The sequence below is a fragment of the Paramagnetospirillum kuznetsovii genome, from assembly GCF_003284725.1.
Lineage (GTDB): Bacteria > Pseudomonadota > Alphaproteobacteria > Rhodospirillales > Magnetospirillaceae > Phaeospirillum > Phaeospirillum kuznetsovii.
Genome location: NZ_PGTO01000023.1, coordinates 1 through 47758 on the forward strand (window position 1 = coordinate 1; position 47758 = coordinate 47758).

General features: G+C 63.1%; 45 protein-coding genes and 1 tRNA gene. 25 read left to right on the top strand and 21 right to left on the bottom strand.

The genetic code is table 11. The features are described 5' to 3' along the window. Positions 1-200: 200 nt before the first annotated feature. The 6 genes from CU669_RS18325 to CU669_RS18350 form a co-directional block, all read right to left on the bottom strand. Entirely contained in the window at positions 201-1244 is a 1044-nt protein-coding gene (locus tag CU669_RS18325) for a peptidoglycan -binding protein (RefSeq protein WP_112147047.1), read from the bottom strand. Between the two features lie 2 nt (positions 1245-1246). Further along, complete coding sequence (locus CU669_RS18330) at positions 1247-2392, bottom strand: flagellar motor protein MotA (protein ID WP_112147048.1); 1146 nt, start codon at positions 2390-2392, stop codon at positions 1247-1249. 129 nt (positions 2393-2521) lie between these two features. Next, entirely contained in the window at positions 2522-3634 is a 1113-nt protein-coding gene (locus tag CU669_RS22080; protein WP_275667824.1) for an OmpA family protein, read from the bottom strand. A gap of 113 nt (positions 3635-3747) precedes the next feature. Next, positions 3748-4545, bottom strand: a complete 798-nt coding sequence (locus CU669_RS18340) for an inositol monophosphatase family protein (RefSeq protein WP_112147050.1) — start codon at positions 4543-4545, stop codon at positions 3748-3750. Positions 4546-4575: 30 nt separating this feature from the next. Further along, positions 4576-5142 carry an elongation factor P gene (efp, locus tag CU669_RS18345; RefSeq protein WP_112147051.1) on the bottom strand — a complete coding sequence of 189 codons (567 nt, stop codon included), beginning with the start codon at positions 5140-5142 and terminating at the stop codon, positions 4576-4578. A gap of 89 nt (positions 5143-5231) precedes the next feature. Continuing rightward, a complete protein-coding gene (locus tag CU669_RS18350; protein ID WP_112147052.1) occupies positions 5232-6314 on the bottom strand; it encodes a lysine-2,3-aminomutase-like protein in 1083 nt (360 codons plus the stop codon). A gap of 110 nt (positions 6315-6424) precedes the next feature. Between CU669_RS18350 and CU669_RS18355 the strand changes: the two genes are divergently transcribed. The 10 genes from CU669_RS18355 to CU669_RS18400 all read left to right on the top strand — a co-directional run bounded on the left by CU669_RS18355 (position 6425) and on the right by CU669_RS18400 (position 15177). Continuing rightward, positions 6425-6646, top strand: coding sequence for a hypothetical protein (locus tag CU669_RS18355; RefSeq protein WP_146747784.1), 222 nt, complete (start codon positions 6425-6427; stop codon positions 6644-6646). A 41-nt stretch (positions 6647-6687) separates the two neighbouring features. Next, positions 6688-7917 carry an anion transporter gene (locus CU669_RS18360; RefSeq protein WP_112147054.1) on the top strand — a complete coding sequence of 410 codons (1230 nt, stop codon included), beginning with the start codon at positions 6688-6690 and terminating at the stop codon, positions 7915-7917. A gap of 4 nt (positions 7918-7921) precedes the next feature. After that, positions 7922-8344 (top strand): DUF420 domain-containing protein, encoded by a 423-nt coding sequence (locus CU669_RS18365; protein ID WP_112147055.1) that lies wholly within the window; start codon positions 7922-7924, stop codon positions 8342-8344. Positions 8345-8381: 37 nt separating this feature from the next. Further along, positions 8382-9233 (top strand): heme o synthase, encoded by an 852-nt coding sequence (cyoE, locus tag CU669_RS18370; protein ID WP_112147056.1) that lies wholly within the window; start codon positions 8382-8384, stop codon positions 9231-9233. A gap of 75 nt (positions 9234-9308) precedes the next feature. After that, entirely contained in the window at positions 9309-10997 is a 1689-nt protein-coding gene (locus CU669_RS18375) for a sensor domain-containing phosphodiesterase (protein ID WP_112147057.1), read from the top strand. A gap of 48 nt (positions 10998-11045) precedes the next feature. Further along, positions 11046-12674 carry a phospholipase D-like domain-containing protein gene (locus CU669_RS18380; protein WP_146747785.1) on the top strand — a complete coding sequence of 543 codons (1629 nt, stop codon included), beginning with the start codon at positions 11046-11048 and terminating at the stop codon, positions 12672-12674. Positions 12675-12835: 161 nt separating this feature from the next. Next, positions 12836-13753, top strand: coding sequence for a 4-hydroxybenzoate octaprenyltransferase (gene ubiA / locus CU669_RS18385; RefSeq protein ID WP_112147059.1), 918 nt, complete (start codon positions 12836-12838; stop codon positions 13751-13753). 64 nt (positions 13754-13817) lie between these two features. Continuing rightward, positions 13818-14030, top strand: coding sequence for a hypothetical protein (locus CU669_RS18390; RefSeq protein WP_112147060.1), 213 nt, complete (start codon positions 13818-13820; stop codon positions 14028-14030). Beyond that, positions 14027-14515, top strand: coding sequence for a hypothetical protein (locus CU669_RS18395; RefSeq protein ID WP_112147061.1), 489 nt, complete (start codon positions 14027-14029; stop codon positions 14513-14515). Before CU669_RS18390 ends, CU669_RS18395 begins: the two co-directional genes overlap by 4 nt. Continuing rightward, the gene (locus CU669_RS18400; RefSeq protein WP_112147062.1) at positions 14512-15177 is read left to right on the top strand and encodes a class I SAM-dependent methyltransferase; all 666 of its coding nucleotides are present in this window, start codon (positions 14512-14514) and stop codon (positions 15175-15177) included. The genes CU669_RS18395 and CU669_RS18400 overlap by 4 nt, the downstream gene beginning before the upstream one ends. Before the next feature lie 79 nt (positions 15178-15256). Here the strand turns inward: CU669_RS18400 and CU669_RS18405 are convergent, their stop codons facing one another. The 5 genes from CU669_RS18405 to nadA are packed head-to-tail and all read right to left on the bottom strand — an operon-like array spanning position 15257 to position 19583. Continuing rightward, complete coding sequence (locus CU669_RS18405) at positions 15257-15697, bottom strand: hypothetical protein (RefSeq protein WP_112147063.1); 441 nt, start codon at positions 15695-15697, stop codon at positions 15257-15259. Positions 15698-15700: 3 nt separating this feature from the next. Next, positions 15701-16087, bottom strand: a complete 387-nt coding sequence (locus CU669_RS18410; protein ID WP_112147064.1) for a cyclic nucleotide-binding domain-containing protein — start codon at positions 16085-16087, stop codon at positions 15701-15703. An 8-nt stretch (positions 16088-16095) separates the two neighbouring features. Beyond that, positions 16096-17715, bottom strand: coding sequence for an L-aspartate oxidase (gene nadB, locus CU669_RS18415; protein WP_112147065.1), 1620 nt, complete (start codon positions 17713-17715; stop codon positions 16096-16098). Position 17716: 1 nt separating this feature from the next. Continuing rightward, entirely contained in the window at positions 17717-18571 is an 855-nt protein-coding gene (gene nadC / locus CU669_RS18420) for a carboxylating nicotinate-nucleotide diphosphorylase (protein ID WP_112147066.1), read from the bottom strand. After that, positions 18561-19583 (bottom strand): quinolinate synthase NadA, encoded by a 1023-nt coding sequence (nadA, locus tag CU669_RS18425; protein WP_205119505.1) that lies wholly within the window; start codon positions 19581-19583, stop codon positions 18561-18563. Before nadA ends, nadC begins: the two co-directional genes overlap by 11 nt. Positions 19584-19785: 202 nt before the next feature. Here nadA and CU669_RS18430 point away from each other — a divergent pair, with 202 nt between their 5' ends. Further along, complete coding sequence (locus CU669_RS18430; protein ID WP_239988783.1) at positions 19786-20193, top strand: response regulator; 408 nt, start codon at positions 19786-19788, stop codon at positions 20191-20193. Here the strand turns inward: CU669_RS18430 and CU669_RS18435 are convergent. Beyond that, entirely contained in the window at positions 20179-20559 is a 381-nt protein-coding gene (locus CU669_RS18435) for a hemerythrin domain-containing protein (protein WP_161539717.1), read from the bottom strand. The two genes, CU669_RS18430 and CU669_RS18435, sit on opposite strands and share 15 nt — an antisense overlap. A gap of 151 nt (positions 20560-20710) precedes the next feature. Between CU669_RS18435 and CU669_RS18440 the strand changes: the two genes are divergently transcribed. Then, the gene (locus CU669_RS18440; protein WP_112147068.1) at positions 20711-22144 is read left to right on the top strand and encodes a cryptochrome/photolyase family protein; all 1434 of its coding nucleotides are present in this window, start codon (positions 20711-20713) and stop codon (positions 22142-22144) included. A gap of 37 nt (positions 22145-22181) precedes the next feature. Beyond that, positions 22182-22445 (top strand): hypothetical protein, encoded by a 264-nt coding sequence (locus CU669_RS18445; RefSeq protein ID WP_112147069.1) that lies wholly within the window; start codon positions 22182-22184, stop codon positions 22443-22445. Here the strand turns inward: CU669_RS18445 and arfB are convergent. The 4 genes from arfB to CU669_RS18465 form a co-directional block, all read right to left on the bottom strand. Next, positions 22442-22867 carry an alternative ribosome rescue aminoacyl-tRNA hydrolase ArfB gene (gene arfB, locus CU669_RS18450; protein ID WP_112147070.1) on the bottom strand — a complete coding sequence of 142 codons (426 nt, stop codon included), beginning with the start codon at positions 22865-22867 and terminating at the stop codon, positions 22442-22444. The two genes, CU669_RS18445 and arfB, sit on opposite strands and share 4 nt — an antisense overlap. A gap of 21 nt (positions 22868-22888) precedes the next feature. Beyond that, positions 22889-23539: a CatB-related O-acetyltransferase gene (locus CU669_RS22085; RefSeq protein ID WP_275667825.1), complete on the bottom strand. Its 651-nt coding sequence runs from the start codon at positions 23537-23539 to the stop codon at positions 22889-22891. A 150-nt stretch (positions 23540-23689) separates the two neighbouring features. After that, complete coding sequence (locus tag CU669_RS18460; RefSeq protein WP_146747786.1) at positions 23690-24763, bottom strand: FKBP-type peptidyl-prolyl cis-trans isomerase; 1074 nt, start codon at positions 24761-24763, stop codon at positions 23690-23692. A 147-nt stretch (positions 24764-24910) separates the two neighbouring features. Then, positions 24911-24987, bottom strand: a tRNA-Arg gene (locus CU669_RS18465). 242 nt (positions 24988-25229) lie between these two features. Here CU669_RS18465 and CU669_RS18470 point away from each other — a divergent pair. After that, positions 25230-25568 carry a hypothetical protein gene (locus tag CU669_RS18470; RefSeq protein WP_112147073.1) on the top strand — a complete coding sequence of 113 codons (339 nt, stop codon included), beginning with the start codon at positions 25230-25232 and terminating at the stop codon, positions 25566-25568. After that, positions 25565-25852 (top strand): hypothetical protein, encoded by a 288-nt coding sequence (locus CU669_RS18475; protein WP_112147074.1) that lies wholly within the window; start codon positions 25565-25567, stop codon positions 25850-25852. The genes CU669_RS18470 and CU669_RS18475 overlap by 4 nt, the downstream gene beginning before the upstream one ends. A gap of 68 nt (positions 25853-25920) precedes the next feature. Here the strand turns inward: CU669_RS18475 and CU669_RS18480 are convergent, their stop codons facing one another. Then, positions 25921-26664: an SDR family NAD(P)-dependent oxidoreductase gene (locus CU669_RS18480; protein ID WP_239988784.1), complete on the bottom strand. Its 744-nt coding sequence runs from the start codon at positions 26662-26664 to the stop codon at positions 25921-25923. 242 nt (positions 26665-26906) lie between these two features. On the opposite strand from CU669_RS18480, the gene CU669_RS18485 reads away from it, so the two are divergent. The 4 genes from CU669_RS18485 (at position 26907) to CU669_RS18505 (ending at position 32541) form a co-directional block, all read left to right on the top strand. Continuing rightward, positions 26907-27338 carry a hypothetical protein gene (locus CU669_RS18485; RefSeq protein ID WP_112147076.1) on the top strand — a complete coding sequence of 144 codons (432 nt, stop codon included), beginning with the start codon at positions 26907-26909 and terminating at the stop codon, positions 27336-27338. 733 nt (positions 27339-28071) lie between these two features. Continuing rightward, positions 28072-30300, top strand: a complete 2229-nt coding sequence (locus CU669_RS18495; protein ID WP_112147078.1) for an ATP-binding protein — start codon at positions 28072-28074, stop codon at positions 30298-30300. A gap of 228 nt (positions 30301-30528) precedes the next feature. Continuing rightward, on the top strand, positions 30529-32235 hold the full coding sequence (locus CU669_RS18500; protein WP_161539718.1) for a sensor histidine kinase: 1707 nt from the start codon (positions 30529-30531) through the stop codon (positions 32233-32235). An 81-nt stretch (positions 32236-32316) separates the two neighbouring features. Next, the gene (locus tag CU669_RS18505) at positions 32317-32541 is read left to right on the top strand and encodes a hypothetical protein (protein WP_112147080.1); all 225 of its coding nucleotides are present in this window, start codon (positions 32317-32319) and stop codon (positions 32539-32541) included. Positions 32542-32548: 7 nt separating this feature from the next. On the opposite strand, the gene CU669_RS18510 is transcribed toward CU669_RS18505, so the two are convergent. Beyond that, complete coding sequence (locus tag CU669_RS18510; RefSeq protein ID WP_112147081.1) at positions 32549-34615, bottom strand: class I SAM-dependent methyltransferase; 2067 nt, start codon at positions 34613-34615, stop codon at positions 32549-32551. A 201-nt stretch (positions 34616-34816) separates the two neighbouring features. Here CU669_RS18510 and CU669_RS18515 point away from each other — a divergent pair, with 201 nt between their 5' ends. From CU669_RS18515 to CU669_RS18530, 4 genes are all read left to right on the top strand, one after another. Further along, positions 34817-35401, top strand: a complete 585-nt coding sequence (locus CU669_RS18515) for a methyltransferase domain-containing protein (protein ID WP_112147091.1) — start codon at positions 34817-34819, stop codon at positions 35399-35401. 103 nt (positions 35402-35504) lie between these two features. After that, positions 35505-36530 (top strand): lysylphosphatidylglycerol synthase domain-containing protein, encoded by a 1026-nt coding sequence (locus CU669_RS18520; protein ID WP_112147082.1) that lies wholly within the window; start codon positions 35505-35507, stop codon positions 36528-36530. Between the two features lie 25 nt (positions 36531-36555). Continuing rightward, complete coding sequence (locus CU669_RS18525; RefSeq protein ID WP_112147083.1) at positions 36556-37662, top strand: amidinotransferase; 1107 nt, start codon at positions 36556-36558, stop codon at positions 37660-37662. A 272-nt stretch (positions 37663-37934) separates the two neighbouring features. Continuing rightward, positions 37935-39680 (top strand): methyl-accepting chemotaxis protein, encoded by a 1746-nt coding sequence (locus CU669_RS18530; protein ID WP_112147084.1) that lies wholly within the window; start codon positions 37935-37937, stop codon positions 39678-39680. Positions 39681-39874: 194 nt separating this feature from the next. Here the strand turns inward: CU669_RS18530 and CU669_RS18535 are convergent, their stop codons facing one another. After that, positions 39875-40174 carry an STAS domain-containing protein gene (locus CU669_RS18535; RefSeq protein WP_112147085.1) on the bottom strand — a complete coding sequence of 100 codons (300 nt, stop codon included), beginning with the start codon at positions 40172-40174 and terminating at the stop codon, positions 39875-39877. Positions 40175-40193: 19 nt separating this feature from the next. Further along, a complete protein-coding gene (locus tag CU669_RS18540; RefSeq protein ID WP_239988785.1) occupies positions 40194-41897 on the bottom strand; it encodes a methyl-accepting chemotaxis protein in 1704 nt (567 codons plus the stop codon). A gap of 410 nt (positions 41898-42307) precedes the next feature. Between CU669_RS18540 and CU669_RS18545 the strand changes: the two genes are divergently transcribed. After that, positions 42308-43924 (top strand): methyl-accepting chemotaxis protein, encoded by a 1617-nt coding sequence (locus tag CU669_RS18545; protein ID WP_239988786.1) that lies wholly within the window; start codon positions 42308-42310, stop codon positions 43922-43924. A 57-nt stretch (positions 43925-43981) separates the two neighbouring features. On the opposite strand, the gene CU669_RS18550 is transcribed toward CU669_RS18545, so the two are convergent. Beyond that, positions 43982-46252 (bottom strand): cache domain-containing protein, encoded by a 2271-nt coding sequence (locus CU669_RS18550; RefSeq protein WP_112147088.1) that lies wholly within the window; start codon positions 46250-46252, stop codon positions 43982-43984. Positions 46253-46676: 424 nt separating this feature from the next. On the opposite strand from CU669_RS18550, the gene CU669_RS18555 reads away from it, so the two are divergent. Beyond that, positions 46677-47758, top strand: a 1082-nt coding sequence (locus CU669_RS18555) for a cadherin-like domain-containing protein (protein ID WP_146747788.1), incomplete at its 3' end; no start/stop codon positions are given.

The following is a 47758-nucleotide window of genomic DNA, read 5'->3' on the forward strand; positions in this document are numbered from 1 at the left end:
GCATTATGTCTGCCCCTCACCGGGCGCGGCCCTCCGGCCGCTTGGCCGCGGCCTCAATGGCCGCTGATCGCGACGCGCGTCTAATTTGACGCACGCCGCTCTAAATGAGAATGCGGCCGGGACGGCCGCGCTCCCAGAATAGCGTACCGGTCGGAGCGCGGGCGTCTCGCCCGCCCATGGCGGTGTAAATCATAAAATAGCTAGCGCTGGTCGAACCTGATTTCGATCCGGCGGTTCCTGGCGAAGGCGGCATCGGTATCGGCCGTGTCCAAGGGTTGGAACTCGCCGAAACCGGCCGCCGCCAGCCTGTCCTTGGGCACGCCGCTGGCGGCCAGGGTCCGCAGCACGGTTGTCGCGCGCGCCGTGGACAATTCCCAATTGGACGGAAATTTGGCCGAGGTGATGGGCCGCTTGTCGGTGTGGCCGTCGACGCGCAGCACCCAATTGACCCCCTTGGGCATGGTCTTGGCGATATCCTTGAGGGTGGCGGCGATGTTGCGCACCTGCTCGATGCCGTCGAGGCCCAGTTCGGCCGAACCGCTATCGAACAGCAGTTCCGACTGGAACACGAAGCGGTCGCCCTCGATGCGGATGCCGGGCCTCTCGCCCAACACCTTGCGCAGGCGTCCGAAGAACTCGGAGCGGTACTTCTGCAACTCCTCCACCTTGCCGGCCAGGGCGACGTTGAGGCGCTTGCCGAGATCGGCGATCTGCGCCTTCTGCTCCTTGTCGCGGGTCTCGGAGGCGTCCAGGGCGGCGGAGATGCGGGCCAGTTCCTGCTTCATGGCCTCCATCTGACGGCTCAGCAGCGCGGCCTGGGCACGGGCTTCCTCGGACAGCTTGCGCTCGGAGACCAGTTCGCCGTCCTTGGCGCCCACCGTCTTGTCCAGTTCCTTGATCCGGGCTTCCAGTTCGTCCTTCAAGGCCATCAGGGCGGTGACGTCCTGACCGAGCCCGGCGGCCCAGGCCTCGACACGCTCCTTGTCCGCCTTGCTCGAGACAAGCTCGGCCTGCAAGGCGGCATTGGCCGCCTTTTGCATGTTGAGGGATTCGGACAGGGCCGCCATTTCCTGGGACAGACGGTCCAGCGCCTTTTGACGACCGGACAGGGCTTGGCCGAGGAAATACTGGGCCAGAACGAAGATCATCAGCACGAAAACGATGACCATCACCAGCGTCGCCAGGGCGTCGACGAAACCGGGCCAGATGTCGATGGTGCGGCGAGCGCGGCGCGCCAGGGGCATGGTTAGCGCTCCAACGGCTCTTCGGCGATGGCGGCGATGGTGCGGGCCAGCAGGCGGATTTCGGCGCGGAACTGGGCGACCAGTTCCTCTCGGCTGGCGACGGTTTCATCCACCAGCCGCTTCAGCGAGCCATCCATGGCACGGATATGCCCGCGCGTGGTCTCGTCGGCCCCGCCCGCCCCCGCCGTTTCCAGCAGTTTGGCCATCAGGGCGCGGTTTTCCATCTGCCCCTCGCCCAGCTTCAGCAGCAAAGCCTGTTCGGCCCGCATATGGTCGGTCAGGGTGGAAAGCTTTTCGGTCAACTGGGTCAGCGAGGTAGTGACGCCGCCGCGATTCTCCTCGCCACGGCTGATGACCCGTTGCAGGTTGTCCAGGCTGTCGGCGGTCTGTTCCAGCAAGGCCTGAATATAGGCGGGCACCGATTGCTGCTGATCGTCGCCGATGGCCACCGGACCACCGCTGCCGCCGATGCGGGTCTGACCGGCCAGCCACTCTTCCAGTTCATTGTAGAAGGCGTTCTGCGCCTGCCCCGACTGAAGATCGAGAAACCCCAGCGCCAGTGACCCCGCCAGACCGAACAGCGAGGTGGAAAAGGCGGTGCCCATGCCGTTGAGCGGCTTGGCCAGACCGGCCTTCAATCCCTCGAAGGCAGCCGACGGATCGCTGCTGCTGACCGCCAGCGAGGCGATCACCTCGCCCACCGAGCCCACCGTCTCGGACAGGCCCCAGAAGGTGCCCAGCAGGCCGAGGAAGATCATCAGCCCGACCACGTAGCGGGACAGATCGCGCTGTTCCTCCAGCCGCGCCGCGATGGAATCCAGCACCGAGCGCAGCGCCATGGCCGACAGATTCATGCGGTCGCGCCGCTCGCCCAGCATGCTGGCCATGGGGGCCAGCAGCCGCAACTGGCCCGACAGCGCGGGTTGGCCGCGCCGCCAGCTTTCCAGCCAATCCACCTCGGGGCGCAGCAGCAGCACCTGGCGGAAATTGAGGATGATGCCCGACAGGAACACGCCCAGCAGCAAGCCGTTCAGCGCCGGATTATGGGAGAAGGCCGCCTGCAGCCCTTCGTGCAACAGCCCCGCCACCGCCGCCACGGCCATGAGGAAGACGATCATGCGGAACAGGAAACGATTGGGACGGGTCATAGGGACTTGGCTCCGGCAACCGTTGACTCGTCACCCCCGGGCAAGCGGGCGGTTGATTCTTTCCATGGAACGCCGTGCGGACTGACGCATGGATTCCCGCTTTCGCGGGCATGACGACTGAAAAAGACCTTAGCGAACCGCCATCACCACATCCACCCGGTCGGCGGGTGAGCCCTCGATCTTGTTGCCCAAGGCGCGAACCTCGATACGAGTGGAGCGCACGCCCATCTCCATCAGGTATTTGCGCACTTCCAGCGCGCGAGACAGCGACAGACGCCGGGCCTTGCTGGCATTGGCCTCGTCGCCTGCGGCATAGGCCAGCAGTTGCAGGGTGATGGCCTCGTCACGTTCCATCTTCTGGGCGATGCGGTCCAGATCCCCCCGCGATCCGTCGGGGAGATGCGAGCTTTCGAGCGCGAATATCACCGAAGCGTTGTCGCCCTTGCGAATGGAGGCGGGCGCGGGCGGGGGCATGGCCGCCAATTGCTGCGGCGGAACCGACGGAGGCTGGACCACCGGAACGGGCGGCGCCGCCACGACCGGCGGAGCGGGAGCGACCACCGGAGCCGGAACCGGCGGGGGCGGGGGTGGCGGAGGAGCGGCAACGACGACCGGAGCCGGAGGCGGCGCGGGCGGCGGTTCCGGGGCCTTGACGAACTGGACGGCGCTGGGAGCCGGTGCGGGCTTTTCCGGCGCGACGGCGGGGGCCGTCGGCGGCACCACTGCCGCCTTCACCTTAGGTTCGGCGGCGGCTTTGGCTGGCGGCGCGACCTCGTTGGCGACCTCGACCTTGGGCGGTTTGGGCGGCTGCGCCGATACCGTTACCTTTTCGGCCGGGGGGACGCCGGGAATGGCGTCGGCCTTATAGGCCTCCACCGGAGCCTTCGGCATGACGGGGGCCTTGGCGACGACGGGAGCGGGTTGGGGCGCGGCCACGGGCTCGGGCGCCGAAATCTTTTCAACCGCGATCTTGGCGGGTTTGGGCGGCTTGGCGACGGTGGCCATGGCCGGTCCCTCGGCCTTGCCGTAGGGCTTGAAGGCCACGCCCTGCTTGGTGATGGGCTTCGGCTTGGCGGGTGGGGCCACCTTGCGGGTCAGCAGGCCCGGCAGGGTCGGTTCCGGCCCCAGCTTGTCGAGGACCGACCAGTTGATCTCCACATTGGACTGAGACTCGCCGATGACCATCTGGGCGGAAGCGGAAGACGCGCCAAGGCAGGCAGCCGCCCCCAGCGCCAACACCATGAGCCTGCTCCCCCTCGTCATCACGCGCTTCTCCCAAATATGCACGCGCGAGAGTCTAGCCGAAGCGGACTCCCACGACAACAGGCGCTTTGGTGGTCGGAGAAACAGAAGGATCAGCCGCGCGCTGATTTCAGCATCTTGAGCAGCGGCTGATGCATCTGGTCGTTGGCAGCCACCAGTTCCCCGGTCTCCAACATGCGGCTGCCGCCGTCGAAATCGGTGACATAGCCGCCGGCCTCGCGGACCAGCACGACGCCCGCCGCGATGTCCCACGGCTTGATGCCCGCTTCCCAATAGCCTTCGCAACGTCCGGCGGCCACATAGGCCAGATCCAGCGCGGCGGAACCGAACCGGCGAACACCGGCCACATGCCCCATGACGGCGGCCAATTCCTTAAGGAAGACCTCGTGACCGGGGCGACCGTGGAACGGAATGCCGGTGGTGAAGACCGATTCTTCCATCTTGCGCCGCGCCGAGACCCGCAGGCGGCGTTCGTTGAGAAAAGAGCCCATGCCCTTCTCGGCATGGAACATCTCGTCGCCCAGCGGCTGATAGACGACACCGGCATAAAGCTCGCCGTCGCGCTCCAACCCGATGGAAATACAGAAATTGGGAATGCCGTGCAGGAAGTTGGTGGTACCGTCGATGGGATCGACGATCCAGCGGTGGCTCTTGTCGTCGCCAGCGATCTCGCCGCCTTCTTCCAGCAGGAAACCATAGCCGGGCCGCGCCTTCTTCAACTCGGCCCGCAGGGTCTTTTCCGCCCGGATGTCGGCCGAGGACACGAAGTCCGCCGGACCTTTCATGGATACCTGAAGATGTTCCAGCTCGCCGTAATCGCGCACCAGCGAACGCGCCGCCTTGCGGGCGGCCCCCATCATCACATTGAGCAAGGCGGAACGGACAAGCACGAAACGGAAATCCTTAAAGCGAGGGGCGCGTCAGCCCTTGAAACGTTCCACATAGGAGCAGTCGGTGGTGGACACCCAGATGACCTCGCCCTCTTCCAGGAAGGGGGGAACCAGGATCTTCATGCCGTTTTCCAGCTTGGCCGGCTTATAGGACGAGGACGCGGTCTGGCCCTTCACCACCGGATCGGCCTCGACCACCTTCATCACCACCTTTTCCGGCAGGGCGATGGAGACCGGCGAGCCTTCCACGAAGTCGACCTCGACCACCATGCCGTCCTGAAGAAAGCCGATGGTATCGCCCAGCGTGTCGTTGGGCATGGTGAACTGCTCGAAGCTTTCCGAATCCATGAAGGTCATGTGATCGTCGTCGCGGAACAAGAAGGTGCATTCCTTGGCTTCGACGTTGCACTTCTCGATGGTGTCGGCGGTGCGCCAGCGTTCGTTGGTCTTGTTGCCGGTGCGGATGTCGCGCATTTCGACGGTAATGAAGGCGCCGCCCTTGCCGGGCTGCACGATCTGGGTCTTGAGCACGGCGTATTGGCGGCCGTTATGCTCGAGAATGTTACCGGGACGAATCAAATTGGCATTGATCTTCATGGGGAGCGATCCGGGGGCTGTCGGAAAATCAGGCGCGGAACCTAACAGGTCGCTTTCAGGAAGGCAAGCCGAGCGGGACTCTCCCACCCTCACTGATCTGGAACCGGCCGCGAGGCCGCGCCACGGTAGTCGTGCGACCGGCCGACGGGATCGCTCACCGATCCGGCCTCTTCATTCCAATAGCCGGGTCCGATGGGAACCTTGCCCGCCCCGCCGGGGATGTCGAGCACATAGGTCGGCTGGGCGATGCCCGACAGCCGACCGCGCAGCGCCCGCATCAAGGCTTGTCCCTCGGCGATGGAGGGGCGGAAATGGCTGGTTCCCGGCGCAAGGTCGGGATGATGCAGGTAATAGGGCCGCACCCGGTTGCGCACCAGCGCCCGCATCAGATCCTCCAGGATCTCCGGGCTGTCGTTGACCCCTTTCAGCAACACCGTCTGCGACAGCAGCGGCAGCCCGGCATCGGCCAGCCGAGCCAGCGCGGCACGGGTGGCGGCGGACAATTCACGGGGGTGATTGACATGGACGGCCAACCATAGCGCCAGATCGGAGCCCGCTTCCCGACGCAGGGCCTTCGCCAGCTCATCGGTCACCCGTTCGGGATCGGCCACCGGCACCCGGCTGTGAAAGCGCAACACCTCCACATGGGGAATCGCCCCGACGCGATCCACCAAAGCCTTGATCCGCCCCGGCGGCAGCATCAGCGGATCGCCGCCGGTCACGATGACCTCGCGCAGGTCCGGTCGCGCCGCCACATAGGCCAGGGCGGCGTCCAACTCCGCTTCGCTCAACGTGCCATCGGCATCGCCCACCCGGGCGCGACGGAAGCAAAAGCGGCAATAGACCGGGCAGACCAACAGCGGCGTCAGCAGCACCCGGTCGGGATAGCGGTGGACGATGCCGCGCACCGGGCTGTGGGTCTCGTCGCCGATGGGATCGCGTCGTTCCTCGGGCGCCGTCATCAACTCGGCGGCGGACGGCACGAACTGACGGGCGATGGGATCGTTTGGATCGGCCCGATTCATCAGGGCGACCAGCGACGGCGTGACCGCCACCGAATATAGCGCCGCCACCCGCTCCACGGCCTCGACGTGACCGGGCGCGATCAGTCCGGCGGCGGCAAGATCGGCCGCCCGGCGCAGGGTTTGAGTAGGGACGACTGGCTTAGACATTTGCGCCAGCCCATAGCATCGCCGGGCCAAAGTTACAAACCTTACCACGATGTCACTTGCCCAGTGGGCGATCCGGGTCTATCTCCGCCGCACGTTTAGGGAGAGCTTAATTGACCTGGGAAACAGGCACCGTGACTCGCATGGAAATCAATCGGCTGGCGGCCCAACTGGCCGCCAATATCGCCCCGTCGGCATCGGACGATGACGTCTTGCGGCTTTGCATCGGCATGGCGTTGTCGCAAGACATGACCGACGAGGAATTGGCCCTGCTGGTGAGCGCGGTCGATCAATACGATGGCCGCCGCGAAAAATCGCACCCCACCGCCGCTTAGAGCCTCTTGCCCCGGAAAGCGCCAAGGGCCATAACGGGTCCATGGACACTTTCGTCATCGTCGTCTTCCTGTTGACCTATCTCGGCATGGCCTTCGGCAGCGTGCGAGGGCTGAAGCTCGACCGTACCGGCATCGCCGTGCTGGCGGTGGTGGCCTTGCTGGTGTCGGGCAAGGTCAGCGTCAAGGCCATGGGCAGTTCGGTGGACATTCCCACCCTATTGTTGCTCTTCGCCCTGATGATCATTTCGGCCCAGTTTCAGTTGGCCGGCGCCTATGCGCGGCTGGCGGCCCGCGTCGCCACCGCCAGCGGCAGTCCAAAGCGCCTTCTCGCCTTGGTCATCGTCGCGGCAGGCGGCCTGTCGGCGGTGCTGGCCAACGACGTGGTCTGCTTCGCCATGACCCCCATCATCGCCGAGGGAATTCGTCGCCGCGGGCTCGACCCTCGCCCCTTCCTGCTGGGACTGGTGGGCGCCGCCAACGCGGGCAGCGCCGCCACCCTGATCGGCAATCCGCAAAACATCCTGATCGGCCAGGTGGGCGGCCTCGACTTCTGGAACTTCCTGGCCGCCTGCGCCGTTCCGGCGGCGGCTTCGCTGGTCATCGTCTATGCCACCCTCTGCCTGATCTGGCGCGAACAACTGGACGCGGTTCCCGCCCCGGCGGCAGCCCAGGACTTGCCGGACCTGAACCAGTGGCAGGCCTTGAAAGGAATTGGCGCGCTGGCGGTGCTGGCCCTGGTCTTCACGGCGCCGTTGCCGCGCGAAGTGGGCGCCATGGCCATCGCCGGTCTGCTGCTGACCAGCCGCAGCATGTCATCGCGCGAGATGATCGGTTTGGTGGACTGGCACCTGTTGATGCTGTTCGCCTGCCTGTTCGTGGTCACCGGCGCCTTCGCCGATACCGATCTCGCCCGTCATTGGATGGAGGCCCTGGCCGAGCGCGGCCTGTTCCCCGAAACCCTGGGGGTCATGGTGCCCTTGGCCCTGGCCGCCTCCAACTCCATCGGCAACGTGCCCGCCGTGATGCTCATCCTGGCGGTGTGGCACACCCCCGATCCGGGGGCGCTGACCGGCCTTGCCCTGCTGTCCACCCTGGCGGGGAATTTCCTGCTGGTGGGCAGCATGGCCAACATCATCGTCGCCGAACGGGCCGCCGCCGCCGGTGCAAGGCTGTCCTTCGCGGATTTCGCCCGCTCGGGCATCCCGATGACCCTGGCGACTATGACCGTGGCGGTGCTATGGCTGAGAATCGGCGGATGGATGGGATGGTAAGACAATGACGCTCGCGACGACCCTGCCCCACGTCACCGCCAGCCTGAACGCGCTGGCGTTGTGCTTCCTGGCGGCGGCCTATGCCTTCATCCGCCAAGGGCGCCGCGACCTGCACATGCGGGCCATGCTGGCCGCCGTGGCGACCTCGGCCCTGTTTCTCGCCTTCTACCTGCTTTACCACTTCACCGCGCCGATCTTCGTGTTCCGGGGCGAGGGAGTGGTGCGGCCCATCTACTACGCCCTGCTGATCAGCCATGTTATCCTCGCCGTCGTCGTCACCCCCATGATCGGAATGACCATCATCAAGGCCGCCAGGGGAAATTTCGACGAACATCGCAAGATTGCCCGGTGGACCTACCCGGTGTGGGTTTATGTATCGGTCACCGGCATCGTCGTGTATCTTATGCTGTATTTTATTTACACATAATCTCCCCGGCCATACCGGGGATGGCGGGGAGGCCCAGGTGACGTTCAAGCAATTCATCGAGCTGTTGAAGCCGCGTATTGCCTTGATGATCGCGCTGACGGCCGTGACAGGCTATGGCGCGGTTGCCGACAAGGTCGATATCCGTGCCCTTTTATTGCTGACTTTGGCCATGGTTTTGGGATCGGCCGCCTCGGCGGTGTTCAACCATGTCTGGGACCGCGACATCGACCGCCTGATGCGCCGCACCTCCAAGCGGCCCATGGCCACGGGAGCGGGAACCCCGGCGGTGGGCTTCGCCCTGGCCGCCGTGCTGATGGTCGCAGGCATGACGGTGGCGCATTTCGTCTTCAACTGGGTGGTGGCGCTGCACCTGTTCCTGGGCGGCTTCGTCTATGTGGCCATCTACACCGTCTGGCTCAAGCGCCGCCATTGGACCAACATCATCATCGGCGGCGCGGCGGGCAGCTTCGCCATCCTGGCGGGCGCGGCGGCGGTCAATCAGACCGAATGGCTGCTGCCCATGGTGCTGGCCCTGGTTCTGTTCCTGTGGACGCCCAGCCATTTCTGGGCGCTGGCCATCCTGCTGACCGAGGATTACCGCCAAGCAGGCGTTCCCATGTTGCCGGTGGTGGTGGGCGAACAACGCACCGCCTATTGGATCCTGGCCAACAGCCTCGCGCTGGTCGGCTCCTCGCTGCTGCCGTGGTCCATGGGATTGCTGGGCCCCGTCTACGGCATAACCGCCGCCGTCATGGGCGTCGCCCTGCTGGCCTTCAACGTCCGACTGGTGATGACACCGACCCGCTTTTGGGCGGGATGGAACTTCGCCGCTTCCATGCCCTATCTTCTCGTCCTCTTCATCGGCGTCTTCCTCGACAAACACTGGTAATTTACCCTTTGGCGCCCTTGCGGCTCCGCCCTCCATGACTTAGGCTGGGGGGCAAGTTGGGATGCGGGAGCGCACATGGCCGGTGAAAAGGACGATCTGGGTCGATCCAGCGATGTCTATGTGTCGTTCGCCTTCGCGGCGGCCGACGTGCTGCTGGAAACCGATCCCGACGGCAACGCCGCTTTCGCGGTCGGCGCCGCCATGGCCCTGGTGGGACGCGGCGCCCGCGCCCTGACCGGCCAGCCATTGCGCAAGATCATCCATCCCTCCGATCAGGACATGGTGGCCCAGGCCCTGGCCCAGATGGTCAAGGGCGAGCGGGTCCGCAATATTCTAACCCGCGTGCTGCTGCCCGATGGCAAGGCGGTCACCGTGGCTCTGTCCGGCTACCGCCATCCCGGCAATCCCGAGCGGCTGCTGGTGGCGCTGAGCCATCCCGGCGGATTGCCGCCGTTGGCGACCAAGCGCGCCGAGGGTGCGGCCGGCGTGCTGGACAAGGATAGCTTCCAGGCCATGGCCGCCCAGTTGCTGGACGCGGCGCCGCCGGATGAACCCTATCAGTTGACCTTGGTCGAGCTGCCCGACGTTGCGGCCTTCCACGCCGAGGGCGGCGAGGCGACCCAGGCCGCCCTGGCCAGCGAGTTGGGCAATCGCTTGAAGTCGCTGTCGGTGGGCGGCGACGCGGTCGGACAATTGGACGACGGCAAGTTCGGCGTCTTGCATTCCGCCTCGGTCTCGCCGGACAAGATCAGCGAATCGGTGACCAAGGCCGCCCAGGTGGTGATGCCCGACGCGCCGCCCCTGGAAGCCAAACTGGCGACCTTGGTGCTGGACGTGGCCGATATTCCGCCGGAAGAGGCCGCCCGGGCGCTGACCTATACCCTGAACGCCTTCGCCAAGGACTCCGCCAATGGCGGCGACCTTGCCACCCTGATGAAGGATCTGCAGCCCCGGCTGTCGGCCACCGTCAAGCAGATGAACGACGTGCGCCAGACCGTGGCCTCGGGCGACTTCAACCTGATGTATCAGCCCATCGTCGATCTTTGGACCAATGTGGTGCACCACTTCGAATGCCTGGTCCGCTTCAAGGGCAACGACAATAAATCGCCCTACGAGACGGTAGCCTTCGCCGAGGATGTGGGCATGGCCGGCATGCTGGACCTCGCCCTGCTGGAACGCGCCATCGGCACCATGCGCTCCAATGTCGCCAATACGGAATCCCTGAAATTCGCCGTCAATCTGTCGGGTCGCACCTTGTCCGACCCGGCGGTGGTCAAGAAGCTGCGCGCCATCCTGGCCACCACGGGCGATCTGCGGAAGCGACTTGTCTTCGAGATGACGGAATCCGCCGATGTGGGCGATCTGGTCGCCGTCAACGACGTCATCCAAAGCATCCGCAAGCAGGGCCACGAGGTCTGTCTCGACGATTTCGGCGCCGGTCACGCCGCCTTCCACTATCTGCGGGCGCTGAAGGTGGACAACGTCAAGATCGACGGCAGCTATATCAAGGACGCCATGAAGAACAACGAGAACGTCTCGTTCATCAAGGCCATCGTCCAGCTATGCACCGAACTGGGCGTCAGCACCACGGCGGAATACGTGGAAGACGCCGAGACCGCCAATCTGCTGAAGCTTCTGAAGGTCCGCTACGGCCAGGGCTGGTATTTCGGCAAGCCCGCCCATCCGGCCTCGGACGATATCCGCACCGCCTGGAAGACCCAGACCTTGGAATGGCGCAAGGGATTGCTCTACTTCAAGGGGTAGAGGGATGAAATTATTTGTCATCCCGAGCGAAGGCGAGGGATCTCCGCCTTGAACACTGATTCCCAATCTGAACGGTCATGGCTGGATGAGATCCCTTCTCCCGATGGTCGTCGGGATGACAGTTACATCCATCGCCTGCTCTGCCTGCTGATGTTGCTTGGGCTGGTCGCCTGCGCCCCCATGCGCGACGACATCGTCGCCCTTGCCTCCTCCGCCTTCGACCGCCCCAGCGAAACCACGCTTGGCCGCGCATATGCGCCAGCCCAAAACCGCCACCGGGGCGAGTCCGGATTTCGCCTGCTGAACAACGGCGTTTCCGCGCTGATGACCAGGGCCGCCCTGGCCGATCAGGCCGAACGCAGCATCGACCTGCAGACCTTCATCTTCGATGCCGACGAGGTGGGCGCTTTCGTCCTCGACCACCTGATCGCGGCGGCGCGGCGCGGCGTCCGGGTCCGTCTGCTGCTCGACGATTATCAGCTAGAGCTTGACGACCCGATTCTCGCCCGGCTGGACGCCGAACCCAATATGGAAGTCCGCCTGTTCAACCCCTTCCCCGACCGGGCGCGCTGGAGCCGATCCATGCAGGTCTCCCTGAACATGGAGACGCTGGGCAAGCGCATGCACAACAAGGTGCTGGTGGTGGACGGTGAACTGGCCCTGCTGGGCGGGCGCAATATCTCCAATCACTATTTCGAGGGGCCTTCCGATTCCAATTTCCGTGACATCGAGGTCATGGCGGCCGGGCCGGTCGCCACCCAGGCGGCGGAAAGTTTCGACCGCTTCTGGAACAGCGCCATGGTCAAGCCGGTCAAGGCCTTGGACGTGGACGGCCATACCCCCGAAGCCGCCGAGGCCTTGGCCGATCTCATGGCCCAGCAGGTGGACGACCATGGCCCGGCGGTGGAGTACCGGCTGCGCCGCGACGAGATCATGCAGCGGGTATCAAGTCCATTCGGACTCATTTGGGCGCCTGCCGTGGTGGTCGCCGAACCTCCCATCCGCCAGCCCAACGGCGCCGCCAAGCCATCCTCGGAGATCGCCCGCGCCCACGCCCTGGCCCGCAAGTCCACCAAGCGCGAAGTGGTCTATGAAAGCGCCTATTTCATACCCGGCGATCGCGGCGTCGAGGTTCTGGGCGACATGGTCCGCCGGGGTGTCGCGGTCAAGGTTCTGACCAATTCCCTGGCGTCAACGGACGTGGTGGCGGTTCATGCCGTCTATTCCCTCTATCGCCCCGCCCTGCTGGAAAGCGGAATCCAGCTTTACGAATACCGGGCCGACGCCAAACGGCCCGAACCAGCCGGTCACCGGGTTCATTTGGGGCGCTCCGATTCGGCGCTGCACGCCAAGATCGTCATCTATGACCGCAACCGTCTGTGGATCGGCAGCGCCAATTTCGATCCGCGGTCCAACCGCATCAACACCGAGATCGGGGTGATGATCGACAGCCCCATCCTGGCGGAGGTGGTGCTGAACGGCATCGCGCTGGACTTCGAGCCCAATCACAGTTGGCAACTGGAGCTCAACCCCGGCGCCGCCACCGGCCCCGTGGCCTGGATCGGCGAGGTCGAGGGCGAAATGACGCGATTGGACACCGAACCCGAAGCGGACCTGTGGCGCGGCCTCAAGACGCTGTTCTACGGCGCCTTGCCGGGCATCGAGGAATTGTTGTGATCACGCCCTCAATCGCCGGGTGGGGCCATCCGGCCCCTTGGCTTTCGCCGCACGAGCGGCGCCGGGCTTTGCCCGCAACTCAGAACCATTGAATGAATTCAATGGTTCGTCTGCGTCAAAACTCCCTTCTGATACTCAACGTTTTCCGCTATCCATAGCCCATGAACGCCCCCCAAACCCTTCAAGGCGACATTCCGGTCGGCAATTGGATCGACCGCCTTATGCCCGCCGCCACGCGGCCCTATTTGCGCCTGATGCGGCTGGACCGGCCCATCGGCACTTGGCTGCTGCTGTTCCCCTGCTGGTGGAGCGCCGCCATGGCCGCCGACGGGTTGCCCAGCCTGTGGCTGTTCGTCCTGTTCGGCACGGGCGCGGTGGTCATGCGCGGTGCAGGCTGCACCTTCAATGACTGGGCCGACCGCGACTTCGACGGCCGCGTCGCCCGCACCGCGTCGCGCCCCATCCCATCGGGCGAGGTCAGCCCGACCCAGGCATTGGCCTTCCTGGGGCTGCTGCTGCTGGTGGGGCTTGTGGTCTTGCTGCAGTTGAACGATTTCGCCGTCAAGGTGGGGGTCGCCTCGCTGCTGCTGGTGTTCCCCTATCCCTTCATGAAGCGCATCACCTATTGGCCGCAGGCCTGGCTGGGACTGACCTTCAATTGGGGGGCGCTGCTGGGCTGGGCCGCCGTCCGGGGCGAGTTGGACCTGCCCGCCTTGCTGCTTTACGCCGCCGGGCCATTCTGGACGCTGGGCTACGACACCATCTATGCCCATCAGGACAAGGAGGACGATGCGTTGATCGGCGTCAGATCCACCGCCCTGGCCCTGGGCGACGCCACCCCCAAATGGCTGTGGCTGTTCTATGGCGCGACCCTGGCCCTGGTGGCGGCTTCGGGGTGGAGCGCCGGTTTGGGCTGGGCCTTCTGGCCGCTGCTGGCGGTCGCGGGCTGCCATCTGGTCTGGCAGATCGTCAAGGTGGACATCCACGATTCCGCCGACTGCCTCGCCAAATTCAAGTCCAACCGCCATTTCGGCTGGCTGCTGCTGGCGGCCATCGTCGCCGGGCGGCTGGCGTCGTGACGGTGGGCTTGCTTGCTAACGCAAGCATAGGCACAATCACGATATTCCACTTTGGCAGGTCAATATGAGCACGGGATCCGGAGCCGGTTTAGGAGACAAGTTCGGCGTATTCCTGTTGGGCATGCTCGATGGAATGGCGGCTATGTCGCTCATATACGAAGATCCGAAGCGCAGCCGCCGCTACGAGGATTATCGGCGGGATAAAAATAAGCCGACCTTTCCCCCAAGCACGACTATTCCGCTCACGACGTCGAAAGTGGGCGTCGCGAAACGATGAGTGATGAGTCGAAGAAGGTCTTGACCCCGCTCACCATTCAGGGGGACAGCGAGCTTGAGTCGGAACTGCGGAAGCTTGGGATTCCCGAGGCAGAGTTACCCAAGGTCTTTGCCGTCATTCAGACCCGTATTTCCCAGCATAATTACCATTTGCCCGACGGGTCTTGGATACATCCCGATGCGGTACAAGGGATCGACGCACTGTGTCCGGGATTTGCAAAACGCTATTCCGATCTGCTGTTGGAAAGAGGCCGCGTCGCCTTAGCCCATGCGGAGCATGAAATCGCTTGGGAAAAGAACGAGCAGGCCTCTCAAAGCGCACTGCTGAAAAAGGGCATGCAATTCGGCTTTGTCGTTTCCCTGGTGCTGATCATGGGAGCGATCTATTGCGCAACCATCGGCGCCACCCTGATCGGAAGCATCCTGGTCGGCGCCGCCGCCCTCGGCATGGTCGGTAAGTTCATTGACGGCGCTCACCGAAAGTGACACCCGTCTCCGACTCATTCGAGGACGCCCGCGCCTTCATCCAGGCCAATACCGAGATCGACAGCCCGCCCGCCTGCCCGGAAATCAAGTTGTGGACCGCCACCGAGGCCACCGCCTTGTGGGAAGCCACCGAGGCGGCGCTGATGCGGGTCAACCTGCCACCGCCCTATTGGGCGTTCTGCTGGGCGGGCGGCCAGGCGCTGACCCGGTGGATGCTGGACAATCCGGACCTGGTGGCGGGAAAGCGGGTGCTGGACTTCGCCGCCGGGTCCGGAGTCACCGCCATCGCCGCCGCCATGCGAGGCGCCGCCAAGGTTGAAGCGGCCGAGATCGATCACATGGCCTGCCACGCCATCCGCCTCAACGCCGAACTCAACGGCGTCCAGGTGGATGTTCTGAGCGAGGATATCGTGGGCGGCCCCTGCCGCTGGGACGTGGTGGCGGCGGGCGACGTCTGCTACGAGGCCCCCATGACCGCCCATATCTGGCCATGGCTGAAGCGGCTGGCCGCCGAGGGCGCCACCGTGATCATGGCCGATCCCGGCCGTGCCTATCTGCCCAAGACCGGCCTTTTGAAGATCGCGGGCTACACGGTGGTCACCAGCCTGGACCTGGAAGACAAGACCCGGCGCGACGTGGCGATCTATCAGATCGTGGGATGATGAGAAGGCGGGCTGGACGCCCGCGCTCCGCGCAAGGCGCCTCTCCACGGGGCGCGGGCGTCCCGCCCGCAAGAAAGACCTACCGGAACAGCATCTTGTTGATCAGCAGGTCCAAGATCATGTCGCCGCCCGGCTCCTTGCGGGCCAGATCAAGCATGGACGCCTTGATCATGGGGGCGGGATTGGACGCCATGTATTCCTCGTAGGGAATGGAATTGAGCTGGCGCTTCATCTTTTCAGCCAAGTTCTTTTCCTGCAATTTGGCCTCTTCGCGGACCAGCAGCAGCAAGTCCACCGAGGACATGCGGAAATTGCCGTCCTTGTCCCACAGTTCCAGCACGATGGTGGGCAAGCGGACATAGCGCTGGCCCTTGCCGGGAATGGGAAGCTGACCCGGCTTCTTGTCATCCTTCTTCTTCTCGTCCTTCTTTTCACCTCCGCCGCTATTGGCCAGGGCGGAGCCCAGCGGCAGAACGGCCAGCAAGGCGGCGAGAGACGAGACGACGTGACGGCGGCGCATGGGCTATTCCTTGTCGCGGGCAAGAATGACGGAGGCTTCGGCCAGTTCGGCGCCCATGGCCCGGATATTGCCGAGCAGGGCGTTGACGATCACCCTAACACCCTTGGGGGCCTTTTCCATCTGCTCGAACAGGCGGTCCTTTCCGATGATGACGCAGGCGGTCTCTTCCCTAGCCTTGGCCGACGCCATGCGGGGATGATCGTCGATCAGCGCCATCTCGCCGAAAATGCCGCCCTGGCCCACTTCGCCGATCTCGATGGTCTTGCCGTCGACGCTCTTGTAGACGACCACCGTGCCGGATTCGACCACATAGGCGGTGGTGCCGGGCTCGCCCTCGGTGAAGATCACGGCTTCGGCGGGAAAGACGACTCGGCGGGCGGTATTGTCCATGGCCTGCCTCAGCCCGCGCGACGGATGGAAAAGTTTTTCGGAACCAGGATGGTGTTTTGCGGCGGCGCCACCGTGTCGAGAGTCGGAAAGTCGATGGTGTAGTGCAGACCCCGGCTTTCACGCCGGGCCAGGGCGGAACGGATGATCAGATCGGCCACCAGCGACAGATTGCGCAATTCCAGCAGATCGTTGGTGACGCGGAAGCTGCCGTAATACTCGTCGATTTCCTCGCGCAGCAGGCGCACCCGGTGCTTGGCCCGCTCCAAGCGCTTGTTGGAGCGCACGATGCCCACATAGTCCCACATGAAGCGCCGCAGCTCGTCCCAGTTATGGGCCACCACCACTTCCTCGTCGGAATCGGTGACCCAGGTTTCGTCCCACGGCGCCAGGGTGGGAAGCTCGGCGACGGCGTCCATCTTGCCGATGATGTCGCGGGCGGCCGCCGCGCCGATGACGAGGCATTCCAGCAGCGAGTTGGACGCCATGCGGTTGGCCCCATGCAGGCCGGTGAACGAAACCTCGCCCACCGCGTAGAGATTCTCAACATCGGTGCGCCCGGCCAGATCGGTCAGCACGCCGCCGCAGGTGTAGTGCGCCGCCGGAACCACCGGCAGCGGCTCCTTGGTCATGTCGATGCCGAATTTCAGCGCCTCGGCATGAACCGTCGGGAAATGAGAGGTGATGAAGTCCGCAGGCTTGTGGCTGATGTCCAGATAGATGCATTCACAGCCCAGCCGCTTCATCACGTCGTCAATGGCGCGCGCCACGATGTCGCGGGGCGCCAGTTCGCCACGCGGATCGTATTCGTCCATGAAGCGGGTTCCGTCGGGGCGCAGCAGCAGCCCGCCCTCGCCCCGCACCGCCTCGGTCACCAGGAAGGACTTGGCCTTGGGGTGATAGAGACAGGTGGGATGAAACTGGCTGAACTCCATGTTGGCCACCCGGCAACCGGCGCGCCAGGCCATGGCGATGCCGTCGCCGGTGGAACCGTCGGGATTGGAGGAATAGAGATAGACCCTGGACGCGCCGCCGGTGGCCAGCACCACGGTGCGGGCGGGAAACAGCTTCACCCGTCCGTCGCGGCGATCCAGGCCATAGGCGCCGACGCAGCGCCCCTGGCGCCCGCTGGGCCGCTTCTCGCGGATCAGGTCGATGGCATTGTGGAATTCGAACAACTCGGCCCGGCTTTCCCGAATGCGGGCCTCCAGGGTGGTCTGCACCGCCTTGCCGGTGGCGTCGGCGGAATGGACGATGCGCCGGTGGGAATGGCCACCCTCGCGGGTCAGATGCAGCGCCCCGTCCTCGCGATCGAAGATCACGCCATTGGCGACCAGCCAGGAGATGGCGTCCTTGGCGCCCTCCACCACGGCGCGCACGGCGGATTCGACGCAGATGCCCGCCCCGGCGTCCAGGGTGTCGGCGATGTGGGATTCAGTGGAATCGGCGGCGTCCAGCACGGCGGCGATGCCACCTTGGGCGTATTTGGTGCTGCCTTCGTCGAGATTGTTCTTGGCCAGGACCGCGACCCGCGCATTGGGCTTGGCCGCCAGCACGCCCAGCGCCACCGACAGACCGGCCGCCCCCGAGCCGATCACCAACAGGTCATAGGGAGGCTTTACCTTGGGCATGTCAGCTCCAGTCCAGTCCGATATCGACCGCCGGAGCCGATTGGGTGATGCGCCCGACCGAGACGAAGTCGACACCGGTCTCGGCGATGGCGCGAATGGTCTCCAGATTCACACCGCCGGAGGCCTCGGTCTTGCAGCGCCCGGCGACGATGGCCACCGCCTTGACCAGGACATCGGGCGCCATGTTGTCCAGCAGCACGATGTCGGCACCGGCCTCCACCGCTTCGGCCACCTGCTCCAGGGTGTCGCACTCGGCCTCGATATTGGGCCGCCCGGCCTCCTTGGCCCGGCGCACCGCCGCGCCGACACCGCCGCAGACCGCGATATGGTTGTCCTTGATCAATACGCCGTCATACAGGCCCATACGGTGGTTCTTCGCCCCGCCGCAGCGGGTGGCGTATTTGGACAGCCTGCGCAATCCGGGAATGGTCTTGCGGGTATCGAGCAAGGTGCAGCCGGTGCCCTCGATCCGCTCCACATAGCTTTGCGTCAAGGTGGCGATGCCCGACAGCAGTTGCAGCAGGTTCAGCGCGGTGCGCTCGGCGGTCAGCAAGCCTCGGGCGGGGCCTTCCATTTCAGCAAGCACGGTGCCCGCCTCCACCCGCTGGCCGTCATGAGTCATGGCGGTGAAGCGGGCCTCGGGCACCACCAGACGAAAGACTTCCTCGGCGACAGGCATTCCCGCCACCACCATGGCGTGGCGGGCCTGCATGACGCCCTTGAAGCGCAGATCGGCGGGAATGACGCTGGCGGAGGTGATGTCTTCCCCCTCGCCGCCCTTGTCGGAACCGGTGTCCTCGGCCAGCGCGGCCAGAATCACCCGCCTTGCGTCGTCCAGATCGAGTTCAGGCCGCATTCACGGCGGCTCCCGACATGGGGACCGACCTGCTCATTTCGAGCATGCGTTCCAAGGGCTTCAAGGCGGCGAGGCGCAAATCCTCGGGCACCGTGATGGCGGGGGCGTCGTTCTTCAGGCAGAGATAAATCTTCTCCAGGGTGTTCAACGCCATGAACGGGCAGTTGGAGCACGAACAGCCGCCATCGGCGCCGGGCGCCGGGATGAAGGTCTTGTCCGGCGCCGCCTTGCTCATCTGGTGGATGATGTGCTGCTCGGTGGCGATGATGAATTCCTTGGCCTCGGAGGCCAGGACGAAATCCAGGATGTTGCGGGTGGAGCCCACATGGTCGGCATGGCCCAGGATGGTGTCGGGGCATTCGGGATGGGCGGCCACCAGGGCCTGGGGGTGGCGCACCTTCAACTTGACCAACTCCTTCTCGGAGAACTGCTCGTGGATGATGCAGCTGCCCGGCCACAGGGTCATCTCGCGCCCGGTCTTCTTTTGCATATAGGCCCCCAGATGACGGTCGGGGGCGAACAGGATCGGCCGGTCGGCGGGCAGTTGGCGAATGATGGTCTCGGCATTGGACGAGGTGACGATGACATCGGACAGCGCCTTCACCTCGGCCGAGCAGTTGATATAGGTGACGGCGATATGATCGGGATGCTTCTCGCGGAAGGCGCGGAAGGCCTCGGGGCGGCAGCCCTCTTCCAGCGAGCACCCGGCATCGGCGTCGGGGATCACCACCAGCTTGGACGGCGACAGGATCTTGGCGACCTCGCCCATGAAGCGCACGCCACAGAACACGATGACATCGGCATCGGTGGCGGCAGCCTTGCGCGACAGATCCAGCGAGTCGCCGACGAAATCGGCCAGATCCTGAATCTCTCCCTCCTGATAATAATGAGCCAGGATCACCGCATTGCGCTCCTTGCGCAGGCGATTGATTTCGGCATGCAGGTCCAGGGTGGGATCGATATCCGCCTCGGTCATGGCGTTGGCGGCGGGCAGGATAATGGTTTCGGTCATCGAATCGGCTTTCGCTGTGGCCTGAATTTTCACGAGGATGAAGTAAAGGACAATTCGGCGGGCCAAAGCAACCCCGCGCTCCACCACCCTTATGCATATCACGCTATGACCAGGGACCGCTTTCATCCCGAAAGCACTTGAAGCATAATCTACGCGTGTGGAAACGGTGACTTTTAGGATAATGCCCTTGGCCGGTCATGAGATGTCTGCGCACCCTGCGGAAGGCGCCACGCGGCGGGTGGTGGTCGTTATCGAGGATGAGGCAGTGGTGCTGGCTGGCTATCAGATGCTTTTCGAAAGCTGGAACTACGAGGTTATCGCCGCCCAGTCGGTCGAAGAAGCGCTTGAATCCTTAGAGGCCGACGCCATGTCTCCGGGTTTTATCGTCGCCGACTTCCGACTGGGCAACGGCAAGACCGGCGTCGAGGCCATCGAGCGGATTCGCCAGACCTTTGGCACCAAGATCCCCGGCGTCGTGGTGACCGGCGACGCCACCGCCACCGTCGCCGGATTGCGCGATGCCGTGGAATCCGGCATGCCGGTCCTGCACAAGCCGGTTCACTTGCCGCAGCTTCAGGATCTCTTGTCCAAGTCCCTAAGTCGGACTTAGGTCGCGGACCTTTGCCGCCAAGTCAGCGTCCTCGTGAAACAGGCGCCGAATCCACTGATTGACCAATTCCGCCGCCAAAGCCTCCGCCTTGGCGAGGCTTTGATCGATCGTGATCGCGTCGCGCAGGCGATCGACCAGGTCGGCTGTCCCGCGATGAACGCTGATGTGATGGTCGCTGTCGCCGCCGCCCATATCGGCCAGCAGCTTTTCCTCGGCTGAAAAGTGTTCAACCATGGTGACCGCGAAATCGTCCAATGCGCGACCGGCGGCGGGTAGATTGCGTCCGTGCAGAGCGAGACAGACACAGTCAAGCTTGGCCACCAACCGATGATGGTCCTCATCGATTCCCGGAAGGCCAAGTATCATGGAACTTTGCCAAAATATACGCATGGTGACGGGACCGAAGCCCCCTCCTGCCGTCACCCATCCCACATCGTCAGCATGCGCCCATGCGAGACCGCTAATACAGGCGCGAACTGTCGCCAACGTTTACCATTTGTGACATTGTGCCAAAGCAATGATCAGTGCCCGCCCGCCCGTCCTGCTCTGGTTCCGCCGCGACCTCCGCCTTGGCGACAATGCCGCCTTGTCGGCTGCCGCGGCGTCGGGACGGCCGATCATCGCCGTCCATGTTCTCGATCCCGAAGCCCAAGCTCCATGGCGTGACGGCGCCGCCTCGCGGTGGTGGCTGCATCACTCCCTGAGTCGCCTTGATCAATCCCTGGACAGGCTCGGCCTGTCCCTGCTGCTGCGGCGCGGCCCCACCGTGGAGGTGCTGACCCAGGTGATCAAGGAGAGCGGGGCCGACCAAGTGGCGTGGACGCGCGGCATCGATCCCGCCGCCCAGCGCCAAGACGACGCGGTTGCCGCCGCCTTGGCCAAGCGGGGCGTCACGGCGCTCAGCCGCCCCGGCGACCTGTTGTTCGAGCCGGACGCCGTACTCAGCAAGGCCGGAACACCGTTTCGGGTCTTCACGCCATTCTGGAAGGCCTGCCTGAAGGCGCCAGCCCCCACCCTGCCCTTGCCGCCCCCGGCCAAGCCGCTGCCCGCCGGGCCGCGTCTGACGGGCGACACCCTCGCCGACTGGCGCCTGCAACCCAGCCGACCCGACTGGGCGGCCGCATGGCCGGAACACTGGCAGCCGGGAGAAGCGGGCGCCGCCCGGCGGCTGACGGATTTTCTGAACGGAGCCCTGCCGCGTTATGCCGCCGGGCGCGATCATCCCGCCCAGGAGCTGACGTCGCGGCTGTCTCCCCACCTCCATTTTGGCGAGATCAGCCCGCGTCAGGTCTTCCACGCCGCCATGACCGCAGCCCCCTCGGCCGGGCGGGACCGTTTCCTGGCCGAATTGGGTTGGCGCGCGTTCTCCGCCCATCTGCTGCATCAATTCCCCGACCTGCCCCGGCGCCCGTTGCGCCCGGAATTCGAACGCATGGCTTGGCGATGCGATCCCGCCGGGCTGCGGGCCTGGCAGCGTGGCCAGACCGGCTATCCCTTGGTGGATGCAGGCATGCGCCAACTCTGGGCCACCGGTTGGATGCACAACCGCGTCCGCATGGTGGCGGCCTCGTTCCTGGTGAAGGATCTGCTGATTTCATGGCGCGAGGGTCAGGATTGGTTCTGGGACACCCTGGTCGATGCCGATCTGGCCAGCAATGCCGCCAGCTGGCAATGGGTGGCGGGCTGCGGCGCCGACGCCGCGCCGTTCTTCCGCATCTTCAATCCGGTGCTGCAAGGCGAGAAATTCGACCCCGACGGAGCCTATGTGCGGCGCTGGTGTCCCGAACTGGCCGCCTTGCCGGATCGCTGGCTTCACCGGCCTTGGCAGGCACCTTCCGATATCTTGCGCCGATGCGGCATCGACCTGGGCAAGTCCTACCCCTTGCCGGTGGTGGATCACGATCTCGCCCGCCATCGAGCGTTGGCGGCCTTTACGCAGCTGCGAGATTAGGACAAACTCCGGCAACCTCAGTCTTGAAAGGTCGTTCATGAAGACGCTGTCCGCGGCGTGGAAGTGGTTCGGATCCGCCAGCTTGCTCGGCGTGATCGTCTCGGCCGTCCTCAGCTATCATCTTGTTTCGGGGCGACTGGCCCAGATCGGCGGCGACCCCGACCTCGCCCCGCCGACGATCATGGTGGCGGCAACCTCACTCATGACCTTCTTCGGAATCCTGATTCCCATCATGGCGCTGGTGGGCGTGGTCATCGTCATCCTGGACGGCTACAGCCGGGGCAGGACCAAGCAGGATTAGTCGCCGTTCGGGCGCATGGTCCTGCCGCTCTTGATCTCCGAGCGACGGGTCTTGGACTCCAGCCGCCGTTCCTTGGAGCCCTTGGTGGGCTTGGTCGGCTTGCGCTTGGGCGGCGGGGGCTTGGCGGCTTCGCGGATCATCTCCACCAGCCGATTCAGCGCATCGGCGCGATTGCGCTCCTGGCTGCGGTGGGTCTGGGCGATGATGACGATGACGCCTTCGGAGGTCAGACGGCTTCCGGCCAGCGTCTGAAGCCGCACGCTGACATCATCGGGCAGCGACGGTGAGCGCCTTGCGTCAAAGCGTAGCTGAACCGCCGTCTCGACTTTATTGACGTTCTGCCCACCCGGCCCCGACGAGCGGACGAAGCTCTCCTCGATTTCCTTCTCGTCGAGACTGATGCGGTGCGTGATCTGGATCATGGAAGGGCGGCTTTCACGGGATCAATCTTCCAAATTGTCCAAGAATTCGATGCAGGCTTCGACATTGTTGTAGGGCAGCAATTTGATGATGGATTCCGGCCGCGCCCACCATTTGGTCCGCAGCAATCCTGCGATCACGTCTTCGGGAAATCGATAGCGGATCACCCGGGCGGGAGAGCCGCCGACGACGGCATAGGGGGGAACGTCCTTGGTCACCACGGAGCCGGCGCCAATACAGGCGCCATGGCCGACCCGCACGCCGCCGATCACGGTGGCGCCGACACCGATCCACACATCATGGCCGATCACGGTGAATGGCGGCGAGGGATAGGACATGTCGACGGACATGGGCTCGGGCAGCATTCCCGTGCTCAGCCACTCCATGCGGTGCCGACCGACACCGACACTGGCATTATAAGCGATGGAGCAATAGCGCCCGATGATGGTATTGGGCGACAGCATGCCGCCGCCGAGCATATAGGACCGGCGTCCCATGAAGGCGTTGGTTATGGCCAATTCCTTGTTGGAGCAACTGGCGGAGGCGGTGTCTTCGAAGAAGATGCTTTTGGCCTCGTCGTGATAGGCGATGTCCAATTCCATCCCGTCGTTTTCCCAACCGGCGATGGCCATGAGCTGGTGGATGGTCTGGGGCACATACACGGTAGCAAGCATCGGCTTCATCCTTCTCACCACCGGGTACCGTCATCACATGGACGCGGATCGATCATCGCCGAAAATATCATACCGCCAGGGATGCCGCTTGCGGTCAATTCCCCACACCAAAGCCGACGGATCGACAACCGGCCGCAAGCCGCCGACGCCCTATCCTTTCTGGACCGCCGGAACCTTGTCGATGATGGGGCGGATACGAAACACCGACAGGATCGTCACCAGGAAGGGCAGCAGAATGGTCAGCATCAGGACCAGAAGGAAGAGGACCGCGATGGTGGCGCCAAGGACGCCCCACAGATCCGAGGCATGCTCCATGTGGAAGAGGGCCACCGCCAGATAGATCAGCGCCCCCAGGAACGAACCGATCTGTCCGCCCACGACAATGGCATTCTCCACCCGACTGGGGCTGGGGTTTGGCGAGAAGTCGAAAAACAGGAAGCGAAATCCCCAGCGGTCGATGGCCATGCGGATAAGGGCGGGAGCGAAAAAGGTCCACGCCAGCCACAGCCCACCGAAGACACCACCGGCCACCTCATGGCCCACCACCCCCAGCCAGATGCCCAAGGCCGGAAGCAGAAACAGGGGCGCCAGCCAGCACAGCTTGTGGGTCTGAGACCGGAAGATGAGGCGAATGCGGATTCCCGACACCTTCACATAGATGGTTTCGACCAGATCCGCCGCCTCGGCCTTGGCAAGTTCGGCCGCCTCGGCATCGGCCTGGGTCTCGGCCACCAGGCGGGCCGCGGCACCGGCCTTCGCCTTGGCCCGTTTCATGGTCGCGACTACTGCGGCAATTTCCTCGGCGGTTGCCGGGCGAATCTCCATCACCGTCGCCGCGAAGACCAGACTCATGCCGACCTGGGGATGATTGGCGTCCAGCAAAACCGACGACCCGTCGATGTCGGTCACCCGATACAGCAGAGTCTCGCCATGCGATGTCTGCTCGATTTGATCCCCAATGGCCGGAAGCCGCGAGAAGCTCTCGCGGGGAATCCTGGCAACCCGGCCACGATCGTGCAAGCCATAGGCATCCTCGGGCGCCAAGGTCACTTGGACGGCATCGCCCACCGCCTTGCCGTCCAGTGCCGCCTCCAACTTGGTGAAGATGCTGTAATAGCCGCCGTGCAGATAGCGCAGCGGCTCGCTTCCATCGTCGATGACGGTTCCCGCAGGATCAGTCACCCTCTGGCTGAGTGTGACGACGGTGTCCCTGGTGATATGCATTTACTTCCCCCGGCCGGGCGTTACGGAACAGGCCACCGCCTCGCCCATACGATACGCATGCCACCCTCCAACCGATGGCTCGACGCCACGGAACAGCCACCGCCAATGAGCACGGTCGTTCCGTCACCTTGTGGGGCTATTGGAAAATGGCGCAACCGTTGAGATTCGAACTCAAGACCTCTGCCTTCGGAGGGCAGCGCTCTATCCAGCTGAGCTACGGCTGCGCGGGTCTCGGTGAACGAGAGGCGAGGGTTATAGCGCAAGGCTGCTGATGTGGGAAGGGGGAAGGTGTTGATCGGGGCAACACCCTCCCGCGGTCTTGGAATTCGAGCGGTCGTGCCGTGCACCGGACGTGTGGCGGAGGTCACCCGCTGCGTTGGACGCCATTCTGGCTCTTGCGGCCCGCCGGGCGCAGTGGGATGTTTATGTCGTGTGGATGGGGGCGACTGGCTGAGGGAGGGGAGAGATGGGTGAATTAGCGATCGGACAAGAGCGGGCGGCAGGCGCATTCACCCGCATGGCCCACTCTTGGCTTTTATTGCTGGTGAACCTGGCCGGAACCTTGGGCGCTGTCTGGCTGACCTTCCTGATCGGCGGAGCGTTGCTGTTTTCCGGCAGGCCGCAGCCGACTCCGTTTGCACTCTATCCCGGCTTGGCCCTGGTGTTGCTGCTCGTCCCCATGCTCGTCTCGATCATCCTGCGTCTCCTGGGAAAGGGGCGTTGGGTGGTGGTCGTGTCGCAGGCCGCATTGTTGCTGGGGAATGGCCTGTTCTGGCTTTCCTTCCTCTGGGAGTTCACAATTTGAAGGCACTGATCCGGTTGGTCGGCATTGCCGTCGTGGTCTTTGGGCTCGGATTGGCCGGGGCGGCGCTGTTAAGCGATGCCGCCGAGCTTCAGGTTCTGTTCGGCATTTTCGCCATGGCCGGATTGCTGATCGTCCTGGTCGGGGGCGCCCTCATCGCCCTCAGCGCTCTTTGGGGGCGAGGCAAGGCGAAAGGAGGCGGCCCACGACTGACGCCTGAACAGCAACAGATCCTGGATTCCCGCGAATTCCAGGCGGCCCACCGTGGCGAACAGGCTGGAGAATGAGAATTACCAGGGACTCCATGACCATCCCGATGGAGGGGGACGGTCCGTGAACCATCCCCTTGCCGCCTTCAGCCGACCGTATAACCGCCGTCGACGACGATCTCCTGACCGAAGATGTTCTTGGCGGCGTCCGATGCCAGGAACACGGCGGTTTCCGCGATGTCCTCCGGCTGACCGAACGTGCCGGTCAGCAGGCGGGCATTGATCTGGTCGGCGACCTGGCCCAGCACGTCGGCCGGTAGGCCGACGCTGCCCCAGATGGGGGTGGCGATGGGGCCAGGGGCGATGGAATTGACACGGATGCCACGCGGCGCCAACTCGGCGGCCAGGGTCTGCGCCAGCGACTTCAGCGCTGCTTTGCTGGCGCTGTAGATGGCCAGACCGGGGAAGCCGACCTGGGTCAGAAAGGTTGTGATGAACTGCACCGAACCGCCCTTGCGGATCTGCGGCAGCAGCAGGCGGACGGTCTGGGCCGCCCCCATCAGGTTGACCGAGAACTGGGCATGAAAGGCCTCGGGGGTGCTGTCGTCGAAGCCGACCACCCGTGCCACGCCAGCATTGGGGATTACGATGTCAGCGCCACCAATGGCGGCCACGGCCTCGGCCAGGCGCCTGAGGTCGTCCATATTGGTCACGTCGCCGGTCACCGTCGTCACTTGACCGGGAAAGCGATCGGCCAGTTCGGCAAGGGCCTGCGCGTTTCGGGCAAAGGCCACGACCTTGGCGCCTTCGGCAACGAAGCGTTCAAGGATGCTGCGACCAATGCCGCTGCTGGCGCCGGTGACGACGGCGGTCTTGCTTTGCAATTTCATGAACATTCCCTCGGGTAACAGACGTGCCGCCGACATTGACGGCCCGAGACGTTCGCACGCCTGTTCGCGTCGCCACTTTGATGCCAATCAAGCGCATGTTTCGAGGTGGCCACGTTGCCAGGGGGCGGTGACCGATGTAGGGGAGATCACGATGCTGTCGAAACATTATGTCCGACGTGATTGCCGGAGGCCGGGTTTCCGTCTACCGTCATGGGGAACGAAAATCCCGGTAGGGGGCATTGATGATGGCTCGGTTGGCGATTTTGGTAGCTGGCGGAATGTTGTTGGCACTTTGCCCCCCGTCGCAGGCAGACGAGGTGGGCAAGTCCGCTCCTTCGGTTACCGATTCTTATGTCAAGGGCGCGGTAAGCGAGGCGAAGCAGTATATCCGCAGCTATCTGAGCATAAACCCCGACTGCTCCAGCATGGGAAATGCCAAGGTGACGGTGGTGACGAAGCCGGAACATGGTCACGTGATCGTGGAGAACGGAGAGGCCTACCCCGACTTTTCGAATGATAATGTCCGCGGACACTGTAATAGCAGAAAGGTTCCTGCCGCCTTGCTATACTATCAGTCGGATTCTGGATTTGTCGGTGCCGATCGCTTGGTGGTCGATGCGGTCATGCCCAGCGGCATGTTTTACCGACACGAATTCAGCATCAACGTCCGTTAGCGAATACCAAGATCCATTGATCGAAACCGATCAATGGGCCCCTCAAACGCTGGATCGGCTTTTCCGAACCCCTCGGTCTCCGCCACCCACGCCCGTTCCCGTCTGGATTATCGGCTCATAAGGCTTTCAAGCGGAACCGCGTGGGTGGCCGGGACACGCTCGGCCATGACGAGCGAATAAGGCTTGGCCGTTTGCTCCGCCCCCCCTTGGTGTCCTTGGTGTCTTGGTGGTGAATCACGTTCGAGTCCCATACCAAAGGTGATGGCCTCAAACGCGGCGGGTTCGACGATCTCGAGCTTAAGATGCTGGTCGGTTTGCGGCGAATATCCAAGGCGCGCGTCCCCTTCCGCTCGCGACATTCATCGGGAGCGGCGCGAGAAAGATCGGAAACCTGCGAAAGGAGGTTGTTCCAAAATCCCCGGCAAATGACTTGGAATTGGCATGGTCGACGCACAGACAATCTTGCCAGTCTCAATTCATAATAGATATAAGGTAAAAATATCTACAGTATCACCATAAATGGCAACTGTGGTTGCTAGAATAATTATATTTCCAATTTCTCGACCACTGCGATTATGCTAATTTTCTAAACGAGTAGTTATGATCGACTGCGTTAAATCAGAAACCTCCCGCCAATTAGGCGGAACGCCGTCAGAATTTCCTGGTTGATAATCACGGCATATAATATCATTCGAAGGTGTTGGTTTTTTGGGGGAATTCCACACCGGTGACCATGGAAGCAATGTCGGGGGCTTTCGTCAGAAGACGCATTCTCATCGCGCTGGCCGCGTTGATGCCGTTTGCCTTGCTGGAATTCCACTATGTCTCGTCCATGAAGGACAAGGTGGTCGTGGCCGCCAGGGAGCGGGCGTCGACCTTGGCCCGTGCGGCTGCGTTGCAGCATCGCACCATGTTGGAAGCGGCCGTGCTATCGCTCGATCAGGTCGCCCAGATGGCGTCGATCAGCGACGGCAGCCCGCGCGAATGCGTCGCCAGGATCCAACAGATCCGAGCCAATTCGGCCCTGTTCGTCAATCTTGCTCGTGGCACTCCGGACGGCGATGTTGATTGCACCGGAATGCCGGGCCAAACGCGCTTCATCGCCGGGGCGATCGATGTCGCCAAGCGGGCCATGGCCACCGGCCAGCCCGCCGTCGGACCGGCCACCATCAGCCCCAATCACGGACGGCCCATCCTGCCCCTGGCGCGGCCGCTCCCCAGTTTGGATGGCCGGGTCGAGCGCGTGATCGTCGCCGGAATAAATTTGTATTGGCTTGACCGGGCGGTTGACGAACTGGCGCTCAATTCCGGCGACCGCGTAATGGTTCTCAATGATCAGGGAACGGTACTGGCGTCACGTCCATCCATGCCGGACCTGATTGGGAAAACCATTACCCACCCCACCACCCGCACGGATGCGACGCAGTTTGCCGCGACTCTTCAAGACGGCACCGAGCGGCACTTCGAGTTAACGTCATTCGAGGGCGGGACACGTATCGCCGTGGGCATCGACCAAGGGCAGGTGTTGGCCGAACTCGACGCCGCTCGCACGGCCCATTTGATCGGCTTTGCCCTCACGGCGGCCGGATCGGTAACGCTCCTCGTCCTCATGGACTATTTCGGACTGGCCCGCCGTGGCCGTCGGTTCGCCAAGGTGGCCGCCCAGATCGCGGGCGGTGACCGCACGGCCCGCCTTCACATCGATCACCGCGATCCACTGGAATTCGCCCGCATCGCGGCCTCCTTCAATTCCATGGCCGATGGCATCGCCGAGCGCGACCGCCAGATCGAACAGGCCCATGACGAAGTGCGCAAGCTTTCCCGCGCCGTCGAGCAGAGCGCGCATATGGTCATCATCACCGACATCAATGGGACCATCGAATACGTCAATCCGAAATTCATCGAGGTCACCGGATATCAACCGGAAGAGGCCATCGGGCGAACGCCTGCCATACTCCGTTCGGGCGACACCCCGCCCAGCCTCTACAAGACCATCTGGGAGACGATCCTGTGCGGGCGGGAATGGCATGGCGACCTGAAGGATCGACGCAAGGACGGCAGCGTATTCTGGGCGGCGGTCAGCATCGCTCCCGTCCGTGCGCCCAACGGCAGCCTCACTCACTTTGTCTCCCTGCACGAGGATATCACCCGCCGGAAACTTGACGAGGAAAGCAGCAAGATCGCGCGGGAGCAGGCGGAAGTCGCCAACCGCGCCAAATCGGAAATCTTGGCCAATATGAGCCATGAACTCAGGACGCCGCTCAACGCCATCATCGGCTTCTCGGAAACCATGCTGATCGAGATGTTCGGTCCGCTGGGCAGCGCCAAGTATCTGGAATACGCGAAAGACATTCACTATTCCGGCCAGCATCTGTTGGAACTGATCAACGACATCCTCGACGTTTCCGCCATCGAAGCGGGCAAGATGGAACTGCACGAGGAAGCCGTCGCGGTGGACCATCTGGTGGCGGCCTCCGTCCGGCTGGTCGCCGACAGGGCCGAGAAAGGCAAGGTAACGCTTCAATCGCGGCTTGCCCCGGATTTGCCCTCGCTGTTCGGAGATGCCCGGCGGCTCAAGCAGATACTGCTCAATATCCTCAGCAATGCCGTCAAGTTCACCCCCGAAGACGGATCCGTGACGATCACCGCCGAAATCAACGGCTACGGCGATCTCGCGGTGAAGGTGAAGGACACGGGCATCGGCATGTCACCCGAGGAAATCGCCAAGGCGGTCACCAAATTCGGCCAGGTGGATTCGTCGCTGGCCCGCAAGCATGACGGAACGGGATTGGGATTGCCGCTGACCATCGGCCTCGTGGACTTGCACGGCGGCACCCTGGATATTTCCAGCAAGAAGGGACAGGGAACCGAGATATCCATCGTCTTCCCCAAAAGTCGCCTCACTCCCTCGGGTCGAACCAACGCCCATGCGGACGAGCGGCAATTGGCGCCGACGTCTTGACCCTGGGCGGGGCGTCAGGCGCTCTCGCGGGCAATGGCGACCCTCAACCGGTGAAAGGCGTTATCGCCATCCATCTAAACACGCTCGGTTGATATACGTTCACCCTCCCATCCACTTCATATAGCATTTAATGCTTGGAATTTAGGTGCGCCCACTCAGGAGGCGGTTCTGCCTGAAATCAACGCCGAACGACTCCGTCGCTCCATCGCCCTCTATTCCGCCATGGCCATGGCGGCCATCTGCCTCGTGGTGACCGGAGCCAGTGTCGGCCCCATGGCCATCACGTTGCGCGAGGCGGCCCATTCATCGCTCCGCCATATCGTCGAACTCAAGGTCATGGCCATCGAGGAATTCCTGTCGCGGGGCGCCACCTTGGCCCAGCAGGTCACCAGCCGCACGGTCATTCGCGACAAGCTGGCGGATTACCACGATGGTAAAGTTGATTTGGCGGCGGTCGCGGATTTCACCCGCGACAAACTGGTGGATTCGCTCAATCTATCGGCGGAGCTGGTGGGAATTGTCCGACTGAATGCCAAGGGCGAATTGGTGGTGGCGGTGGGCAAGCCCTTCGACTGGGCGGGAACCTCCATGCCGGGCCTTTCCGCCACCCAGCCCACCATGTCGCCGCCAACCTTGATCGATGGGCAGCCCTATATCGTCATGGCGGCCCCCATCAACAGCCGCATCGGCCAGCGCCTGGGCGTCGACCTCGTCTTGATCGATGCTCGGCGCCTGCTGGGCATACTGCGCGACGGCCACAGCCTGGGCGAGACCGGCGATATCGCCATCGTCACCTCGGAGACCAGGCCTCGCCTGCTGATCCCGTTCGGCCATGAACCGGCCCGGGACGGCGGCGTCCTGGCCCCGGAGGGCCCCATCGCCAGGATCGTCGCCGCCACGATCACCGGCCATTCGCCCCTGGTTGAAGCGAAAGGCGATCCCATCTTGGTCGCGGCCGCCATTCCGGGCACGGATTGGGTCATGGTGATGCGCATGGGCGCCGCCGAAGCCACCGCCTCGGTGGATCGCCTGGTGATCGCGGTCATCGCGACCGCCGCCGTCCTGGCCCTGTTCGGGGTGATCGGGCTGATGGCGGTCCTACGTCCCCTGACCGGCAGCATCATCATTCATACCAATGATATGCGGCGCCAGATCGAGGATTTGGAGCGCGCCAGGGCGGAGTTGCAGGAGAAGACCCATCAACTGGCCCTGTCCAACGCCGATCTTCAGGAATACGCCTATGTGGCCTCGCACGACCTGCAAGAGCCGCTGCGCATGATCTCCAGCTACGCTCAACTGCTCGAGCGTCGATACAAGGGGAAGCTGGACGAGGAAGCCACCGAATTCATCGGCTATATGGTCGATGGCGTCAAACGCATGCAGGCCATCATCTTGCACCTGCTGGATTATTCCCGAGTCGGCGGCAAGGGCCAGAGCTACAGCGCGTTCGACAGCGGCGACGCCGTCGCCTCCGCCCTGGCCAATCTGGCGGGTGCCATCAAGGCAAGCGGTGGAGAGGTGACGACCGGATCCCTTCCGGTTGTCTGGGCCGATCGCATGCAATTCACCCGTCTGATGCAAAACCTGATCGGCAACGCCATCAAGTACCACCTGCCGGAGCAAGCGCCACACGTCGCCATCACTGCCGAGCGCGAGGACCGATACTGGCGCTTTTGCGTTTCCGACAACGGAATCGGCATCGATCCGCAATATTTCGAGCGTATCTTCAAGCTGTTCCAACGCCTGCATCCGCGCGGCGAATTCGAAGGGACGGGAATCGGGCTCGCCATCTGCCGCAAGATCGTGGAAATCCACGGCGGCTCCATGTGGGTGGATTCCGAGCCTGGCCACGGAGCCAAATTCTTTTTCACCCTGCCCGACGTGACGGTGAGCATGGCCGAAGGCCAGGCCCTCGCGCAGACAGAATCAGTTTAATCGGTCGCCTCGTGGCTTGCGGAAGCCGCGAATTCCTGTGATACAGAATCCTAGAGTCAGCCCGCCGGACGGAGGATATCCATGCTCAACGACACGGTCATCGTCACCTTCTCGGCCCCCGAACATTCCGGCAAGACCACCTTGGAAGCGGCCTTCGCCAAGCTTCTGGCCGAGCACGGAATCCAGGTCCGGCTGCCCCCCGACAGCCAGCGCGACGACAAGATGGCGCTGCCCATGGCGGAACTGCTGTCCCGCTTCAAGGAAAAGGGGATATCGGTTCTGGTCATGGAAAGCAACGCGACCTGACACCCGGTCAGAGCGGCTTCAATACCCCGAACTGATACATCTGACGGAATGCCGATGGATGCTCGGCTTCCAATTGACGCCAGTTCTCCAGGGACAGCATTCCCGGATCATTGGGGAACCGGCGCCCAAACTCGGCCATGACGCCTGCCTCCAGAAAATAGAAGCCGCAGAATGTCAGGCCGAGTTCCTTGAGGGCCGCCTGAATTCGCGGAATGCTGAACCGGTGTTCCTGGACATGGAAGACCTGATCGCGGCAAGCGCTGGTCGAATAGAAATCCGTCGCGTTGGCGATGGAGGCCGCCGGATGATCGGTCGGCAGGCTTAGGATGTCCTGGCGAAAACGGCGAATATCCTGGGCACTGGACGAATAGCCGCGCTGCTTGATCAGGGCTTGCGCCGCCACTTCGCCGGCGCGGGCGGCCTCGCTGTAGAGCGCGATCTTCATCAGCCCGCCCGGCTTCAACAATGGGACAAGCGCCCGCCACCCCGCCAAGGGGTCGCCGAGATGATGGAGGACGCCGCCGCATTCGATGACATCGAAACGGCGCGCCAAATCACCAAGGTTCAATATATCCGCCTGGGCGTATTCGATATTCTCGATCCCGTGGGCACGGGTCTGCCGCAAGGCATAGGCGAGGCTGCTCAGGCTGAGGTCGATGGCCAGGACCGCGGCGCCGTCATAGGAGGTCGCGGCCCAGATGGATTGCTGGCCGGTCCCGCATCCGGCGACCAACACCTCGGTCCGTCCGTTCGTGGTCGCCTGTCCGGAATGGACTCCGCCCGACATGGCTTTCACGGCGGCGTCCACCGAACCGCGCGACGGCGCCACGCTGGGACGAACCCAGCGCGGATAGGGATTGGTTTCGTACTGCGATCGCACGGCCACGGAAACGGTGTCATGGACCCCCGTTAGGGCCGGAATGCTGTCCCGCAGGTTCAATTCCTGCGCCGGTTCGTCCACTTGCAGCCGAATGAGATCGCCAAGCGAGGACGCCGCCGCCGACAATGGCCAATCCAGATCGAGCCGATGCAGCGGCCTGTAAGCCGCGACGATGACCAGCGTCCAGGGGTCTTTCGGCCGGTGATCGGCAATCAGAGCCTCGATCCGGCCATTTTCATCCTCGGTCTCGGCGAAGACGTATTCGTTGATGAAGCATTGCGCCGCCAGCGCCGCCGCGAAAGTCAGGCCCGATGGCGTGTCGCGGCCAACGTCGCCCATCAGAATTCGGCGGCGCAGACCGGTCAGCAACCGCTCGAAGGCAGGGTCGCACAGGGGAATCATGCCGAGCAGACGCAGCAACAGCCCATTGCCGCCAAGGCGCTCCATGGCGTCTTCGACCGCGTCGGCGGGCCAGGTCTCCACGGTCCCGGCCTTGGCCAGAAGCGCCGCCACGGAAGGATCGGCCGCCACCGCGCTCAGGGCCGCCGCCCCCACCACCACCGGCTGGACGCTGGGATGGCCAAGCGCCCGCGCCAAGATCCCCCGCAGGTCGTCGTCCGCTTGGGAGAACTGGAAATCGGCGGCCAATTCGGAGAAGACCCTCAGGAACTCCGGCTCGGCCGGGCAGAGTTGTATTGCCCGCCGCGCGCAGGCCAGGGCATCGGCCGGACGCCCAGCCTCTCGCATCACCTCGATCAGGTTCTGGTGCGCAGGCACCGCGTGGGGGACCAGGGCAATGACGCGATCGAAGCTGATGGCCGCCCCATCCGTCCGCCCCTGCTTCCGCTGGGCGACGCCCAGAAAGAAGTGGGCTTCCGGGTGGTTGGGCGAAAGCTGCGTCGCCCGGAGGAAGCTGTCAGCCGCCTCGCCCGTCCGCGACAGCGCCCCCAGTGCCCGCCCCAGATTGAGATATCCCTGGGCGGCGTGGGGCCGCAGACGCAGCTCGGCACGAAACTCCGCCTCGGCGCTCACCGCGTCGCGGGCCAATAGGGCGCTGGCGCCGAGAATGGCCCTGGCATCGCCGCTATCACCGTCGGCGGCGATGGCGGCCCGGCAAAGGCGCTGGGCCTCACCGGCATTGCCTGCCTGCAAGGCTGCCTGTGCTTCCACCAGGAGATTTCGTTGCTGCGTCATTCAGAGCCCGTTCATCGAGGTGGCGGGGCCCGTTCGGATCGCTTCCCGCCCAGGCACCTTAGCCTGCCATGGAAGCCGCACCAAGCGACGAGATGGCGGGGTTTTCAAATTCGCCGTTTTCTCTATGATGCCGCCCATAATCGCGTCCAACCTTGGGGATAAACGTTGAAAAAACCGGCTTGGCTGAAACGCAAGGCGATCATGAAGAGCCTGGGATTCGATATCTCGCGCTGGTCTCGGGTCGTCTGCTATCGCGAATGTTTCGCCATCCTGAGGACTCTGGCGCCCGAGACGCTGGACGCCATGGAGATTTCCGGCGGCAGCGCCTGGAACGACGCGCTTGGCTTCAAGAGCTTCACCGAAGCCCATTATCCCGACTACGACGTCTGCGCCGGTCCGCTGCCCCGTCAGTTCGATGTGGTGATCGCCGATCAGGTCTGGCCCCATCTGCTGTGGCCCTACCGCGCCACCCGCAATGTCCTGGACATGCTACGTCCCGGCGGCTGGTTCGTGGTCACCGTGCCCTTCCTGATCCACACCAATCAGCCGGTGGACTGCACCCGCTGGACCGAGACCGGCTTGAAGCACCTGCTGATGGAAGCCGGATTCAGCGAAGGCAATATCAAGACCGGATCATGGGGCAATCTGGCTGCGGTCAAGGCGAGCCTGCGGCGCATCGGCGCCAAGCGCGGTTTCGGATCGCTGGAAAACGATCCGCGCTACCCCATGACGGTCTGGGCCCTGGCCCGCAAGGACGGCCCGGATCAAGCGCCCTTGGCCGGTTAGGTTTGGGCGTCGTTACCGCTAGAAAAACCGCATCCTCTCGGCTAGATTGGCGCGCCGCGCCACCCCCCGGCCGGTTGATCTTGGTTTATCGCTGGAAATACCCATGAACAGGGGAATGCTTCTCGCCGCGCTGGTCGGCATTCTCCTTGCCGTCGGCCTACTGGCGGGCAACGACTTCGGCGCCGTCGCCGATGCGGTCGCCGCCGTCGGATGGGGTGTGCTGGGGATCATTGCCGTGCGCGCCGCCGTGGTGATCGTCTGCGCCCAGGGCTGGGCCAGCCTGATGCGGCCCCATGTCCAGCGGAACAACTCCCTTTACGGCCTGCTGCGCTGGATCCGCGAATCCGTCAACGTGCTGCTGCCGGTGGCCCATGTGGGCGGCGATCTGATCGGCGGGCGGCTTCTCACCTTCTGGGCGGTGCCCAACGGCATCGCCGGTGCCGGTATCCTGGTGGACCTGCTGATCCAGGCGGGCGCCCAGCTTCTCTTCACCCTGCTTGGGCTGGCCTTCCTGATCCTCCACGGCGGCGGCGACATGATCGTCAGCGCCGTGGTCATCGGATTGATGGTGGCAGGCCCCGCCCTGGCGGGGTTCTTCCTGTCGCAGAAATTCGGCCTGTTCCGGCTGGTGGAAAAGGCCCTGGAGGCCATGGCCGCCAAATGGCCGCGCACCGCCATGGGCAGCGATCTCAACCTGCATGACCGGCTGCAAGACATTTACCGCCATCCCAAATCCGTCGCCCTGTCGCTGACGCTGCACGTTGCCGCCTGGCTGGTGGGCGCCGCCGAGATTTGGATCGCCCTGGCCTGCATGGGCCGCAATCCCAGCATCGTCGAGGCGCTGGTGCTGGAAAGCCTGGGCCAAGCCATTCGCGGCGCCGCGTTTCCAGTGCCGGGCGCCGTGGGCTTCCAGGAAGGCGGCTATATGGTGCTGGGGCATGTCTACGGACTGCCCGCCGAGGTTTCCATCGCCATCTCGCTGCTGAAGCGGGTGCCCGATTTCGCCCTTGGCCTGCCCGGCCTGCTGGCCTGGCATCTCATCGAGCTTCGCCGTCCCAGCATCGACGGCATCCCTTCTCATTTTCGTTCGCTCGGGGCAATCTCCGACCGTAACGCCGACGTTAACTGACTGCCGTGGAAAGGATTACCCCGCGATGAACTCGGATACGCTCAACCAGCCGGTCGGCCCTACCTGCCCGGTCAGCTCGTTCAACGAATGGGATCCGCTGGAGGAAGTGATCGTCGGCAGCCTGGATGGCGCCACCATCCCGCCCTATCACGTCACCGTCACCCTGAACGTGCCGAGCTTCACCGGTAAGCTGCACCGCCTGGTGGCGGGGCATCGCTTTCCCAAATGGATGGTGAAGCTGGCCCAGGCCGATCTGGACGAGTTCATCGGTATCCTGAAGGGCGAGAACATCATCGTCCGCCGTCCCGACGCCATCAAGCATTCCGCCCGCTATAAGACAGCCAACTGGTCGTCCAAGGGCTTTTGCGTCGCCTGTCCGCGCGACGGCTATCTGGTGATCGGCGACGAGATCATCGAGGCCCCCATGTGCTGGCGCTCGCGCCATTTCGAGGGCGACGCCTACCGCTCGCTGTTCAAGGAATACTTCAACGCGGGCGCCCGCTGGACCTCGGCGCCGCGCCCGATGTTGACCGACGACATCTATGATTCCAGCTACACCATCCCCGAATACGGCGAGACGATGCGCTACATCGTCACCGAGTTCGAGCCGGTGTTCGACGCCGCCGATTTCGTGCGTTGCGGCCGCGACCTGTTCGTGACGCGCAGCAACGTCACCAATCTGATGGGCATCGAATGGCTGCGCCGTCATCTCGGCGACAAGTACCGGGTCCACGAGATCCCCAGCAAGTGCCGCCAGCCCATGCATATCGATTCCACCTTCATGCCGCTGGCGCCCGGCCGCGTCCTGGTCAATCCCGATTATTGCGACATCGACAACCTGCCCGCCGCCTTGAAGGATTGGGAGATCCTGGTGGCGCCGCGCCCCGATCCGACGCCGGGCATCATGAACAAGATCTCCATGTGCAGCGCCTGGACCAGCATCAACGTCCTCAGCCTGGACGAGAAGAAGATCGTGGTGGAACGCTGCCAGACCACCCTGATCAAGCAGTTGAAGGATTGGGGCTTCGATCCCATCCCCTGCAACTTCGCCAGCTACGGCCCGTTCGGCGGCGCCTTCCACTGCGCCACCCTGGACGTGCGTCGTCGCGGCACCTTGCAGAACTACTGCTGAGGCAAGATATCAGGCACTGGCCCTTGGCGTATGGAGAGGCGGACCGTTCGCGGCCCGCCTCTTTCAATTGGCGCCGTTCGGAGCGCGGGCGTCTCACCCGCCAGCGCGTCACATCAAGGGACAAGCAATAAGAAACGCGGAATCTCGAGTCAGTCGCGTTTGAATTTCCAACATCGATAATATGCTTTATTATTACCTCCTTTGGGGCGGGCGTTTTATTCATTTTGGTGGTCGTTCCCTGGGGGAAACGGCGAATGTGAGAGAGCCGTGCCATGAAGCCTGCGCTGTCGTTCCTGACAATCAAACACAAGACCTATGGATCCAGCGCCGCCGGTCTTGGCTTGGTTTGCCTGTTCATCGGCATTGGGATTTGGGCCATCAGCGGCCTGTCGACCCGCATCGACGAGATGGCCAGCGCCAACACCGCCATGCACCGCCATCTTCATTCGGACATGATGCACGACGCCCTTCGAGGCGATGTGATGGCGGCGCTGCTGGCCTCGGAGCAGGGTGATGCCGAGAAGGCACTGACCATCGCCGCCGATCTGGTGGCGCATCAGGAGACATTTCGCAAGGATGTGGCCATCGGCGCCGGACTGGCCGCCAGTCCCGCCATAAAGAGCGCCTTGGCAAAGCTTGCACCAAGCATGGAAGCCTATGTGAGCTTCGCCGGAGAATTGGTTTCCCTGGCCTTCACAGACCGCCCCCTGGCATTGCGGCGGCTTCCCGATTTCGAGACGGCCTATGGCGAGCTTGAAAAGCACATGGAGGACGCCAGCAATGTGCTGGAGGCCAGCGTGGTTCGATCCCGCCAATTGGGGGCCGAGGAAGTAGCGGTTTCGCGCCAATACTATCTCTCCTTCGGCGTCTTGGCCTTTTTCGCGACGGTCGTCGCCTCGGTCCTGGCGACACGATCCATCGTCCAACCCCTGGAAAAATGCGCCGCCGCCTTCGAGGCTGTTCGCCGCGACGAAATCCCCCAGCCGATCATCTATTCCGCGCCGGACGCCATCGGCGCCATCGCCGCCTCGGTGCAGGCCTATTACGACGAGATCCGGGAACGGAAAGGACTGGAGCAGGAAAAGTCGGTCTATCGCCAGCAAGCCGAGGCCGAACGGCGAGAGACCTTGCGGCGGCTGACCGCGGATTTCGAGAATGGCATCCAGCGGGTCATCGCGACCGTCACCGACGCCAGCAAGACAATGCGGACGGAGACCACCAATCTGGCGGGAGCCGCCGAACGGACCGAAAGCGATGTGGCTTGCGCCCTGGGTGAGGCTCAGACGGCACGGGCGGGCACCGAGCAGACGTCCTCGGACATCCAGGAGATGGAGGCTTCGGTCTCGCAGGCCAATTCAAGGGTGGCCGATGCGGCCGCCGTGGCCGCCCAGGCATCGGGGCGGGCGGAAAGTGCCAACCGGGCGGTCGAGACGCTGTCGGAAGCGGTCGAGCGGGTCGGTGAAATCGTCCAGTTGATCGGCGACATCGCCGCCCAGACCAATTTGCTGGCGCTGAATGCCAGCATCGAAGCCGCCCGTGCGGGCGAGGCCGGAAAAGGCTTCGCCGTGGTCGCCAACGAAGTGAAGAACCTGTCGGGCCAAACCGCGCGGGCAACCGACGAGGTGGCGGGTCATATCGGCGAGGTTCGTGCCGCCACCAATGACGTCGTCGCCGCCATCACCGGCATTTTCGCCGATATTTCCCAGGTGGGTTCGTCCACCACGGAAATCGTCCAAGCCATCAATCGCCAGCACACCGCCATGGGCGATATCGTCCGCCATGTGGCCGAGGTCAGAACCGCCACCGCCGATTTATCGGTCAGGATGGAAAGCGTGGCCGTCTCCAGTTCGACCTCCATGGGAGTGGCGGCCCATGTTCAAGGCCTGTCGGAAAGCCTGAGCCAGCAAATGGTGGACCTGGATGCCGCCGTGAAGCAGTTCATCTCGCTGGTCAACCAGACCGGCGCCAGCGACGAGGAAAAAGCCGCCGCCGCCGACGACGACATGGAGTTGTTCTGATACCAAGGCTCGATGAACAAGACTCATCGGGCCTTGGTCGGCCGCAAGGCGGCCGCGCCGATCAAACGGCGGAAGCCAAGGGTTCCGGAGGAACCCGCCCGGCGCCTGAGGGCCTCGGTGATCGGTTCCGATCACTGAGGTTTGGTATGAGGCACCCGACCGATATAAAGCGCCCCGATGACGACGCGCCGGGATCAGCGAAATTCGAATAGGGAGTGAAAGCGGGCGCGGCGCATGGTCTCGTCCACCGTCCCATTGGCATTGCAGATGACCACCGAGACGGCGGCGGTCCGAGCCGCATCATAGATATGGACAAACAAGCTCATTCCCGTGGAATCGATATAGGTCAACTCGCTGAGGTCGATCCGCCAGTCGTCGCCTTCGAGGCCGACCCGACCGATGATCCCCGGAAACTGCGGCGCGTCGGCGAATGTCAGCCGCCCCGCCAGTTTAAGCTCGAAAACACCGGCGATACGGCTGCCCAAATGTTGCATCTTTAAAAAATCCTCGACATCAGGCGGATCGAATATTGGTCAGGAAGGTATCCACCTGAAGGCGCAATGTCCCTGCCCTCTCGGCGACGGTATGGGCTGTATCGTACACGTCCGACGCGGCATGACCAGTCTCGAGCGCCGCCTCGTTGACTCCGACCACATTGGAACTGACCTCGTCGGTGGCTTGCGAGACTTGGCTGACATTGTTGGCGATCTCGGCGGTCTGGGCGTCCTGCTCGGAGACCGAGGCGGCAATGGCCGACGACAATTCGTTGATCTGTTCAATGATCGCCCCGATATCGGTAATGGCGGCGACGGCACCTTGGGTTTCTTGCTGAACGGCGCCGATCTGGATTGAAATCTCGTCGGTGGCCCGTGCCGTTTGGTTCGCCAGCGTCTTGACCTCGCCCGCCACCACGGCGAAGCCCTTGCCCGCCTCGCCCGCCCTGGCCGCCTCGATGGTGGCATTAAGGGCCAGCAGATTGGTCTGGGCGGCGATGTCGTTGATCAGGGTGACCACGTCGCCGATCTTCCGCACCGCCTGCGACAGGCCCTGGACCATGAGATTAGCGTTCCGAGCCTTTTCCCTGGCAGATCCCGCCATGTGAACGGAATCGGAAACCCTTTGATTGATGACCTCGACCGATCCGGCCAGATGCTCGGCGGCGCCAGCGACGGTTCTCATGTTGACCGCCATCTCCTCGACGGCGGCGGCCACGGTCGTCGCCCGATGGGAGGTCTTCTCGGCGGTCTCCGACATGGCCTGCGACGTGGCTTCCAGTTCCGTCGCCGAGGCGGCCATGGTCTCCAGCATTTCGGCGACCTCGACATTGAACTGCCCGAGAATACCGTCGATGACAAGGGCGCGGCGGTCCTTGATGACTTGGCCTTGCTCTTGCAGATTGGTCAGTTCCTCGGCACGGATCAGGCCGTCGCGGAACACCTTTACGGCGCGGGCGATATCACCGATTTCGTCCTTGCGCTCCAGTTCAGGAACCTCGGCGGCGTAATTGCCGTCCGCCAGGACGGTCATGAAGCCGGTCATGGCTCCCATCGGGTTGGCGATGATGCGAACAAGGACCATGCGAACGGCAACCACCGTGAAGATGGTGGCCACCACCCCGCCCAGACTCAGCCACAGCAATACGGTGGAAAGACGCGCTTCGGCCTCGTCGGTGGACAGCGACGACGACAAGACGGCGATGACGTCGCCGTTCTTCAGGCCCATGGCGTCGTGGCAGCCGTGGCAGACCTCGGCCTTGGCGCCTTCGGTGACCCCGAGAACGATGGGCAGCGAGTAACGGAAGTAGCCACCCGCCATGCGCGCCACCGGAACCTTCGAGTCGAATGCCTCGCGATCGACGTCGTCTTGGACCTGCTTTGGCGCACGGCCGGGCTCCATCTCCTTCACATGGGCGGTCACCTGCGTTCCCCATGCGCTCCAGACCTTGCCGGGATAGTCGCTGTTGCGGCTGCCGAACCAGTTGTTGAAGACGGTGACGCCGATATTGTCGCCATCCTCCGGGCGCTTGGCCATGACATTGACGATGAAGGCGTGAAGCGACGTCACCTCGTTGACCGATAGCTGCCGCAATTGCCGCTCCATTTCGGCCCGTTCAAAGCGGGCGATGGTGACAACAAAGGTCGCGATCAAGGCGCTGACGATCAATCCGACGATGATCATAAAGCGACTGGACAGCCGTAAATTGGCAAATGCGTTCACCCGCTGCACTCCGACTGTTGCGCCCATGACAGCGGCAACCTGCTTTGAATGTTTCCAAAAAAATAGCCATAGGTATTTTAAGGCTAATGGACAACTGCGCATTCGGCTTAGCTGGCGTGACCGGCCATGACGCCCTCCGTTACCGCGGATAAATCATACCGTCCACTCGCACAGTTCGCCGTACTACCTAGGTATTATCCCTAACCCTCTTTCAGCATTCTCGTATGGCTGGAATTGCGCTAGCATCGACCAGGGAAAATATGACAACTTTTGTGGCAATATGCGTTGATCTAAAATAGACGCGTCATAAAGACGGAGCCCAATTAATGTTTAAATTGCGATTGGCTGGAAAAGTTTATTTCGCCGTTTTTATTTTAGTCGCCGCCGTCCTTGCGGTTGGCGCCATGGGCTTGACGACTCTTCGATCCTACAAGGCGGTGGTCGATGAGATGGGTGATATCTCTCGCAGCGCCGTGCTGGGCGAGCGGGTCAACGGCATGATCCTGGCGGTCGTCATGGATTCCCGTGGAATCTATATGGCGCAGGATCGAGCGGAATCGGAAAAATACGCGGTCCCGCTGATGAAGAATTTGGACAAGCTGCGCACGGTCCTTAAAGAGTGGCGCGACCAATTCCCGGCCGATCGGCGCGGAAGCTTCGTGGAAGCGGAAAAGGCCACCGAGGACTTCATCCGGTTCCGCGCCGAATTGGTGCGCCTGTCGCGCGAAGCCACCCTGCCCGAGGCCCGCGCCTTTGGCGACAACGACGCCAACCGCAAGGTCCGCAGCGCGCTGAACGAAAAGATCAAGGGCCTGGCCAAGGAAAACGAAGACGAAGTGGTTCGTCTGCGTGATCTGGTCCAGTCGGAATTCGGCGCCCAGCAGTCGAAATTCCTGGCCGTCCTGATCCTGGGCCTCATCCTCGGCGTCGCCGTCGCCGTCCATGTGGTTCGCTCCAAGATCGTGTCGCCGCTGCGCAGGATCACCAATGTGATGCAAGCCCTGGCCGGGGGCGATCTGTCTGTCGCCATCCCGTTCTCGGATTCCGAGGATGAAATCGGGACCATGGCCAAGGCCGTCGAGGTCTTCAAGCAAAATGGCCAGGAGAACGAACGCCTGCGCGCCGCTCAAGAAGAGGAGCGTCAAAACGCCGAGCGCGACAAGGCGGCCGCGCTGGGCCAGATGGCCGATCACTTCGAGGCGACGGTCAAATCCAAGGTGGCCGAAGTCGGCATTTCGACCTCCGCCATTGGTCGCACCGCCAATATCATGGCGAACCATTCCGAAACCAGCGGCGGTCAGTCCATCCTGGTGGGCGACGCCGCAAGCAATACCAACGAACGGGCAACCGTGGTGTCGGCGGCGACGAAGCAATTGGCCGCTTCCGTCAATGAAATCGCCCAACAGGTCCAACATTCGACCACCATCGCCCGCAAGGCGGTGGAAGACGTTCACACCACGTCGGGCCAGATGCGGGGCTTGCAGCAATCGGTTCAGGCCATCGGAGATATCGTCAAACTGATCAGCGATATCGCGGCGCAGACCAATCTACTGGCCTTGAACGCCACCATCGAGGCCGCGCGGGCAGGCGATGCCGGCAAGGGCTTTGCCGTGGTCGCCAACGAGGTGAAGCATCTGGCCAACCAAACGGCGCGGGCAACGGAGGAAATCACCCAGCAGGTCGGCGCGGTTCAAACCTCCACCATGGAAATGACGACGAGCATTCAAGGCGTGGTGGAAACCATCCGCTCCATCGATGAAGCCTCGTCCGCCATCGCTGGAGCGGTACAGCAGCAAGAAGCCGCGACCAACGAAATTTCCAGCAATATCGACGAAGTCGCCTATCAGGCTCAGGAGGTGATGAACAGCGTCTCGAAACTGGCCAAGGCCTCCGTCATGTCCTGCGCCGGCACCGTTCGCGTCATCTGGAGCGCTGACAGCCTCGCCAAGGTCGTCCATACCCTGGACGATGAAGTCGAGAAATTCCTGACCAAGGTGCGTTCGCTCCAGGCAAGCAGCGGAGGCTGAATCAACGCCGATGGAGATGGCCTCGGTGACGGGCTTCGCGTCTCCCCGCGAACGACCTCAGGTTTCCAAAGCCGCAGGCACGCGAAAGCGGAAGGACGACCCCTGCCCCGGCTCGGACTCGACGGTAATGGTGCCACCATGACGCTCGGCGATCTTACGGCAGATGGCTAATCCGATTCCGGTCCCATCATAATCTTGGCGGGTGTGCAGGCGCTGGAAAATGCCGAAGATCCGCTCGAAATACTGTGGCTCGATACCGATGCCATTGTCCGAGACGCTGAACTCGTAGTGTTCATCGATCCTGCGGCAATCAACGGAAACCTCCGGCACCCGTCCCTCGGCCCGGTATTTGATGGCATTGCCGATCAGATTTTGGAACAGCCGGGCAATCTGGCCCGAATCTCCCAGGATGGAGGCCCGCCCCACCGAATCATCCACGCGGACCATGGCCCCGCATTCGTCGATGGCCAATGAAAGATTGCGGATGGCGAGTTCGACGGCATTGCCGACATTCATGGGCAACATGGGCGAACCGCGCCGGTCGATCCGCGAAAACTCCAGCAGATCGAGCACCAACTGGTCTAACCTCTGCGCCCCCTCGCGAGCGAACTCCAGGAAGTCGTGACCGTCCTTGTCCAACACGTCGCCGTAGCGACGGCGCAGCAGCGAAAGATAACTGGAGACCATGCGGAGCGGCTCGCGCAGATCGTGGCTTGCCACATAGGCAAACTGCTCCAGCTCCGCATTGGAATGTTCCAAGGCGGCCGTCTTCGACCGCAAATCCGTCTCCCAGCGACAACGCTCCGTGATATCGCGGGCGATGACGAAGTGATACAGCACACCCTCGTGCCCCACATCCTTGCTGACGATCTCGACCGGAATCGAGCGCCCGTCCCGCGTGAGCAGCGAGCTTTCGAAGCAGCTGGCCGCACAGTTCGGCTCGGTGGGTCTCGGCGCGATCTCGGCGATGATGTCGGACAGAATGCGGCCGACCAACTGATCGGCGGTCCAACCCAATTGTTCCTGAGCAAAGGGATTGGTGTAGATGAGGGTCCAATCGCCATCGGCGAGAAACACCATTTCCGCCGAATTTTCCACCATGGTATTGATCAGGAACAAGTCGCGGGCGGTCTTTCGCAATTCATCATTTTGCCGGGTCAGGTCCGCCTTGTAACGCCCGACCAGTCGTCTGGTCAGCACCGAGAACCATACCCCGATGGCAACGGAAGCCGCGACGCCCACGGCAAGGGCGGTCACCGTCAACTGTATTTTATCCTGAATGCTGCGCGCCAAGGCCCCGCGCCGTTCGGCTGTGGCGGCGGCGACGTCATCCGTGAACAGCCCTGCCGCCAGAGTCCAGCCCCAATCCTCCTTGCGCGAGACATAAGTCAGCTTGGTGGCCTGGGGCCCGTCATCGCCAACACGGGCCCAGTCATAGCTGACGAATCCGTCACCCTTTTCGGCTTTGCTCAGGATGGTCCGAGCAACAGCCTGATTGTCCGGGTTCAATTCCGTGATGGGCAGTCCTTCGCTCCAAGGCTGCGACGGCGCCACCAAAATCCGGCCTTCATTGGCCAATACGGCGATATAGCCAGATCCGTCCTTGCCAAAACGGAAACTCCGCAGGCGTGCCAATGCCTCATCCTTCAGACCGGCTTCCTCATCGCTCACATACTGGCCGGTGCCGATCAGCCAGTCGAACGGCTTGAAATGGCGGACATAGGCGATCTTATCGGCCATCTCGCGGCTGTTGCCCGGCGCATACCAGCGATAGCGGGAAAAACCATCGCCCACCGGCCGACCCGCCGCCTCGATCAGGCCCCGCATGATGTAATGGCCGGTATCGTCGCGATTGTTCATGAGCGACGTTCCTTCCAGCTTGCGGCCGATGGGCAGCAGCACACAGGTTCCGTCCATTCCGTCGATGAAAAAGTACCCCTTGCCGCCGAAAAACCGCAACGGCCGCAAGGCCTCGGCGATCAGAACCTTGATTTCGCTTTCGGGACGGCGCCCCCTTTCTTGCTCATAGATGGCCTCGGCCAAAGCATGAGCTTCATCCACCTGTTCGCGAATTCTGGCCTTCAGGACGGATTCGGCGCGGACCCTCAGATTGGCAAGGAAGCCCTTGGCGGTCTCCACTTGGCGAACCAGCATTTCCTCGCCTTCACGAATCTGCTGGGCCTCGAGGGAGCGAATATTGACTTCATATTCCTCTGTGATCTGGCGGATGAAAAAGTAGCCGAGACCAAGCACCAGTACGCTCGCCGCGAAGACCGTACCGGCGAGTTGAAGCCTGGAAATCAGCCGTTCATCCACGACGAGACGCATGCCCAAATCCGCCCCTTCAAGACATGACCTTTCATTATAACATGGCACCGATATTTTGACAGCGATCAACGCCCCCACCGAGTCCGCCACAGCCCGCAATTGAACGCGATAAGTAATATTTTTCTATTTCCACAGGCGGGCGCGAGGCCGAATTTGGGTGCGCAGCCACCATCTTCATGGCCTTGGCCGCTCGACCATATGAAGCGTGTGGCCATTGATAAAAATCACCACGGTCGTCAGACATTGTCTTCCTATTGTGTTTTTATTCATCTTTCATTCACACACCCCCATATTGCAGCGCAATAATTGTAAGCGCCCACAACAACAGACTCGACTCCCATTCAGTGTGATGCTATGTAACTTTCATGAACGCCCGCGGCCTCATTGAGGCGAGGGCTTTTTTTATGCCCGGGGGGCTTTGACGATGGCTGAGACAGAAAACCATCAGACCGGCAATCAAACCGGAACTGTGGATGAAGATGCGCATCAGTCACTGGATGATCTGACCGTCCTTCAAAACGTCGCTGATCAGAATTTGGGCGAGGTCCGACTGAATGTCGCCCGCCCGGTCGAGACCAGTGACGGCCAACTCAGCCGCCTGGCCGACATCCACGCCGGATCCACCAGTGCTCCGCAGGTGCTCGTCCAAACCGCGGCGGGAGTGGGAAAGTCAGCCGACCTCGACATCGCCATCGACCATGCGGGAACCACAGGCACTATCGATGCCATCGACACGATTCAGCTTGCCCCGTCCAATCCGAACGAGATCAACACCACCGTCTCGACAGCCCCCGCAAGCATTGCCGTCTCTTTCGACGCTCCGATTCTAGAGCAGCCCAAGGCTGAAACTCCGGAGCCCGTCGCCCCCCAGTCGGCCCCGGTTATCGCGCAACCCGCAGCAGCAGCAGCAGCGATCGCGCAGCAGCAATCACAGGCGCCGACCGCCGAGGCCGCAGCCGAAGATCAAACCACCACCACAACAACCTTGGACAATACCGAAAACAGCGCGCCGACCACCTCGGACGTGAATCTGGGCAGCGTCAACGAAGACCACTCCATCACCTTCACCAAGGCGCAGCTGCTGGCCAATGCCACGGATGCAGACGGCGACACCCTGTCGGTCAGCAATATCAACGTCAGCAACGGCACCCTGGTCGAGAACGCCGACGGCACCTACACCTTCACCCCCGACGCCAATTACAATGGCGAAATCGATCTCACCTACACCATTTCGGACGGTAATGGCGGCACCACCACCGGTTCTGCCAGTTTCGAGGTCGCCGCCGTCAACGATGGCCCGACCACGTCGGCGGTCAGCCTGACCGGCGCCAACGAGGACAATTCCGTCACCTTCACCAAGGCGCAATTGCTCGCCAATGCGTCCGATATCGAGGGCGACACCCTCTCGGTCGCGAGCGTGTCCGCCAATAACGGCACCCTGGTCGAGAACGCCGACGGCACCTACACCTTTACCCCCGACGCCAATTACAACGGCGCCGTGGATGT

What these genes read in the sequence shown, in the direction of transcription:
- CU669_RS18325 (WP_112147047.1), bottom strand. Translation starts at nt 1,244, where the DNA reads ATGCCCCTGGCGCGCCGCGCTCGCCGCACCATCGACATCTGGCCCGGT.
- CU669_RS18330 (WP_112147048.1), bottom strand. Translation starts at nt 2,392, where the DNA reads ATGACCCGTCCCAATCGTTTCCTGTTCCGCATGATCGTCTTCCTCATG.
- CU669_RS22080 (WP_275667824.1), bottom strand. Translation starts at nt 3,634, where the DNA reads ATGGTGTTGGCGCTGGGGGCGGCTGCCTGCCTTGGCGCGTCTTCCGCT.
- efp (WP_112147051.1), bottom strand. Translation starts at nt 5,142, where the DNA reads ATGAAGATCAATGCCAATTTGATTCGTCCCGGTAACATTCTCGAGCAT.
- CU669_RS18350 (WP_112147052.1), bottom strand. Translation starts at nt 6,314, where the DNA reads ATGTCTAAGCCAGTCGTCCCTACTCAAACCCTGCGCCGGGCGGCCGAT.
- CU669_RS18360 (WP_112147054.1), top strand. Translation starts at nt 6,688, where the DNA reads ATGGACACTTTCGTCATCGTCGTCTTCCTGTTGACCTATCTCGGCATG.
- CU669_RS18365 (WP_112147055.1), top strand. Translation starts at nt 7,922, where the DNA reads ATGACGCTCGCGACGACCCTGCCCCACGTCACCGCCAGCCTGAACGCG.
- CU669_RS18375 (WP_112147057.1), top strand. Translation starts at nt 9,309, where the DNA reads ATGGCCGGTGAAAAGGACGATCTGGGTCGATCCAGCGATGTCTATGTG.
- ubiA (WP_112147059.1), top strand. Translation starts at nt 12,836, where the DNA reads ATGAACGCCCCCCAAACCCTTCAAGGCGACATTCCGGTCGGCAATTGG.
- CU669_RS18390 (WP_112147060.1), top strand. Translation starts at nt 13,818, where the DNA reads ATGAGCACGGGATCCGGAGCCGGTTTAGGAGACAAGTTCGGCGTATTC.
- CU669_RS18395 (WP_112147061.1), top strand. Translation starts at nt 14,027, where the DNA reads ATGAGTGATGAGTCGAAGAAGGTCTTGACCCCGCTCACCATTCAGGGG.
- CU669_RS18405 (WP_112147063.1), bottom strand. Translation starts at nt 15,697, where the DNA reads ATGCGCCGCCGTCACGTCGTCTCGTCTCTCGCCGCCTTGCTGGCCGTT.
- CU669_RS18410 (WP_112147064.1), bottom strand. Translation starts at nt 16,087, where the DNA reads ATGGACAATACCGCCCGCCGAGTCGTCTTTCCCGCCGAAGCCGTGATC.
- nadB (WP_112147065.1), bottom strand. Translation starts at nt 17,715, where the DNA reads ATGCCCAAGGTAAAGCCTCCCTATGACCTGTTGGTGATCGGCTCGGGG.
- nadC (WP_112147066.1), bottom strand. Translation starts at nt 18,571, where the DNA reads ATGCGGCCTGAACTCGATCTGGACGACGCAAGGCGGGTGATTCTGGCC.
- nadA (WP_205119505.1), bottom strand. Translation starts at nt 19,583, where the DNA reads ATGACCGAAACCATTATCCTGCCCGCCGCCAACGCCATGACCGAGGCG.
- CU669_RS18430 (WP_239988783.1), top strand. Translation starts at nt 19,786, where the DNA reads ATGTCTGCGCACCCTGCGGAAGGCGCCACGCGGCGGGTGGTGGTCGTT.
- CU669_RS18435 (WP_161539717.1), bottom strand. Translation starts at nt 20,559, where the DNA reads ATGATACTTGGCCTTCCGGGAATCGATGAGGACCATCATCGGTTGGTG.
- CU669_RS18440 (WP_112147068.1), top strand. Translation starts at nt 20,711, where the DNA reads ATGATCAGTGCCCGCCCGCCCGTCCTGCTCTGGTTCCGCCGCGACCTC.
- CU669_RS18445 (WP_112147069.1), top strand. Translation starts at nt 22,182, where the DNA reads ATGAAGACGCTGTCCGCGGCGTGGAAGTGGTTCGGATCCGCCAGCTTG.
- arfB (WP_112147070.1), bottom strand. Translation starts at nt 22,867, where the DNA reads ATGATCCAGATCACGCACCGCATCAGTCTCGACGAGAAGGAAATCGAG.
- CU669_RS22085 (WP_275667825.1), bottom strand. Translation starts at nt 23,539, where the DNA reads ATGCTTGCTACCGTGTATGTGCCCCAGACCATCCACCAGCTCATGGCC.
- CU669_RS18460 (WP_146747786.1), bottom strand. Translation starts at nt 24,763, where the DNA reads ATGCATATCACCAGGGACACCGTCGTCACACTCAGCCAGAGGGTGACT.
- CU669_RS18470 (WP_112147073.1), top strand. Translation starts at nt 25,230, where the DNA reads ATGGGTGAATTAGCGATCGGACAAGAGCGGGCGGCAGGCGCATTCACC.
- CU669_RS18480 (WP_239988784.1), bottom strand. Translation starts at nt 26,664, where the DNA reads ATGAAATTGCAAAGCAAGACCGCCGTCGTCACCGGCGCCAGCAGCGGC.
- CU669_RS18485 (WP_112147076.1), top strand. Translation starts at nt 26,907, where the DNA reads ATGATGGCTCGGTTGGCGATTTTGGTAGCTGGCGGAATGTTGTTGGCA.
- CU669_RS18495 (WP_112147078.1), top strand. Translation starts at nt 28,072, where the DNA reads ATGGAAGCAATGTCGGGGGCTTTCGTCAGAAGACGCATTCTCATCGCG.
- CU669_RS18500 (WP_161539718.1), top strand. Translation starts at nt 30,529, where the DNA reads ATGGCGGCCATCTGCCTCGTGGTGACCGGAGCCAGTGTCGGCCCCATG.
- CU669_RS18505 (WP_112147080.1), top strand. Translation starts at nt 32,317, where the DNA reads ATGCTCAACGACACGGTCATCGTCACCTTCTCGGCCCCCGAACATTCC.
- CU669_RS18510 (WP_112147081.1), bottom strand. Translation starts at nt 34,615, where the DNA reads ATGACGCAGCAACGAAATCTCCTGGTGGAAGCACAGGCAGCCTTGCAG.
- CU669_RS18515 (WP_112147091.1), top strand. Translation starts at nt 34,817, where the DNA reads ATGAAGAGCCTGGGATTCGATATCTCGCGCTGGTCTCGGGTCGTCTGC.
- CU669_RS18520 (WP_112147082.1), top strand. Translation starts at nt 35,505, where the DNA reads ATGAACAGGGGAATGCTTCTCGCCGCGCTGGTCGGCATTCTCCTTGCC.
- CU669_RS18525 (WP_112147083.1), top strand. Translation starts at nt 36,556, where the DNA reads ATGAACTCGGATACGCTCAACCAGCCGGTCGGCCCTACCTGCCCGGTC.
- CU669_RS18530 (WP_112147084.1), top strand. Translation starts at nt 37,935, where the DNA reads ATGAAGCCTGCGCTGTCGTTCCTGACAATCAAACACAAGACCTATGGA.
- CU669_RS18535 (WP_112147085.1), bottom strand. Translation starts at nt 40,174, where the DNA reads ATGCAACATTTGGGCAGCCGTATCGCCGGTGTTTTCGAGCTTAAACTG.
- CU669_RS18550 (WP_112147088.1), bottom strand. Translation starts at nt 46,252, where the DNA reads ATGCGTCTCGTCGTGGATGAACGGCTGATTTCCAGGCTTCAACTCGCC.